This is a genomic window from Marinifilum sp. D737, from assembly GCF_026672275.1.
Lineage (GTDB): Bacteria > Bacteroidota > Bacteroidia > Bacteroidales > Marinifilaceae > Marinifilum.
On the sequence record NZ_JANQCD010000013.1, the window covers coordinates 57,672 to 115,342 of the forward strand.

Here is a 57,671-nt window from a genome sequence, read left to right on the forward strand (position 1 = left end):
AATCAATTGCAGAGAGTCCAATGGATACGAAGCAAGTTGCTTCTCAAAAAGTGAGTTTACCTGAAGTCATTAAAACAGCAGAGCTTAAAGTTTTAGCCAATGTTGAAGTGGTTGACCAGAAAATTGAGGTTTCAAATCAGGAAAAAGAAATGAATGAGCTTCCTGTTAATTCTGGTTTGGCTAATCTTGGCATGTCTTGGAAGTCAAGCGTAAAAGCGAAAAGAAAAAGCAATTCATTGCTTTATGCAGTTGCAAAAATCGGAGTTGACAAGATAGGAGAGATTGCTGGAAAGAAAGTACAATTAGATAAACAATACGATTCAGAAACAGAAAAAACACGTTTAAACTTCAATACCAAAGGCTTAGGCTTTTCTACTTCAATAAAATAAAAACTACCTGTAACTAATGGGCTGTTGATTCGTCCTACCCATAGAATTACCTAAAAATATTGTTATGAAGAAATTACTTGTAATGTATTTTGCACTTGCAATTGGATGCAGTGCTTACGCTCAAAATACAATTGATACATTAAAAACGGATACTCTTAAGAAGAAAAAAATCTTAATAGAAGATAGTTGGTCTAATAAAAAGAAAAAAGCTGAAAGCAAGCACACCTTTCAAAAAACTGTGGATCAGGATACCATGAAGGTGGAGTTTATGAACAGAGATGTTGTAAAAGCAGTTGAAACCGAAGGTGGAGCCAAGATTAAGGTAGGTAAGATTGGAAAGTTTGCTTACCAGGAAGGCCGTGACACAACTAAAATTAGGATTGGTGGAAAACAGATTAACATTATAGACGGTTGGCATGGAACCAGAATTAAGATTGAGAAAGTGCATCCTTGGGATCCGGATCAGGATAAATTTTTTATGGAAAAAGAACCTGATTTTAGAGGACACTGGGCGGGATTTGAAATGGGGATAAATGGTTTTGCCGATGAAGATTATACAGGTTATTCCTATGATTTTATGGAATTGGATATGGCGAAATCTATTGCTGTTAACCTAAATTTTTTACAATACGATATCAGTTTGCAAAAAGAAAGAAATACAATTGGTTTGGTAACTGGTTTAGGTTTAGAGTGGAACAACTACAGGTTTGATAATGATATTACTTTGCAAAAGGTAAATGGAGTGATACAACCTCTGGATTTGTCTGTTGCACATCCGGATTGGAATATTAAAAAGACAAAACTAACAACGCTTTACCTTACGGTTCCATTGTTAATGGAATTCCAAATTCCAGTCAAGTATAAGAAGAGAAGAATTCATATGTCAGCTGGTGTTGTGGGAGGTTTAAGACTTGGTTCACATACCAAAATTAAACATGGAGGTGATAAAGATAAAGATCATGATGATTTTAAGTTGAAAACATTGAGATATGCAGCACATGCTCGTATTGGTTACCGTTCTTTGAACTTTTTTGCAACTTATGGTTTAACCGAATTATTTGAAAATGGCAAAGGTCCTGACTTAACACCGTTTACAGTAGGAATTACCTTGGTTAGCTTTTAAAGTTAAAACTCTAATTTTGACAAACGGCCAGATTTTATTGAAGTCTGTCCGTTTTGTTATTATGAGATGTTCCATTTTGACCAATGTTTATATTATTAGCATAAATATAGTATATTAGAGGCATGAAAAGATTTCCCCAATATATACTAATAATATTATGTTTTCCATTTTTTGGTTTTGAAAGTTTCGAAACTCAAGTTAGTTTGGATAGCTTACAAAAGAGATATGGTTCGTCGGCAGGTCAAAATAAATTGAATGCCTTACTTGATCTTAGTAAATTTTATTGGAACACCGATCCTACGCAAGCAATAGAAAAATCAAAACATGCGCTAGGAACAGCACAGTCTCTTGAGAGTACCCCGGAAATTATAAAAGCGATGTTTTATGTTGGGACTGCATACTATTACGATAATCAACTTGATAATTCGCTGGATTATCTGCTCCAGGCACATCATCATGCCGAAAAAAATAACTTTAAGAAAGAAATAGCTGATATTAGTATGCAATTGGCAACGGTTTATTATGAAACCAATCGCTTAAATAAATCATATTCCTATACCATTCAAGCTTTTAATATCTACGAAACCTTTGGCGATGAAGGTGGGATTGCTGGTTGTGAGAACTTATTGGGTTTGTATTACAAAGGCATTGGTGTATATGATGAAGCTCAAAAGCATTTTGAAATCGCACTTGAAATAGGTAAGAAATTATCCCGGGAAAAAATAATACGATCCGTTTTAAATGACTTAGGATCAATGTATGCCGAAATTGGAGAAACAGATAAAGCCATAGGAATTTACCAAGATGCATTGCAATATCATAAAATAAATGGTAACAGCTTTAAAAGTGGAGCCTTCGAATTGGACTTATCCCAATTGTACATTCAAAATGGGGAGTTGACCAATGCAAAAAAACATTTGGATAGAGGATATGCTATTGCGGTAAATCTTAAATCCAAAAGGTTATATCGTGATTATTACAGAATTCTGGCCAGTTATCAAATCCAAAGTGGCAAACAAAAAGAATCAGTACTGGCTTTTCAAAAGCTACAGCAATATCAGGATTCCATCGCTGATGATAAGTTAAGCAATAAGATTGAAGAGTTGGATTCGCGCCATGCAATTAGTATTAAGAATCAGGAAAATCAAGTTTTGAGGGATGAAAATCAGGAACAGCAATTAAAAATTACTCGCCAGTATATTGTTGGATTATTGATTTTAATGGTTTTCATTTCGGTGATTTTTATCTTGATCATCAGGTATAGAAATAACCTGAAAGACAACGAACTATTGCATTTGAAAAACAGCTTGGTTCATCAACATCAAGAGGAACTGATAGAAGCCATGAAGCGAATCAAAATAAGTGAAGACAAGCTTCGGGTTGCCAATGATACCAAGGATAAAATGTTCTCATTAATAGCACACGATTTAAGAGGTGCCATTGGTAATATCAGTAATGGGTTGAGAATGTACCTGGGAGAGGAGGATTTGGACCTTACAGAGGAAGATAAGGAGGAGTTTTTACAAGCTCTGTTTCATTCTTCAGATAATGCCTATGAACTTTTGGAAAACCTTTTGTATTGGGCAAAAAATCAAACTTCAACACTTTCGGCCAATAAACAAATGGTTGATGCCTGTTCAATCATCAATTCCAATATTGGTTTATTGAGTGATTTGGCCAAAATTAAATCCATTAACCTGTTTACTTCAGAGAACCCAAATATAGAAGTGTTTGTTGATTGGAACATGATCAATACCGTGCTGAGGAACCTGATTTCCAATGCCATTAAATTCACCAATAAAGGTGGTAATGTGGAGATTAAATCGGAGATAGGAGAGCACTTTGTTAAAATCTCAGTAATTGATGATGGTATTGGCATGCTACCTGATCAGGTGGATAATATTTACGATGGAAAAACTACTGACGGAACAGCTGCAGAGAAGGGCACTGGTTTAGGATTGACCCTTTGTCGCGACTTCTTGATTAAAAATCATGGTAAAATGATTGTTAGCAGTGAAGTGGATAAGGGAAGTACTTTTGCTTTTATTATTCCACGTCGCCCAATGAATCATGAAAAATATTTGGAATTAGTAGAAAAAGAGCCTCTTCTTTTCTTGATTAATAGTTAAATTTAGAGCTGAAATACACATAAGCTTAAACTAAATTTACATACACATGAGATTATTACTGATCAGTAATTCAACCAATCCGGGTGAGGAATACCTGGATTATCCAAAACACAATATCAAAGAGTTTTTAGGAGAGAAACCAGTAAAAGCGCTCTTTATTCCTTACGCAGGAGTAACGGTATCTTTCGATGATTACGAAGCCAAAGTAAAAGAAAGATTCAACGAAGTGGGGCACGATATCGTATCGATTCACCATTTTGAAAATCCGATACAGGCAGTTGAAGAAGCCGAGGCAATTGTTGTTGGTGGCGGAAGCACCTGGAACCTGCTTCATTTGATTCACAAATACAATCTAACCGAACCGATTCGCAACAAAGTGATCAACGAAAAGGCTCCTTACATTGGTTGGAGTGCAGGATCAAACTTAACCTGTCCTACCATCAAAACAACCAACGATATGCCAATTATCGACCCTATGGGATTCGATGCGTTAAATTTGATTCCTTTCCAGATCAATCCTCATTATTTGGATAAAAATCCGGAAGGACATGGAGGAGAAACTCGCGAAGATCGTATCAACGAATTTATGGTATTGAATCCTGATGTATACATTGCCGGATTGAGAGAAGCAACCATGTTTTTGGTAGAGGATAACAACATCAAATTAATTGGCGACAGACAATGTAGAATCTTTAAGAACGGCATTGAAACTTACGAACTAAGTGCAGGTGACGATTTCAATTTCTTATTGAAATAAGATCATTGCTAAAAATATAAAGAAGCGATTAGGGTGACTTAATCGCTTTTTTTGTTTTGAATTTCTACCTTTGTGGCCGAAATAAAAGTTTAAACAAACACTTACTCATGGACTTACTTTCCTCGGCTTATTTTGTTCTATTTCTTATTGTTGCTATCGGATTTATTGTTGGAAACATTAAAATAAAAGGAATTTCTTTAGATGTTTCGGCAGTTATTTTTGTTGCCTTGGTTTTTGGACACTTTGGTGTAAGCATTCCTAAGGATATCCAAAATATTGGACTTACCCTGTTTATATTTACCATAGGAATTCAGGCCGGACCTGGTTTTTTCGAATCCTTTAAAAAGAATGGGAGAGAGCTAATCGTATTGGCTTTTATTTTGGTTGGTAGTGCCTCCTTGGTTACCATTTTACTTGCCTTAATTTTTAAAATCGATACCGATATTGCCATAGGATTGTTAACTGGATCGTTAACCAGCACACCCGGACTTGCAGCAGCTATAGAATCTACCCAATCAGCAATGGCATCTATTGGTTATGGTATTGCTTATCCTTTTGGAGTTATTGGGGTAATTTTGTTTGTGAGAATGTATCCAAAACTGTTTAAAGTGGATATTGAAAAAGAAGCACAAAAGCTGGAAGATGAGGCTCAGCAGAATTTTCCTGAACTATTTAATAAGAACTTTGTAGTTGAGAATGAAAATATTGTTGGCAGAAGCATTGCCGAGCTTAAAATTCGATCGATGACCCAAGCCAATATTTCAAGAATCATGCACAATGGGGAAAGTATTGTTCCTACACCAAATACCATTTTAGAAACTGGCGATATTGTGAAGCTTATTGGTACCGAGCAGGCCTTGGAGAGAGCCAAAATGATTATTGGTGAAGAGACGGGGGAGAAAATTCCTTTAAGCCGTGATTATGTGGTTGAATCGGTTTTAGTAACCAACAAGCAGGTGGTAAATAAAACCATTGGGCAGCTAAACGTTTTGGCCAATTACAATGCTCGTATTACCCGTATCCGCAGAGCGGGAATTGATATGGTAGCCAGTTCAAAATCGGAAATCCGTTTTGGGGATAAACTGGTTGTTGCTTGTGGAACCGCTAATATCAACAATGTGCGTCACTTGTTTGGGAACGATAGCAAGAAGTTATCTGATACCGATTTCTTTCCAATTGCCACAGGAATTGTACTTGGTGTTTTGGTAGGGAAGTTAAAAATTTCCTTTACGGATGAGTTTACCTTTAGCCTTGGATTAACAGGCGGTGTGCTTATGGTAGCCTTGGTTTTAAGTAGAATTGGTAAAACAGGACCTATCCTTTGGACCATGTCGGGGTCGGCAAACCAATTGCTTCGACAACTTGGATTACTCATGTTTTTGGCTGTGGTGGGAACCAGTGCAGGGGCTCATTTGGTAAAAACTTTTCAGGAATCGGGTTTGGCACTATTTGCAATAGGTCTTGCAATTACCTTGTTGCCAATGATTCTTACCACTCTAATTGGGCATTTTGTATTAAAAATGAACATTCTCAATTTATTGGGAGCTTTAACAGGCAGTATGACCAGTACACCTGGTTTGGCTGCAGTTGATGGCATGTCTGATTCCAGTGCACAATCAATTGCCTATGCCACAGTTTATCCCATTGCAATGGTGTTTTTAATTGTTTGTGTGCAGATATTAAGCATGTTGTAAAGAACCGATTCCTGCCATCAGGAAGATTACATCATACCATAAACAAGTTAGGAAATACACGGGTTTTTATTTGCACGGACAGAGTAGAAGCGCTCCCGGACAAGAGTATCTTGAATATTCCTGTCCGGGAAGATCACACCCATGTCCGGGAAAGCCTACCTGCCTGTCCGGGAAGCATTTCTTTGTGTCCGGGAAGCTATACTCTTTGTCTGGGAACACATCAGGCTTGTCCGGGAAGGTGTTAATCAGGATGTTAGTAAATTTCTAACCACCAATTTAGTTAAAATTCCATTTCAACAACAATAGGGCAGTGATCGGAATGAACAACATCGGCAAGAATTGAGGCGTCTTTAAGCTTCTCTTGAAAACTTTCACTTACCATGTGGTAGTCGATTCTCCAGCCAAGGTTCTTGGCTCTGGAACCAGCGCGATAGCTCCACCAGCTATATTTATCTGGCGACTGATCGAAAACGCGGAAAGTATCAATGAAACCACTTTCCAGAAATTCGCTTACCCATTCTCTTTCCTCCGGTAAAAAGCCTGAAACGCCTTTTTTCTTTTCTGGTCTACTGATATCAATGGCTTTGTGGCAGATGTTAAAATCGCCACCAATTACAAGATTTGGTCTTTCCTTTTTCAGTTCATTGATGTATTCCTGGAAATAGGCCAACCATTCCATTTTATAGTCCTGTCTTGGCCCTCCGGTAGTTCCCGATGGGTGATAGGTGCTAAATACCGAAACATCGCCAAAATCGGCTCTTATGGCCCTTCCTTCAATGTCGTACTTGTTGTTATCAATACCCGTAACAATGGCATCAGGTTTTTCCTTACTCAGAATGCCAACACCGCTGTATCCCTTTTTCTTAGCAGAGAACCAGTAGCAATGATACCCCAACTCTTCGAACAAGTGTGATTCAATCTGCTCAGGCTGAGCTTTGGTTTCCTGAATCAGTAAAATATCCGGATTCTCCTCCTTTAACCAACCAATCAAGTCTTTTCCCAGTGCAGCTCTAATGCCATTTACATTGTAGCTAATTATTTTCTTCATGTATCTGGTGTGTGTTTATTTTAACGAATAAATCAAAATGCAATTTAGTAAAGATAAGTGCCATATTTAGCTCTAAATGATTTATAGTGGTTAAATTTTAAAAATTTATTTTTACCGAACTCTACTTTGTTAGAGATGCCAAAGTGGGCATTGGAAGATCAAGCTGATTAGACGTAGAAAAATTATTAGTAATCCCGATAGCTATCGGGAGAAGATCACGCCGCCGCACTTAAATTTTTCAAATATAAGTAGTTTGATCTTACACGCCCTGGATTCTTTGTTTACTTTCTCATCCATGGAGAAAGTATAAGCCATGCGACTTGAGCAAATTAAATTTGAGGTACTGAATGGTATTCTCATTCATCTTATTTGTAATTGATTTGATTACCCATGGTATTCCATATAGAACTGCATATTTGTACTTTGGCAAATAACAAATCCTCTAAAATGCGCTCTTTTCCTTAAAATCAACTATTTTTGTACAAAAATAGATAGACATTGAGAGAAGGACTGGTTATAAAATCGACAGGAAGTTGGTATACTGTTAAAACCAACGATGGAGAAATTCACAATTGCCGTATCAAAGGGCGATTTAGAATGGAGGGTATCAGAACCACCAATCCAATTGCGGTGGGCGACAGAGTAAATTTTGAGGAAGATAAGGAGTCGAAAGTGATTGTAAGTATTCACGATCGAAAGAACTATATCATTCGAAAGTCATCAAACCTGTCGAAGCACAGTCAGATCATTGCTTCCAATGTTGATCAGGCATTCTTGATTGTAACCGTAAATTATCCTTTAACCACCACAACTTTTATAGATAGATTCTTGGCTGCCGCCGAAGCTTATCGCATTCCGGTTCGCCTGATTTTTAATAAAATAGACCGATATCGACCAAATGATATGGACAGACTGGATGAGCTGAAGGGAATTTATGAGAAAATAGGATACAAGTGTTACGAAATTTCTGCAAAGAACGGAACTCATTTGGATATTATTAAAGATGCCTTAAAGGATAATATCAATCTACTTTCCGGACATTCTGGTGTTGGTAAATCAACGCTGATCAATGCCATTCAACCAGGTTTAGATTTGAAAACCGGGGAAATTTCCGAGGCTCATTCTCAAGGAAAGCACACAACTACTTTTTCTGAGATGTTTGAGTTGGATTTTGGAGGTTATATTATCGACACTCCGGGAATTAGAGGCTTTGGAACCATTGATATGGAGAAGGAAGAGATGTCGCACTTTTTTCCAGAAATATTCAAAACTTCAAATGATTGTCAATTCAACAATTGTAGTCACATACATGAACCAAAATGTGCTGTGAAAGCAGCGGTTGAAGCAGGAGAAATTAGCGTTACTCGTTACGAAAGTTACCTGGGTATGGTAATGGAGGATGAGGATAGTAAATACAGAATTTAATTATAGTATATCACTGTTAAAACACAGAATTCAGCACGTATTTTTACGTGCTTTTTTGATCAGGTAATAGCTGAAAAGAATAAAAAAAATGGCAAAAGTACTTAGCCCGGAAGAATTCCTGGAATTGGGAAAATCACTTCCGATGATTGATGTAAGAACACCAGCAGAATTTGAAGAAGGACACATTCCTGATGCCTTAAATATTCCCATTTTTACGAATGAAGAAAGAGCTTTGGTTGGTACCAAATACAAAAGAGCCAGTAAGGATTCAGCAGTACTTTTAGGTCTTGAGTTGGTTGGTCCCAAGTTGGCCAAGTTTGTGAAAATGGCAAAGAAATTTGCGCCGCAAAAAGAGATTATGGTGCACTGCTGGCGAGGAGGAATGCGTAGCGGAAGTATGGCATGGTTGTTCGAAACAGCAGGCTTCAAGGTTTATTTACTAAAAGGAGGCTATAAGGCATATCGAGGATACATTCGCAAGCAGTTTGCCGAAAAATCGGAATTGGTAGTTTTAGGCGGCATGACAGGCAGTGGAAAAACAGAAGTTCTGCACGAAATGCAGAAACAAGGTGCTCAGGTGCTCGATTTGGAAGGAGTGGCTCATCACAAGGGATCTGTTTTTGGTGCTTTGGGGCAAACCGATCAGCCAAGCAATGAGAATTTTGAGAATGAATTGGCTAAGGTATGGTTGGATTTAGATCCGAATAAACCCATTTGGGTAGAAGATGAGAGCAAATCAATAGGTTCTGTATGGATTAATGATGCTTTATTTGATCGCATGAGACAAACTGATGTGGTAAAAATTCTAATTCCAAAATCGGAAAGAATAAAAAGACTTGTAGAGGAATATGCTTGTTTCAACTCTGAAATTCTGGCTCACATGATCTCTAAAATTGGGAAAAGATTAGGAGGATTAAACGTAAAACTGGCAGAAGAAAGTTTAGAGAAAGGTGATTATGCGACAGTTGCAGATATTACATTAAGCTACTACGATAAAGCCTATAGGCATGGTTTATCGAAAAGAGAAGGCCAAACCATTCATTATTTGGAATTGGAAAAAGACAATCCTGCAGAAAATGCTCAGAAGGTAATTGAGTTCTATAATTCTCTTAAAAAGTAGTCTATTCAATTACACAGGTAATTGTAATGTCTATTACTTTACCAACCAAAACACCGCTTCGAGGACCCACTTTAAAATCGAGGCGGTTTATTTGTAGTTTGCCTGTAAATATTTGGCGGGAGTAGTTAAAAATGACATCCACCTCCTTGTTTTCGCCATGCATTGTAAGAATTCCGGTAAGTTTGTAACTCATTCCATTACGGGATACACCTGTTGATTTGAAGCAAATTTCAGGGTAATTGGCAACATCTAAGTACTTTTCTCCCTTTACCACTTGATCTCTCTTCTTCATTCTTGTATTGATTGTTGTTGCATCAATACAGACATCAAAAGAGGCTGTGGAAATGTTTTTGGGATCGAACTTCACATTTCCTTTCATGCCCGAAAAGTTTCCCTTTACCTTGTTTGCACCAAGATTGGCTACTCGAAACTCAATTTTGGATTTTTCGGTATTAATATTCTGGGATGAACATGTAAAATGAATCCCTCCAATAATCATTGCCAACAACATCAACCTTCTGATCATATGATTTGCTTTTTATGGAGTTAATACATGAAAATGGTGTAAGACATTTGCCTATAAACAAATATAATCCATAAAGGATGATCAATGCAAAATTAAATTTTGAATGGTAAAATTGGAATGGGTGTAAAATGAACTATAGAAGGAGATATTTTTTGACTCTGGAATAAGATTTAAATTGATTTGTCGTTACCTTTATCAGAAACCAATTAATATTCAGCATTGGACTTTTACCTTAATAATCGGAATTGGAAATACCACTTTCTAATTGTTGCAGTTGTGATTGTGGCTGTGTCATTACTTTATACCAATAGTTTGGTGAATAAACTGGCACACGAAGAAGCAAAGAAAGTGGAGCTTTGGGCTATTGGATTAAAGAGTTTGGATACCAATCCAAACCAGGATGTTGACTTGATAAATAGGATAATGGAAGATAATGAGACCATTCCTATGATTTTAGCCGATGAGAATGATAGTATAATTGCTCACAGGAATATTAATTTTCCAGAGAATCAAGAAGCGAAGGTACTATCAAGGGAGTTGATTAAAATGAAGAATGAGAATCATACCATTACCATCGACTTGGTTAACAGCAAAAATTTCATTTATTACGATGATTCAAATATTCTAAAGCGCCTGGCCTGGTATCCATTCATTCAGTTGGGAGCGATTATTACTTTCATTATCATTGCATTTTTGGCTTTTTCATATTCAAAATCCGCAGAACAGAATCGTGTTTGGGTTGGGATGTCGAAGGAAACAGCTCACCAATTGGGTACACCAATTAGTTCTCTTATGGCCTGGATGGAATTGATGAAGTCGGGAAATCCAAGCCCAACAATGGTTGAAGAAATGTCGAAAGATGTTACCAGGTTGGAAATAATTGCCGAAAGATTTTCGAAAATTGGCTCAAAACCGATTTTAAAACCCTATAATTTGAATGAAATTCTAGAAGTGAACATTGAATACTTGAAGAAAAGAACATCGGATAAAATAGAATTTATTTTTACCCATACTGATATAAAAAATGAATTTGTGCCATTAAACAAAGAGTTATTTTCCTGGGTGATAGAAAATTTGACAAAAAATGCAGTTGATGCCATGGAGGGAAGGGGAAAATTGCATTTTTCTTTAAGTGAAGGCAAAGAAAAAATTGTTTTGGATATCAAGGATACTGGGAAGGGAATCGTTAAAGGTCAATTTAAAACAGTATTTAAACCAGGTTATACATCTAAGAAAAGAGGTTGGGGCTTAGGTTTGTCGTTGGCCAAAAGAATTATAGAAAATTACCATAGTGGAAAAATTTTTATTGCCAGCTCTGAATTGGGAAAAGGCACGGTTTTTAGAATTATTTTGCCTCTAAACTGAAAGTTCTGGTTTTCAAATCACCAGAAAAGTTTTGAAACCAAAAAAGAACTCCTTATTTTTGCAGCCCGTTTTTAGGCGGGATTGCTTATTGAATGCTTATTTGGCATCAGTAATTGCTTGAAATTGACAAAAAAGATGTATTTTTTTGTGAATTCGTAAGATTAATTTTTATACTTTTGCAAAGTTTTATTTGAATATTTTGGAATATCCAACAAAATATACGATTCCTTTTAGGGGCTTAAAGGATGGTTTACATGAATTTAATTTCAAGATAAACCAAGAATTCTTTGAGCATTTTCAAGAGGAAGATGTTTACCAGGGAGAAGCTGATGTAAAAATCACTTTCAATAAAAAAACTCTGGTAACCACTTTAAAGTTTGAAATAAAAGGAAAGTTAAACGTAGCCTGCGATAGGTGTTTGGAAGAGCTGGAGGTAGAAGTTGAGGGTGAAAATTCTCTACATTTGAAATTTGGTGAGGAACACGAAGAGTTGGCAGATGATGTAATTGTTCTTGCAGAATCGGAAAACGAGATCAATGTAGCACAATACATCTATGAGCTGTTTGAATTGAGCTTACCATTAAGCTTTGTTCACCCTGATGATGAAGAAGGAAACAGCACTTGTAATGAAAAAATGATTCAAAAATTGAATGACCTCTCGGTGAATGAGGAAGAGAAGATTGATCCGAGATGGAATGATTTAAGAAAATTGATTGATAATAACTAGTTAAATAGGTTGAAAAATGGCACATCCAAAACACAGAACGTCGAAGCAGAGAAGAAATAAGAGAAGAAGTCATCTTAGAACAACTCCTGCTACTTTAGCATCTTGCTCAAATTGCGGAGCAACTGTTAAATATCACACTGTTTGCCCTGAGTGCGGTTATTACAGAGGCAAATTAGCTATTGAAAAAGAAGTTACAGCATAACCTGAGTACAATTAATCAGGTTTGAAGCTATATAAATTTGCTCCTCAGATTCATCTTAGGGGCAAATTTGCGTTATACATGATTGTTCTTGCTTTAGCCCAGCTTATTGATCTTAGAGGTGTGAGATTAACCTTTAAAATCGATGATTTGCTAGAGAAAAATCTGTATACTTGTAAGCTGAATTATCTGATGAACACTAAGTAAGCTTAAACAATGTCAAAAATTAATGCAGTTATAACAGGAGTTGGGGCTTATGTTCCCGACTATATCCTTACCAACGACGAATTAAGTACCATGGTTGACACTTCTGATGAGTGGATCATGACTCGCATTGGTATTAAAGAAAGAAGAATTCTAAAAGGTGAAGGACTTGGTTCTTCGGAATTAGGTGTGAAAGCTGTTAATCAGTTGCTGGAAAAAACAGGAACTTCTCCTGAAGAAGTTGACTTGGTGATTTGTGCAACCGTAACTCCTGACATGCAATTCCCTGCAACAGCAAACATTATTAGTGACAAGGCCGGAATTAACAACGCATTTAGTTTTGATTTGAATGCGGGTTGTTCAGGATTTTTATTTGCATTGGCAACAGGTTCTAAATATATACAGTCTGGTATGTATAAGAAAGTTGTGATTGTTGGTGCAGAAAAAATGTCATCAATTGTTGATTACACCGATCGTCAAACATGTCCAATTTTTGGTGATGGTTCGGCAGCAGTTATGTTAGAACCAACAACTGAGGAGGTAGGTGTAATGGATGAAATGTTACACACGGCGGGTTTTGGTCGTAAGCATTTGCATCAAAAAGCTGGAGGTTCATGCAAACCAGCTTCTCACGAAACTGTTGATGCTCGCGAACACTTCATTTACCAGGAAGGTAACCACGTATTCAAACATGCGGTTTCTAACATGGCTGATGTTTCAGTTGAAATGATGGAAAAACACAACATGACAGCTGATGATTTGGCTTGGTTGGTTCCACACCAGGCGAATAATCGTATTATCGAAGCTACAGCTAAAAGAATGGGCTTGGCTAAGGAAAAAGTGATGATTAACATCGAGAAATACGGTAATACAACCTCTGCTACCATTCCATTGTGTTTATGGGAGTGGGAAGATCAATTGAAAAAAGGAGATAATATTATTCTTTCAGGATTTGGTGCAGGTTTTACCTGGGGATCTATTCTGTTGAAATGGGGTTACGATCCTAAATAGAATTTTATTACCACAAAGATATTATGAAGGCTTCCATTTGGAAGCCTTTTTTTGTTTTGAAACTTGACATAGAAGTGGGATTTCTGCCTCAATTTTTTATATTTGTATGGTCCGCGAACATGGGTGCTGTAGATTGGAATAATAAAAGAGAATGTTCGTATACTTTTTTTAGAAATATTGAGTTGATATAGATGTCAATTCGGGGCAATAAAAGAGGTGAATACTAGACTAATATTCTATGAATTTCCAATTGCACTTGTCCACATCAATAAGATTTCAAACATGTTTAGTAAAAAAAATAAAATGAGCAGAAACAACGACGTACAACCAACCGCAGTAAACCTTATTTGTGATGGAACATCAATTAAAGGAGATGTTCAAGCATCAAGAGATATCCGTATTGATGGATATTTAAATGGGAAAATGCAGGTAAACGGAAAGGTAGTTGTAGGAAATACAGGTAAAATCGAGGGAGATATTAATTGTAAAACAATTGATGTTTCAGGTAGAGTAGAAGGTAATATTGTTGCTTCAGAAATGGTGAATCTGAAATCAACAGCATTAATATTAGGAAATATTGCAACAGATAAGATTTCTGTTGAGCCTGGTGCTAAGTTTACCGGATCTTGTAAAATGGGTGAAGCAGCACCTGCCAAGGATGAAAAGAAAAAATAATCCTGAAAAGGATAATAAAAGAAAACAGCTAAGTGGAGTTATTAAATACTCCGGCTTGGCTTTTCAAATGATTGTGGTAATTCTGGTGGTTTTATACGGAGGTATGAAACTGGATGAATCCCTACAAAAAGAATTTCCCTTATTTACCGTTATAGGAGCATTTTTAGGCGTGATACTGTCTCTCTATTTCGCTTTGAAAGATTTTATGAAAATGAAGTAAAAGATTTATGGAAAAAAAATACAAATCGTATATTCTAAGACTAGGTTTAATATCAGTTTTTTTACTAGTTGGGTCGAGTGCATTGTTCCTAACAGTTCTAAAACCATGGTTTAACTATATTTTTCCTTTTGTGATTTTGTACTTTTTTCTATTCAATTCCTTTCAACATTTCAAATTGTTAAAATTATCCAAGGGTGATCCCCGAGTTTTCCATACAAATTATATGGCATGGTTTGGGGTAAAATTATTTCTTAACCTAAGTTTTGTAATCGTTTACGTTTTGCTGAACAGGGCGCAGGCATTGAATTTCGTACTTTTCTTTGCCTTTTGTTATGTGGTGTATACCACCTTTGAAGTAATCGCGCTATCTAAGACTTTAAGGTCGGGAAATATTAAATAAGCTAAAAAAGTTTTGTGGAGAACTTTTTTTATTAAATTTGAGGGACCAAAAAAATAAGAGAAAAATTTTCTCAAGTTACATTATAATTTATCCTTATTTTAAATTTGGAACGAAGTAAAAAATTATTGGAATTATAAACATGGGGGATTTCCCTAATAATTCCATTTTAAATCTCTTTTGATAGATTTCGAAAGACAAAACATTAAAGCAAGTCATTCTACGTATGAAAAGTATTCATAGATTTCTACTAATCGTCTTCTTTATTGCCAGCGCAGTTACTGTATTTGCATCTGATGAACATGACCAACATGCTCACCAAGATACTCATAAAAAGGAAAAATTCGAACCTGGTAACTTTATCATGGATCATATTGCCGATGCTTACGATTGGCATATCTTAAGCTATAAAGACAAGCATGTTTCGGTTCCTCTTCCAGTGATTGTGATATCGGAGCAATCAGGTTTTCACATGTTCATGTCGAGTAAGTTCCATCATGGTCATGATGCTTACAAAGGATTTTACATTGCACAAGAAGGTGATTTTCGAGGGAAGGTTGTTGAAAAAATAGCAGGGAAAGAAGTTCGTCCTTTTGATATTTCAATGACCAAGAATGTGGTTGCCATGCTTATTAGTATGATTTTCCTGATGTGGATTTTCATATCGGTTGCAAAAGCATATACTCGCAGAAAAGGACAAGCTCCTAAAGGTATGCAGTCATTAATGGAGCCACTAATTTTATTTGTGCGCGATGAGATTGCCAAGCCTGCAATTGGAGAAAAGAAATACGAAAAGTACATGCCATTCCTTTTAACCATTTTCTTCTTTATATGGTTGAACAATTTAATGGGCTTGGTTCCATTAATTCCGGGTGGTGCGAACGTAACAGGGAATATTACCATCACAATGGTTTTGGCTCTGTTTACATTTATTATCACTACAGTAAATGGTAATAAAAATTACTGGGTTCACATTTTTAATACGCCAGGAGTACCTTGGTGGTTGAAATTTCCTGTACCATTGATGCCACTGGTTGAGCTGATGGGTGTTTTCACAAAACCATTTGTATTGATGGTCCGTTTGTTTGCAAACATCACAGCAGGTCACATGATTGTATTGGCATTTGTAAGTTTGATTTTCATCTTCGGACAAATTAGCCCAATGTTAGGATACGGAACGTCGGTTATCTCTGTATTGTTTGTGATTTTTATGGATATGTTGGAGTTACTTGTAGCATTAATCCAGGCATATGTATTTACGCTTCTTTCTGCGCTTTACTTTGGTATGGCTACAGAAGAGCATCATTAAGAATTTTCAACTCCTTAAATGGAGCTATTTTATAGTTTTTTAATCATTAATATAAAAACACTATGATTACATTATCAATTCTTCTTCAGGCTGCAGCTAGTATGGCAGTTGCTAAAATGGGTGCTGCATTCGGAGCTGGTTTGGCTGCTATTGGTGCTGGTATCGGTATTGGTAAAATTGGTGGTTCTGCTCTTGAGAGTATTGCTCGCCAGCCAGAAGCATCTGGAGATATTCGTTCAAACATGATTGTAGCTGCTGCTCTTATTGAAGGTGCGGCTTTCTTTGCTATCATCATCTGTTTGTTGGCTATCGTATTGTAACACTGGTACGAAATTAAATTGATTCGTATTGGTGTTATGCCGATGTATACGTAGTTGGCATTTGAAACAAATGCTTTACGAAGTAACGATCGGTGTAATAGCATTATCCACAATTTGCCAAAAAGGGATTGCCTGAGGCAAATTGTGGTAACAATTGATTATTAAAATCCACCGAAAGGTGAAAAAAAAAGAATAATATGGGCTTGGTAACACCTGAATTAGGAACTTTTATATGGATGTTTTTGGCTTTTGCCATCGTACTTTTAATCCTTAAAAAGTTTGCCTGGAAACCGATATTGAATGCCTTGAAAGAGCGTGAAGAGTCGATTGAAGACGCATTACGTTCTGCCGATCGTGCCAAAGAAGAAATGGCTGAATTGCAAGCCGACAACGAAAGAATTCTTCAGGAGGCTAGAAAAGAGCGTGAAGCAATGCTTAAAGAGGCAAAAGAAATGAGTTCTAAGATCGTGAATGAAGCGAAGCAAAAAGCTACTCAGGAAGCGGATAAGCTGGTTGAATCAGCAAGAGCGAATATTGAGAGTGAAAAATCTGCTGCATTAAACGAAATTAAAGCTCAGGTAGCTAATCTTTCAGTTGAAATCGCTGAGAAAGTTCTTCGTCAGCAGTTTGCCGAAGATCAGCAACAAAAAGATTACTTCAAGAAGTTAATGGACGAAGTAAAGCTTAATTAGTATCCCGATAGTTATCGGGAGAGTTAATGAGATAGTAATTCTCTCATCTCTTATCTAATAAAAAAAACATGAACGAAAGTAAAATCTCGGTTCGATATGCCAAAGCTCTTTTCGAATTAGGAAAAGAGAAGAATATGATCGAAACTTTTATATCAGACATTAAAATTATCGATGATCTGGTTAAGGAAAGTTCTGATTTTTGGTTGATGATTGAAAGTCCGGTGGTGAAAACTCATCAGAAAAGGGAGACAGTGAAGCAGATATTTACTGGTAATATTAATGCGATGACATTGAATTTCCTTGATTTGGTTCTACAAAACAGAAGAGAAATCTACATCAAAGATATTTCCAGAAACTTCTTGGCTCTTTGTAGAAAAGATATGGGAATATTATCGGCAACTCTTACATCAGCAACTAAAGTTGAAGATGCAAGCAAGCAGAAAATGTCTGATCTTCTTGAAAAATCTTTTAATTCCAAGATAGAATTAACAGAAGTGATCGATGAGGATATCATTGGTGGTTTTGTAATTCGTGTTGAAGATCAACAATTAGATGCTTCAGTTGCTAGTCAATTGAAGCAAATCAAACGAGAATTACTAACGAACAGAATTAGCTAAAGGTATAACCAATAGCTAATAGCTTATTCAGAATATAAATCAGTCTAATAAGAATTAAATATGGCTAGTATTAAACCTGCAGAAGTTTCGGAAATTCTAAAGCAGCAATTAGAAGGATTAAAAACCGAAGCAGAACTGGAAGAAGTCGGAACCGTATTGCAAGTAGGTGATGGTATCGCTCGCATTTACGGATTGTCGAATGTAGAATCAAATGAGTTGATCGAATTCCAAAATGGAGTATTGGGTATTGTTTTGAACTTGGAGGAAGACAATGTCGGCGCAGTGCTTTTGGGTGAAACACGAGGTATTAAAGAAGGTGACGTGGTAAAACGTACCAAGCGTATTGCCTCAATCAATGTTGGTGAAGGCATGTTGGGACGTGTTATCAATACCATTGGTGAACCGATTGATGGCAAAGGTGAAATTACAGGAACTACTTACGAAATGCCATTGGAGCGTAAAGCACCAGGGGTAATCTATCGTCAGCCAGTAAACGAGCCGCTGCAAACAGGTTTGAAAGCAATTGATGCCATGATTCCAATTGGACGTGGACAGCGTGAGTTAATCATTGGTGACCGTCAGACAGGTAAAACTGCTATTGCAATTGACACCATTATTAATCAGAAAGAATTTTACGACAAAGGTGAGCCTGTTTACTGTATTTATGTGGCAATAGGACAGAAAGGTTCAACCGTTGCGAATATTGCCAGAACTCTGGAAGAAAATGGAGCTATGGCTTATACAACAATTGTATCTGCAACCGCATCAGATCCGGCTGCACTACAATTCTACGCACCATTTGCGGGTGCATCTATTGGTGAGTTCTTCCGTGATACAGGTCGTCCTGCATTAATTATTTATGATGATCTATCGAAGCAGGCAGTATCATATCGTGAGGTATCATTATTGCTTCGCCGTCCACCGGGACGTGAGGCTTATCCAGGAGACGTATTCTATCTTCACTCAAGATTATTAGAGCGTGCCGCTAAGGTGATTAACTCCGATGAAATTGCACGTCAAATGAACGATCTTCCTGAGAGTTTGAAGAATGCCAAGGATGAAAATGGAGAATCAATCATTAAAGGTGGTGGTTCGTTAACTGCACTTCCAATTATTGAAACTCAGGCGGGTGACGTATCTGCATATATCCCAACCAACGTAATTTCGATTACTGATGGTCAGATCTTCCTGGAATCAGATTTATTTAATGCTGGTATTCGTCCTGCAATTAACGTAGGTATCTCGGTATCTCGTGTGGGTGGTAATGCTCAGATTAAATCAATGAAGAAGGTTGCTGGTACCTTGAAACTTGACCAGGCACAGTATCGTGAATTGGAGGCATTTGCCAAGTTCGGTTCTGATATGGATGTGGCAACACTTGCTGTATTGAATAAAGGAGCTAAGAACGTTGAGATCTTGAAACAAGGTCAATATTCACCATTTACAGTAGATAAGCAGGTTGCTATTCTATACTGTGGTACTCAAGGATTATTGAGAAATGTTCCTACTGATAAAGTGAAAGAATTCGAGCATGACTTCCTTCAGTTCATGGAATTAAAGCATAAAGATGTAATGAACGAACTTGGATCAGGAAAATATACCAAGGAAGCACAGGATATCATGCGCAAAGTAGCTGAAGAAGTAGCTGCAAAGTATAAATAATTATCAATTAACAATTACCAATTAGTAGTGAAAATGGCTTTATTACTAATTGTTAATTACTAATTACTAATTGAATCAAATGGCTAATTTAAAAGAAATTCGTACTCGTATTTCGTCGGTTCAGAAAACCAAACAGGTTACTGCAGCGATGAAAATGGTTTCTGCTGCTAAATTGAAAAAAGCGCAGGATGCCATCGTACAAATTCGTCCGTATGCCGATAAATTACATGAGATTCTTTCGAATCTTACAGGAAGCTTAAATCCTGATGATAATTTGTATGGTATTGAGCGAAAAGCCGACAAAATATTATTGATCGCAATTACCTCGAATAAGGGACTTTGTGGTGCTTTTAATTCAAATGTAATCAAGCAGGTTAATGTGCTTTCTGATGGAATGTATGCTGAGCAAAATCAAAAAGGGAATCTTGATGTGCTTTGTATTGGTAAGCAGGCTAATGAAATATTGAAGAAGACTCATAAAGTAATTGGCGAACGCAATAGCTTGTACGATGATTTGAGTTTTGAGAATGTTTCGGCATTGGCAGAATCAATCATGGAAGAATTTGTAGAAGGAAAATACGATAAGGTAGAGTTGGTATACAACCAGTTTAAAAATGCTGGTGTGCAGATTTTAACTACCGAACAATTCTTACCTGTTCAGCACGAAGAGGAGGAGAACAATGTTCAGTCGGATTACATTTTTGAGCCAAACAAAGAAGAGATTGTTCAGGATTTGATTCCTAAATCACTAAAGACTCAATTCTTTAAAGCAATGTTGGATTCATTTGCTTCTGAGCATGGTGCGCGTATGACTGCAATGCATAAAGCAACCGATAATGCTTCTGATTTGATTCAGGATTTGAACCTAACATACAACAAGGCACGTCAGGCTGCAATTACCAACGAAATTTTGGAGATTGTGTCAGGAGCGAACGCCTTAGCCCAATAAGCCAAAAAAGTAGCTTAAAAGGGATAAAAAGACCATATTTAAAAGATTTATATTGCTGCGAAACCTCATCCTGTTTGGATGAGGTTTTTTTTTGATTCAATTTTTATTCTGCACGATTGAAAATTTTTATTAAATTCGAATGTTCAAACATATGTACAAAATGGAATTAAAGATAGATCACAATAGTCCGTTGCCTCTTCATGCGCAGGTGGAACTACTATTAAGAAAGATGATCGAGCTTCCTGAATACAAGAACGGAGGGTTCTTACCAAAGGAAGTTGATTTAGCAAAGCGTTTGGGAATTTCCAGAAATACTTTGCGACAGGCAACCAATAAGCTGGAGTATGAAGGGCTGTTGATTCGTAAAAAAGGAATTGGGACTAAGGTTGCTGAAAAAGGGATCACTACGAATCTCGACAATTGGCAAAGTTTTACACAGGAGATGTCGGATCAGGGCGTTGATTTTGTTAATTTCCTGATTGAAGCCAAATGGGTGAAGGCTTCTGCGAAAGTTGCCAGCTTTTTTGGTATAAAAGAATCGGATAAGGTACTTTGTTTGTCCAGGTTGAGAGGTTTTACCGATGGTCCTTTTGTGTTTTTTGAAAGCTACTTTCATCCTAGAATAGGTATGACTGGAGACGAAGACTTTTCAAAGCCTTTGTATGGTATTTTGGAAAATAAATACCATGTGGTGCCGTCAATATCTAAAGAGGAAATCAAAGCAAAACTAGCATCAAAGATTACTGCTGATCGTCTGCAAATTAAAAAAGGAGATCCAATTTTGGTTCGTGAGCGCTATGTATCGGATCCTGGTAATCGACCTTTGGAATACAATATTGGTTTCTATATTGCCGAAAAATTTACCTATTCCATTACCATCACCAGATAAAGTATGAAAAAACAGATTGCCATAGGAATAGATGTTGGAGGTAGCCATGCAAGTTGTGCTGCTTTTGATTTAACAGAAAAGCGATTGATACCTGCCAGCATTTCGCATGTTCCCTTGAATAACCAAGGAAGTAAAACTGAAGTTATTGATGGGTTTGTTTCACTCATTCAAGATTGTGTCGGTAAGCTAAGTACTGAATCTCTGGTAGGAATTGGAATCGCTATGCCCGGGCCTTTTGATTACGAAAAAGGGCTTGGCCTGTTTACAGGAGAAAATGCCAAATTTCAATGCCTGAATAAGGTGAATGTTGAGGTGGAATTAAAGGAAAGATTGAATTTACCTGAAACTCCTGTTCGATTTATCAATGATGCTACTGCCTTTGCCATAGGAGAGTATTTTTTAGGCCAATTAAAGGGCTTTAAACATACATTGGCAATCACCTTAGGAACCGGTCTGGGTTCAGCTTTTTTATCTGATGGAATTCCTGTTATTGTAGATAAGAAAGTGCCTGAAAATGGCTGCATTTGGCATTTGCCTTTTGAAAAAGGTATTGCTGATGATTATTTCTCTACCAGAGGATTGGTAAACAGATATTTTGAGCGTGCCGGAATAAAACTGAAGGGAGTAAAAGAGCTTGCCGAACTGTCTAAAGAAAACCCTCTGGCTTTGGAATTATTCCACGATTTTGGAAAAAAACTTGCTTTGTTTCTCGCTTCTTGGATTAAAAGTTTTCAGGTTGAAGCCATTGTGTTTGGAGGGAATATTTCAAAAGCTTCCCATTTGTTCGATGATGCCATGAATGAACAATTTAAAAAGGAAGGCTTACTCGTTAAAATCAACTATTCCGAATTGCAGGAATCAGCTGCATTTGTGGGAGGAGCTCAATTACACGATGAGGAGTTTTGGAGCTTTGTGAAGAGTCAATTAAAATATATGTAATCAGTTAAGCAATACTATATGAACACATCAAAAACCAACACGATACTCCCGGTTCTTCTTTCCTTTTTTGTAATCAGTTTTGTTGATCTGGTAGGAACTGGAGTGGATGAGTTAAAGCAGAATTCCAATACTCCTGAATATCTCTTGCAGTTAATTCCATTTGTTGCATTCATTTGGTTCTTTCTTTTGTCGGTGCCTGCTGGAATCTGGCAAGCTAAAATGGGTAAAAAGAAGGTATTAAATGTTGCTATCCTGGTAACAGCGATTGGCTTGTTTGTTCCTGTATTGGGAAATAATTTGCCTGTAATATTAGTAGCATTCTCCTTATTGGGAATTGGAAATACAATCATGCAGGTCGCCGCCAATCCTCTTTTGGTGGATGTCGTGTCAGATGATAAAGCTTCAAGTTATTTGAGCCTTTCCCAGTTTATCAAATCCTTAGGTTCGATGATAGGGCCTTTTGTGGCTGCGGTTATTGGACCATTTCTGGCAAGTTTGTTCAACTATGAGGGAGATGGCACCTGGCGGTTTGGATTGTACCTGTTTGGCTTGATTTCCCTCTTATCTTACCTGTGGTTATCCATGACTAATATTGAGGAAAAGCCGGTAAGTGAGGAAAAAGTGTCTGTCTTATCCTGTTTTAAACTTCTCTCTAACCGATACATTGCCTTAATGGTTTTGGGGATTTTTGCCGTAGTTGGTATTGATGTAGCCTTGAATTCCAATATCGGTACATTCTTACATTTAAAGATAGGAGTAGGAGAAGAGGCAGCTAAATATGGAAAATCGGTTTACTTTTTCGCTAAAATGATAGGAACATTTGCCGGAGCAATCATCCTTATGAAGTGGGATGCCAAAAAGGTTTTGGGCATTTCAAGTATATTGGCAATCCTTTCTGTTATTGCATTATCTATCACCTCAACTGAAATTCTGGCCTGGATTTTTGTAGGTGTCATCAGTTTGGGTGTATCCAATATTTTCCCTTTGATTTACTCCATTACAGTTCGCAACTATCCGCAACGAGCAAATGAAATATCAGGATTAATGATGATGGCCATTTCGGGAGGAGCCTTTTTCCCGTTTTTGGTTGGCCTGTCCATGCAGTATCACCTAAATGGAGGACTCTGGTTAATTCTTGTGCTGCTTGTCTTTATCTTCTTTTTGAGAAGAATCACACCTAAGAAATAATCAATATCTATTTAAATACTTGGGAAAATGCACAAATCCATATGTTCAAACATTAGCACAAACCTGCAGCGTGTTTCACTATTGCTGATGGTATTGTTTACGTCCTGTTCTTCTCATGAAGATTTGGTAAAATATGTTGATCCAAATATTGGAACGGCACATAGCAGGTGGTTTTTTTATACGCCGGCAGCTCTTCCTTTTGGAATGGCTAAACCAGCACCTTCCACCAATGGTCATTATGGGAACAAATGGGGGTGGGAAGCTGTTGGTTACGATGACCGACACGAATCCATTGAAGGGTTTGCCAATGTACATGAGTTTCAGTTGGGAGGAATTGTATTGATGCCAACCAATGGAAAACTACTTACAACTCCTGGTAAGCTTGATGAGCCTGATTTGGGTTACCGATCTCGCTTTCTGAAAGAGTCCGAAATAGCAAAGCCAGGCTACTATAAGGTTGATTTGGCAGATTACGGCATCAAAGCCGAGTTGACTTCAACCAAAAGAGTGGCCATTCATCGATATACATACCCTGCCAATAAAAAGGCAAACTTGTTGTTCGACATTGGAAACCGACAAGGTGAAAGTGGAGTGGTTGTGAATGCTGAAGTAAAAAGGGTGGATGAGCATACCGTGGAAGGATGGGTAGAAACAGCACCCGAATACGTGAAGAAATACCAAAAAGGTTCAACGGTCAGCATGTACTTTGTTGCCAGGCTCAACAAGGCAATGAACGAGTTTGGAACATTTAAGGGTGATTCAATCTTTCCCAATCAGGATAACATATCAGGAAAGGGAGCGGGATTGTACTTTTCATTTACTCCGGAACAATCTGAAAGTATCGAGGTGCAGGTGGCTTTGTCCTATACTTCTGTTCAAAATGCTTATGAGAATATGAAAGCCGAAAGCATATCTTTTGCAGAAGCGAAAAAGCAGGCGAATCGCATTTGGAATACAGAACTGAATAAAATACAGGTACAAGGTGGTTCGGAGACTGACAAGACTAAATTCTACACTGGCCTGTATCATGCCTTGCTGGGCAGGGGATTGGCAAATGATGTGAATGGTGCCTATCCTAAAAATGATGGTAGTATTGGTCAGTTGCCAATGAAGAGTGATGGAACCCCTCAGTTTAGTTTCTACAATACCGATGCTGTTTGGGGAGCATTTTGGAACCTTACTCAATTGTGGACTTTGGCCTGGCCCGAATATTACAACGATTTTGTTCAGACTCATCTGCAGGTATACAAGGATACTGGTTGGTTTAGCGATGGCTTAGCCAATAGCAGGTATGTTTCCGGAGTAGGTACCAACTATGTAGGGCTCATTATTGCCTCGGCATACAATTGCGGAATCAGAAATTACGATACCGATTTTGCTCTTCAGGCTGCCATCGACAATGAATTGGGATGGGAAGGCCGACCTCTTGGGGCAGGTAAAATGGATGTGAGAAGCTTTGTAGAAAATGGATGTATTGCCCATCAGGAGGAGTGGGGAGATATTCCTGAGGCGAGCGCATTTTCAGCATCTCATGTGTTGGAATACTCCTTCTCGGCTCATGCTGTTTCTCACTTTGCCAAGCAACTAAACAGAGGCAAGGAGGCCAAGCAATTGAAGCAACTTTCGCGTAGCTGGGAAAACATATTCGATTCTTCCACTGGTTTCATTCGACCCAAGTATGAAAAAGGGGAATTCATCTCCAATTTTGATCCTTTGGAGCCATGGAGAGGCTTTCAGGAAGGAAATGCATGGCAATACAGCTTCTATGTTCCCCATGATGCTGGCAAGCTAGTAGGTAAGATCGGGAAGGAAACATTCAATGAGAGGCTTGATTCTATATTTCTAACATCCCGTAAGAACGGTTTTGGTGGCGGACAGGAAATTAATGCCTTTTCAGGGGTAAAAACCATTTACAATCACGGGAACCAACCGAGTTTGCACATTCCGTGGTTATACAACTTCTCAGGGGAACCTGAAAAAACACAATACTGGACAAGAACCATTTGCAATGAGTTTTATGGAGCTGATCCCATCCATGGATATGGATACGGACAGGATGAGGATCAGGGACAGTTGGGAGCATGGTACGTTATGGCCTCCATTGGCTTGTTTGATGTGGCTGGCTTAACGGGTGAAAATCCAGGCATGCAATTGGGGAGTCCTGCCTTCGATGAAATTAAAATCAAGCTAAATCCTGATTACTATTCAGGTAAACACATCCAGATTAAGGTGAAGAATAATTCTTCCACAAAGTTTTTGGTGAAATCAGTAAAGCTAAATGGGAAAGTATTGGAAAAACCCGCAGTCTCCTTTCAAGACCTGGTAAAAGGAGCAAAGCTGGAATTTGAAAAGAAGAATACAAACGAACTGTACTAAATGATAAACAGATGAAAAAGTTAATGATTGCCCTTGCTGCAGTAAGCCTTTTGGTAAGCTGTAAGCCTGGTTCTGAGAAAAATGAGAAATTGAAGAAGTCAGTGATGGAAAATACTGATTTTAAGTTTGTGAAGCAGAAGGCGCTTGAGGTTGTGAAAACCGGGTTTAATGCAGGGGATGGCTATGGCGAAGTTTGGATTCGCGACTATGCTACCTTTATTGAACTGTCGGCAGAGGTATATCCGAAAGAGATTCTAAAGGAGAACTTACGTGTTTTCTTCCGCCTTCAGGGCAAGGATGGGAACATAATTGATGGCTTCATTCCCAAAGAAAAAGCTGTAAATGTTGAGGGAGGATACACATACATCTACAACGATTTGGAGCCAACTTACTGTGGTCACAAGAATACGGTGGAAACCGATCACGAGGCATCACTGGTGCAGGCGGTTTACAAGTACATTCAGAAAACGGGCGACAAAGACTTTCTTCAGGAGAAAATTGGAGAGAAAAGTGTACTTGACAGAATGGAGTGGTCCCTGGAATTTCTTTTAAATCACCGTTGGAGCAAGGAGTATGGCATGATTTGGGGAGCTACTACCTCCGATTGGGGCGATGTGCAGCATTGTCACCCATGGGGTGTTTACATTACCGAGGATACCAAATATTGTCTTGATATTTACGATAATGCCATGTTTTTGATTGCCATCTCTGACCTTATGGAACTGGATGCATCCAAAAAGGAGAAGTGGCAAACGATTCACGATGAGTTGGCTAAAAATACCATGAAACACCTGTGGGACAATAAAAATCAGAAGTTCATACCTCATGTTTATCTGGATGGTTCGCCTTTTCCGAAAGACTTTAATGAGAATGAGATCTTCTATCATGGGGGAACAGCCGTAGCCATTGAGGCTGGTTTACTGAACAATGATCAAATCAAAGTTTCCCTGGATAAAATGATTGCCAACGTGAAAGCTTCCGGTGCCGCTTCAATCGGACTGACCATGTATCCACCATATCCGGAAGGATATTTTGAAAACAAGGGAATGTATCCATATGGCTATCAGAATGGGGGAGACTGGACCTGGTTCGGAGGAAGAATGATTCAGCAATTGGTGAAATACGGATTTGTAGAGGAAGCCTACGAGCAATTGATTCCCATGACAAAGCGTGTGGTGATGAATGATGGCTTTTATGAGTGGTACACCGAAAAGAATGAGCCAAAAGGCTCGGGAACCTTCCGTGGTTCGGCAGGTGTGTTGTATAAGGCGATTGAAATGTTAGAAGATGCAGTTGAAAAATAGAATGGAGATGGAGAACAAAAGAAAGTCAGATCAGTATTTGCTACCCCTAAAAAGAAGTGAATCGGTAGTTGGGAAATACGATCTATATCCTTCCTTGCAAATGGAAGAAGGGAAGATTTTTGTAGGCTTGGATACATTGGCACAAGAGCTAAGCAATGAGAAAACCCTTATCATTGATGGATATGTGGGTGTTTTCTTCGACCTGATAAAGGAGAAGCTGAATGATCAGTTCCTAAACCTGGGAAAGAAGGTGAATTGGGTGCATGTTGATAAGGCCCTGAAGGATGAAGCCGGTATTGATAGAATGATAGAGCCTTTTTTGGGTGGAGACGATCCGATATTTGGGACCAAGGTGACCATTGATCTCGAGAACTTCTTTGAAATGGAGAAACTGGAGAATTTGCAGCAAGACTCCGGAGCAGACTTGAATATCATTTATGGTTCGGGAGCTGCCCTGGCCAATTGGGAAGGAAAATTGTTGTACATCGACCTGCCAAAGAATGAGCTGCAATTTAGAGCCCGCGCACAAAGTATTACCAATTTGGGGGCAAGCAAAGCCTTGGAGAGCAAACCCATGTACAAACGCTTCTATTTTGTCGATTGGATCGTTCTGAACAAGCACAAACAGGCTCTATTACCTAAGCTTGACATTCTAATCGATGAACAGCGCATTGATGAGGTGACCTGGATGAGGGGAGATGATTTGAGAGATGGCTTACGCGAAATGGCGAATAACATCTTCCGTGTTCGTCCATGGTTTGAACCTGGGGCCTGGGGAGGCCAGTGGGTGATGGATAAGATTGATGGGCTGAACAAGGACGTGGTGAATTATGCCTGGTCTTTTGAGTTGATTGTACCCGAAAACGGCTTGTTGTTTGAAAGCAGTGGAAAACTTCTGGAGGTTTCCTTTGACTGTATCATGTTTCAGGAAACTGAGGCAGTCATGGGAAAACATTCACAGCAATACGGCTTTGAGTTTCCCATTCGTTTCGATTTCCTGGATACATTCGATGGGGGAAACCTATCCATTCAATGTCATCCTCAAAAAGAATATATCAACAAGCATTTTGGCGAGAGTTTCACGCAAGAGGAAACCTATTATATTCTAGATGCAGGAAAGGATGCCAAATGCTATTTGGGCTTTCAGGAAGAGATTGATCCGAAGGCATTCGAAAGCGACTTGCAATACAGCTATCAGAACAAAAAGGAGATTGATATCACCAAACATGTGCAGGTTCACGATTCTAAAAAGCATGACCTGTTCCTGATTCCTCCGGGAACCATTCATGGGTCGGGGATTGATAATCTGGTTCTTGAAATCAGCACTACTCCCTATATCTTTACCTTTAAGATGTATGATTGGTTGCGAGTAGATTTCGATGGGAAACCTCGTCCGATTAATGTTGAGCGTGGCATGGAAAACCTCTTTTTCGACAGAAAAGGGCAGTATGTGAAAGACAAATTGATCTCTCATCCTTACCTGTTGAATGAAGGAGCGGATTGGAAACACTATCACCTTCCGACTCATGAAAAGCATACCTATGATGTTCATCGTTATCATTTGAACACTGAAGTGGATATTGAAACAGAGAACAGATGCAATGTCCTTTCGTTGGTGGAAGGGGAAAGTATTATTGTTGAGACGCAGAACGGAATGCGACAGCGATTTAATTACGCCGAAACTTTCGTGATACCGGCTGCAGCGGTATCCTATAAAATCATTAATGAATCGGAAGGTGAAATAATGGTGGTGAAAGCATTCATGAAATAAGCCAAAAAGTATAGACATATGAAGAAAATAGCCCTTTTTACAGTACTCGCGAGTTTGTTTATTAGTGCCTGTACCCAAGACAAGAAGATGATTTGGCAATTGGGAGAAAACGACAATTACTGTTCTGAATTTGCCTTGGCTCCCGGCGATTACAAAGATTATATTGCCAATGATTTTGGTTGGGAAGACAAGTACTATCTGATTGGAAAATCGGATGAGAAAAAGGATTGGCCATACATCATTCCGGGCATCAGCGATACCTGGGGTGGCACCTGGGGAACAGCCGGGTGGAGGTCCAGCACCCTGAACATCCTCTTTGGAATTGAATCCCTTCCCAAAAGAGGGGATTGGAAACTGACAGTAGATATTCTGGATTGCAATTCGAAAGACTTGCCCCTTTTCAAGATCACCGTAAACGGTAAATCGTGGAAATACAGCATCCCGGCAATCAACAAGAACTCTTCCATTGATACTTTGCCTGCAGGCACTTCTGAATACCTGATAGAAATTCCTCTGCCTCATGATGTCATCCGCAAAGGAGGAAACCAGATCAGCATGACGACCCTGCAGGGATCATGGTTAAAGTTCGACCAGATTAAGCTGGAAGGACCTGAAAGTGTTCGTTTGGTAGCTGATGACAAAGTGCATATAAGGGGTGTGAAGGCTGCTGAATATGAGTTAAACATCGATGGAAAATCGTTCCAACCCTTGCTGGTAGATGTGGAGCATCTTAAGGCAACTCCAAAGCTGACCGTTATTCTCGATGGGAAGGATATTTTCTCGGAGACTGTTGAAAAGGGAAGGTACGAATTTGAAGCGCCCATGCCTGCAGTGAAATCTCGCAAAGAGAGCAGCTACGAAATATGGGCCGACGGTGTTAAGATTCAGGAAGGAGATATTACCCGAGAGGCCAAAATGGTGAGAACACCAGCTGAATATGTTGATTCGAGAATGGGAAGCGGCCACTCCCGCTGGATGATTGCCCCCGGACCATGGATGCCGTTTAGTATGGTGAAATTGAGTCCTGACAACCAGAATCCAAGCTGGCAGGCGGGCTACGACCCCAACTTCGAATCAATCGGATGTTTTAGTCATATCCACGAATGGACCATGGCAGGATTGGGAATCATGCCAACCAATGGCCCTTTGCAAATTAAGGTGGGCGATGAGAAAGATCCGGATAGCGGCTATCGTTCGAGAATCGACAAGGCAACGGAAACTTCGCGCATAGGCTACTACAGTGTCGATTTGACCGATTACAACATTCAGGCGGAGCTGACAGCTTCTACACGATGTGGATTTCAACGATACACCTTCCCTGATTCTGATGATGCAAGAATCTTGATTGACCTGCAGATTCCTTGTGAATACACCTATCAGAACAAGGAGGTAGAGCTGAAGCAGGTAAGCGATTACCGAATTGAAGGCTTTAGCCACCAGTTAACGGAGAATACCTGGGCCGGAGGCATCGATCAGGAGTACACCATTTACTATGTGATTGAGTTCGATCAGCCGATTAAAAAGATAGGAACATGGATAGACGATGCAATTAGCGATGCAACAGCCATTCATGCCAAAGATGTTAAGGATGCGGGTTGTTATGTGGAGTTTAGCACGAAGAAAAGCAATCAGGTGCAAGTGCGTACGGGGATTTCCTATGTGAGCATTGACAATGCTGCTGAGAATTTAAAGACCGAGGTTTCCAATCCTTTCGGTTGGGATTTTGATTCCCTAAGAGCTCATCATGTGTCTGAGTGGAATAAGCTGCTGGGGCGTATCAATATATCGAGTAACGACCAGCGCGAGAAGATGCGTTTTTACAACAACATGTATCGCTCATTGTGCAGCCGTAATATATTCAGCGATGTAAACGGAGAGTGGAGAGATGCAGGTGAAAAGGTACGAAAGATGGAGGATACTTCTTCTCCGGCCCTGGGTTGCGATGCATTTTGGAATACCTTCTGGAACCTGAATCAGTTATGGAACCTGGTAACTCCTGAGTGGACCAATCGTTGGGTAAAATCACAACTGGCCATGTACGATTCCAATGGATGGCTGGCAAAAGGTCCTGCCGGAATGGAATATGTTCCCGTAATGGTGGCAGAGCACGAAATTCCATTGATTGTTGGTGCCTACCAAATGGGAATTCGCGATTACGACGTGGAAAAAGCCTACGAGGCGGTTCGCAAGATGCAGACAACACCCGCCCAAAAAGTAGGGGGTGGATTTGCCGGTAACCGTGACTTGGTAAGCTACCTGAAACATGGCTATGTGCCCTACGACAAGGGACGTTTTTCCAATTCACTGGAGTACTCCTACGACGACTGGACGGTTTCACAGTTTGCCAAGGCCTTGGGCAAGAAGGCAGATTACAAGAAGTTCCTTTCGCGAGGCTATTACTGGAAGAATATCATTGATCCTGAGCTTGGCTTTGCGCGAATGAAAGATTCGAAGGGAAAATGGTTGCCCGATTTCGATCCGTACAAATCAGGAGCCAACCACCACTATGTGGAAGGTAACTCGTGGCAGCTCAGCTTTTTCGTTCCCCAGGATGTTCCTGCTTTGGCAAAAGCCATTGGCAAGGATCGCTTTGTGGAGCGATTGGATTGGGGATTTGGCGAAAGCTATAAAACCAGGTTCAACGGAATGAACGACCTGTACTGGAACTATCCTGTTGTTCAGGGAAATCAGCAGTCCATGCACTTTGCCTTTCTTTTTAACTGGGTGCAAAAACCTTGGCTAACACAGAAGTGGAGCAGGGCCATCATTGATCGTTATTACGGTTATGGCGTTGCCAATGCCTACCTGGGCGATGAGGATCAGGGACAGATGAGCGCCTGGTTCATCATGGCATCCCTTGGCCTGTTCCAAACCGATGGGGGCTGTCGCGTTGAGCCCGTATATGAAATTGCCAGTCCGCTCTACAAGAAAGTGGAAATTGATTTGGGCAAGCAGTTTGGCAGGGGAGAAAGGTTTGTGATTGAAGCAAAGAACGCCTCCCGCCGGAACAAATATGTGCAGTCGGCAAAACTCAATGGCAAGCGCCTGCAAGACTTTAAATTTCCTGCCAGCGAATTACTAAAAGGAGGAAAGTTAGAGCTTGAAATGGGCCCAAAACCAAATCAAAAGTGGGGTGTGCAGTAAGATATAAAGAATGGGATGTCAATTGAATATTGACATCCCTTATTTTTAGCAATTATTCCTTACAGCCTGCAATTACAAAACTAATATTGTTACCTAACCAACAATCTTCTTCAGGTAATACCTTATCTGAGTTTTCCAGAATTTTGAATCCATTTTTATCAAGCAATTTCGCCATGTCACTCATGCTATAATATTGAGTCCAGAATCGATACACTTTGGGCGTTTTATTTTCCTGTATTACAGTGTGCTGAAACAACAATACTTTCTTTTCAGGATAATGAAAAGGTTCCGATAGCCATAAGTATGGCTCAGGACTCCAAAATCCTTGCTCAACAGCTTCCCAACTTTTGGCTCCCACCTTCTGATCAAGATTGCGATCGTTATTAAAATCGAAAGCAAATACACCTCCAGGTTTAAGTGCTTTTTTAATTTTTGATAACAGTAATTCCTGTTCTGCAGGTAAGAGAACACAAAAGTCGGTGTAAATTAAAATTACCAGATCGAACTGGTTTTGGTAATCTATTTCCAGGTAGTTCTGTACGATATAATCAATGTCATACCCATTGATTTTCGCTTGCTCTTTGGCATAGTAAATCGAATTTTCAGAAAAATCAATACCTGTAATTTTGTGTCCACGTTTAGCCAATTCCTCAGCATAAAGGCCCGGTCCACAACCCAGATCAAGAATATTTAGTTTTGGGACAGAAGCAAAATTGAGTATCCAATCCAGGCTGGAATGAATTGAATCAGGTTTTCTGCTAGCTAAATTTACTTCCGGATTTAGATGTATCTCGATAAGATTTTTTGAAATATAAGGATCTGTCCACATTTGATTAGTTCCTTTTTCAAACACTTTAGGGCGATTGCTTATCCTTATAATATTGGTAATGTCCATATCATTAACATTTGTATGCAACAATTCCATTGCATTTCCTTTTTGAAATTATAATTGAAATTTTAAATGAATTGGGGGTATACTTATAGGTACACCAAAACTGTTTGGTGAGTCCCCAATCAACTTTTCAGGACGAAAAGTTCTCTGATATGATACTAAAGAGCCATAAGTATCGCAAATATAAGGATTTTTAGTAACAACTGAATTCCTACTAAAAGAAAAATCCCCATCCAAGAAGGATGAGGATTCTCAATATCTAAAGAAGTAAAAACTTATTTTACTTCGTTCATTGCTTCACTTACGTTGATACAATAGTCACCTATTTTTTCACATTCGCAGAACATGTCGTTGTAGATGATACCAGCTTGGTACTTGTATTTTTTCTCCTCAACATTTGCAAGGTGTTCTGTTTTAAGAGCAGTACGATAATCGTTGATTTCACGCTCAATTTCCCAGGCTTTCTTCACATTTATTTCAGAGAAATCTTTTGTGGTGTTGTCAAGCATCATGTCCAAGGCATTGTCAATCAAATCGAACATCTTGTTGATATTGTCTCTCAATTCCTGAGGGAACCAGGCTTTCTGGTCACGCTTGCGCTTCATGGCTTTGGCCAGGTTTAATGCAGAATCACCTACACTTTCAATATCACTAACCATTTTAAAGTAAGCACGCACGCGCTCCGAATTCTCTTTGCTCAAGCGAGTCTCTGAAACCGAAGTCAGGAAGTTTGCAATTTCTACCTCCATGTCATCACTTTCGTCTTCACGCTGATTGATCTTATCGAATAGTTTGTTGAAAGACTTATCGTTGGTTTCGTTAAAAGCCTGTTTGGCGTAACCGAACATCTTTTTCGTACTCTTTGCATAGGTGCTAATTTCTTTTTTAGCAAGGAAAAGGTTCGCTTCAGGAGTAGATAAAGTACCGGTTTTGATGTGTTGCAGTTTAAATTCTTCTTCAACATCTTCGCGCACAGGAACCAATGTAGTTACCACTTTTACAATGAATCTGGCGAACCAGATCATTACCAAAACATTCAGGATATTAAATCCTGTGTGGAATAATGATAAAGTTACCGGTACAGCCGCGGCATCGGTAAATGCATCGCCTTGTCCAAAGAAGTTTTGACTAACCCAGGCTGTTGCATCTAAAAAATAAGGCAATACTATTAGCATCCAGATTACACCAATCGAGTTAAAGATCAGGTGGGCACGAGCAGCACGTTTGGCTGATGTATTGGCAATCATTGCTGCAAGGTTCGCAGTAATGGTTGTACCAATGTTTTCACCCAATACCATTGCAGCTGCAATTTCGAAACTAATCCATCCAGAATTACACATTACCAATGTAAGTGCCATAGTAGCCGATGAAGACTGAATCAAAATGGTTAGCAATGTACCAATACCCATAAACAATAGGGTAGAGGCAAATCCCATATCGGTATAATTAGTCAGGAATGTAAGGATTTCAGGATTGTTCTTGATATCAGGCATAGATGTTTTCAAGAACTGAAGACCGATGAATAACAATGCGAATCCCATGATCAACTCACCCCAATTCTTTTTACTACGATTTTGAGAGAATAAGAATGGCAGTCCCAAACCAATTAATGGCAGAGAAATGGCACTCATGCTTACTTTAAACCCAAGAATCGAAATCAACCATGCGGTTACGGTAGTACCAATGTTGGCACCCATAATCACACCAACCGATTCAACTAGTGAAAGCAAACCTGCATTCACAAAACTTACTACCATTACTGTAGTTGCCGACGATGATTGAATTAAAGCTGTAATCAGAATTCCGGTGAAAACACCTTTTACCCTGTTTGAGGTCATAGCTGCAAGAATCGATCTCATTTTATCTCCAGCTACTTTTTGAAGAGCCTCACTCATTAGTTTCATTCCGTAAAGGAATAATCCAAGAGAACCAATAAGCCTTAAAATATCGGCTAATCCATAATCCATAATAGACTAATTTTGTTTGTATTCAATTTGTTAGTTTGATAAGGTGGGCAAAAATAGAATATTTTAAATGTAAAGCAAATGTTAAGAAATAGAAAAGTAAAGGTTAAGAGATTAATTAGATTCGTTCGATTTAAGGATTTTTAACTTATAGATATTGTGCAGTAAATCAGCAAAATATAGGAATGTGATAATTTCATGAGCGATCAAATTGATCCTTCACTTAACGATAATCAGGTAAGAACTTGACAAGAATAATAATATTCTACAATTAATTATTTAAATGTCAGAAGCTTTGGTGCTTTTTCCGTAATTTTATGTCATTGCCTTAATCAATAATGTTAAAGAAGGCCTACAGCGACTTTGTATCTTTTGAAAAAATGATTTTAAGTCGTATTTTCGCCGAACTCTAGAAGAAACAGGGAAATAAATAGAATAGTATGTGGAATAGGATTGCAGGATTAATTCTGAGAAATAGAATTTTACTTTTGGTGGTAGTTGGGCTTGTAACATCATTTATGGCTTATAAGGCTCAATTTGTGGAAATGTCCTATACCTATGCGGCCCTGCTTCCTGATGATGATCCTGCTTCTATCGAATATGAGAAGTTTAAGAATACTTTTGGGCAGGAAGGAAACATGATGTTCTTTGCTGTGCAAGATCCTGATTTTTATGAGTTGGATAAATTCAACGATTGGATTGCTCTTGGAGAAAGTCTTAATTCATTGGATGGAATTGATGCAGTAGTATCTATTGCACACACCTGGAACATCAATAAGAATAAGAAGGAAAAACGTTTCGAATTCGGAACCATATTTCCGCACCAGGTAAAAACGCAAGCTGAACTGGATAGTTTGGCAGCAATTGCAGAAGCATTGCCATTTTACCACGGAAGCTTAATCAACAAAGAAAGCAATACCTATTTAATGGGAATTACGGTTAATGCAAAAATCATTAACTCAAAGGCCCGTGAACCAATGGTAGCCAAGGTTCGTGAAATAACCGATGCTTTTACCGAGAAGTATGGTCTGAACATGAAATATTCGGGTTTGCCTTACATTCGAGTAGTAACCGCTCAAATGATTAAGGGCGAGATGAACATGTTTATCTATCTTTCTCTTTTGGTAACTGCAGTTATCCTTTTCATGTTCTTTCGATCGTTTAAAGTGGTATTTTTCTGCATGCTGGTGGTTGGACTAAGTGTGATATGGGCAGTAGGTTCCATGGTGCTGTTCGATTACAAAATTACATTGCTTACCGCGATGCTTCCTCCGCTTTTGGTGGTAATTGGGATTCCAAACTCGGTCTTCCTCATTAATAAGTACCACGGGGAGTACATTCGCCACAACAACAAAATAAAGGCATTGCAAAGGGTAGTTGCAAAAATTGGAAATGCAACCTTCCTTACCAACCTTACAACGGCATCGGGTTTCGCAACATTTATTGTGACTTCAAGTCAGATTTTAAAAGAGTTTGGTGTAATTGCCGCTTTAAATATCATGGTGGTATTTGTTTTATCGCTGCTATTGATTCCTATTATTTTTAGCTTTTTAGCTCCGCCAGATCAGAAGGCTACCAAACACCTTGATAATAAGATGACCGTTTGGTTTGTTGGCAAATTAGAGAAGATTGTATTGAGCCATAGAAGTTTGGTTTATGCCGTTGCCATTACACTTTTGGTTCTTGGGGGATATGGCATTAGTAAAATAAAGAGTACAGGTTATATGGTAGATGATTTGCCACATGATAACGAAATTTATCAGGACCTGAAGTTCTTCGAAAAAAATATGGATGGTATCATGCCTTTAGAGGTAATGGTAGAAACCAGGAAAAAAGCAGGAGTACTAAAAACTTCCACTTTAAAACGTTTAAATAAGCTAAATGATTCTTTACGAGCTTATCCTGAAATATCAGGATCTGTATCGGTAGTAGAAGCGGCAAAGTTTGCCAACCAGGCTTATTTTAACGGAAAAGAAAAGTACTATAAACTACCAAGTAATCAGACCAAGGATATTATTCTTTCCTATTTGGCAAAGGCCGAAACAGGTGCCGATTCCAAAGTATTGGAAACTTTTGTTGATTCAACTCAATCTATTACCAGAATGAGTTTTAGAATGAAAGATATCGGAACTACCAGGATGGCCGATATGGAAAAAACCATTTTGGGACATGTGAATGAGATCTTCCCTAAAGACAAATACACGGTGCATGTAACAGGATCGAGTATAGTCTTTTTTAAGGGAACTCAATACCTAATCAAAAACTTATTTCTGAGTTTGGCATTGGCAATTTTCTTGATTGCATCCTTCATGGCATGGATGTTCTCATCCAAACGAATGGTTATGGTAGCATTAATACCGAACCTATTGCCTTTGATTGTTACAGCGGCTCTAATGGGCTATTTTGGGATTCCTATTAAAGCATCTACCATATTGGTATTTAGTATTGCCTTCGGGATTTCGGTGGACGATACCATTCACTACCTGGCAAAATATCGTCAGGAACTAAAAGCAACCAACTGGAGCATCCGTTCATCGGTGGTTTTGGCTTTGCGCGAAACGGGGCAAAGTATGATGTACACCTCTATTATCCTTTTCTTTGGATTTAGCATTTTCGCATTGTCAGAGTTTGGAGGAACGGTTTCATTAGGCGTATTGGTATCTCTTACCTTGCTTTCTGCAATGCTTTCAAATTTAGTGTTATTGCCATCCTTGTTGCTAACTCTTGAAAAAGCAATTACCAATCGATCATTTAAGGAACCACTTCTTCAGATTTTTGATGAGGAAGAAGATATTGAATTGGATGATCTTCGAATTGCAGTAATTGAAAATAAAGAAGAGGAAAAAGAATCAGCGGCTAGTTAACATGAGTTCGGTGTAAAATTTGTCTACAGTTTGATCTGGTATTGAGTAGATTTTCACATTTAAAAACTTCTTAAATAGCCCGCTTTTCTTTCAAAATTTTTAATGCAAATCTATCGCAATTATAACTTTCTGTGGATAAAATTATACGTCGACCTCATGTTAGGTAATTTTTTATAATTTAGTGAGCTGTAAAAAATACACACTAAACTTATAGCTCACATGTATAGTTTCAAAGAACTCCAGGATGTAGTGCAGAAAGAAATTGATGGACTGGAGTTTTCTACACCACCAGAAGGATTGTTCGAACCCATGAAGTACATTCTTGGGATTGGAGGGAAGCGCCTTCGTCCGATTTTGGTATTGCTTAGTGCCAATTTATTTAAAGAAGATTTAAAGAAAATTTATTTGCCGGCCATTGGAATAGAGGTATTTCACAATTTTACCTTATTGCATGATGACGTTATGGATAATGCGCCAATTCGTAGGAGCAAGGCTACGGTTCACGAAAAGTGGAACAGTAATGTTGCTATTCTATCTGGTGATGCCATGTCTATTAAGGCATATCAATACATTGTAAGTTGTGAAGATCGCCACTTGCGGGATGTGCTTACCGTGTTTAACCAAACAGCTCTTGAGGTTTGCGAAGGACAGCAGTTCGATATGGAGTTTGAGGACAGAGGTGATGTGCAGATTGATGAGTATTTGGAGATGATTCGCTTAAAAACGGCTGTACTTTTGGGAGGAAGCTTAAAAATGGGAGCGGTAATGGGCGACGCTGATGCCAAGGATGCAGAATTGCTATATCACTTCGGAGTAAATCTGGGCATGGCTTTCCAATTACAGGATGATTATCTGGATGTTTTTGGTGACGAAGAAGTTTTCGGTAAGAAGATTGGTGGAGATATTCTTTGTAACAAAAAGACTTTTTTGTTGATAAAAGCGTTTGAGTTGGCAAAAGGTGATGATAAAAAAGAATTGGAAGAATGGATTTCGGCCAAAGATTTTAATGCGGAAGAAAAAATTACTGCAGTTAGGTCTATGTATGAAAAACTAAAGGTGAAAGATCAATCGCAAGCGAAGATCGATGAGTATTTTAGCCTTTGTTTGGAGTATTTGGATAAGGTGAATGTACCAGCCGAAAAGAAAAAGGAATTGTACACTTTGGTAAAGAAATTAGTAAATCGTTCCGTTTAAGTGTGTTAAAAATTAAGATAAGATTCTCCTTTATTCGTAAAAAATTTTAAATTTGTCATCACGCGATATTAATGATCCAAAAATTTAATAGTAAATGTCACAAAATACAGGCAAAATTGTACAGGTAATCGGACCTGTAATCGATGTAAGTTTTGAAAAGGAAGGTGCTAAGCTTCCTGAGATTTACGATTCTCTTGAGGTCGTGATGGAAAACGGTAAAAATTTGGTAGTTGAGTGTCAACAGCACATTGGTGAAAATACTGTGCGCGCAATTGCAATGGATTCAACGGATGGTTTACGCCGTGGAATGGATGTAATTGCTACAGGTTCTCCTATAATTATGCCTGCCGGTGATAAAATCAAAGGTAGACTTTTGAATGTTGTTGGTGAAACAATCGACGGTATTGATGCTGTAGATAAAGAGGGTGGATATCCTATTCACAGAACACCTCCTGCTTTTGAAGAGCTAAGTACTGAATCAGAAGTTTTCTATACAGGTATTAAAGTTATCGACTTGATCGAGCCATATGCAAAAGGAGGTAAGATTGGTTTGTTCGGTGGTGCCGGTGTTGGTAAAACCGTATTGATCCAGGAGTTGATTAATAATATTGCAATCGGACAAGATGGTTTGTCTGTTTTCGCAGGTGTAGGTGAGCGTACTCGTGAGGGGAATGACTTGCTTCGAGAAATGATCGAATCGAAAGTAATCCGTTATGGAGATGAATTCGAGGAAGACATGGAAAAAGGAGGATGGGATCTTTCTAAAGTAGACAAAGATGCTTTGGATAAGTCACAGGTATCACTGGTTTTCGGTCAGATGAATGAGCCTCCTGGAGCACGTGCTCGTGTTGCATTGTCGGGATTAACAGTAGCAGAAAGTTTGCGTGATGGTGATGAAAAATCAGGCGGTCGCGATATACTTTTCTTTGTAGATAATATTTTCCGTTTTACTCAGGCAGGTTCTGAGGTATCTGCGCTTTTGGGTCGTATGCCTTCGGCAGTAGGTTACCAGCCAACTCTTTCAACTGAGATGGGGATCATGCAGGAGCGTATTACTTCTACCAAGCGAGGATCGATTACATCGGTACAGGCAGTTTATGTACCAGCCGATGACTTGACTGACCCTGCACCAGCAACAACATTTGCTCACTTGGATGCTACAACGGTATTGAATCGTAAGATTGCTGAGTTGGGGATTTATCCTGCAGTAGATCCATTGGATTCAACTTCTCGTATTTTGACTCCTGATGTAGTAGGTGAAGCTCACTATGCTTGTGCTCAAAATGTAAAAGAGATTCTTCAGCGTTACAAAGAATTGCAGGATATCATTGCAATTTTGGGTATGGAAGAACTTTCGGAAGATGACAAGTTGGTGGTACACCGTGCTCGTCGTGTTCAGAGATTCTTATCGCAGCCATTCCACGTTGCAGAACAGTTTACTGGGTTAAAAGGTTGTTTGGTATCAATCGAAGATACAATCAAAGGTTTCAACATGATTATGGATGGTGAAGTGGATAAATATCCGGAAGCAGCATTCAACCTTGTTGGTACAATTGAAGAGGCAATTGAAAAAGGTGAGAAATTACTAGCTGAAGCAGAAGCTTAAACTAATGATGAATTATTAATTATTAATGATTAGCGGCGTTGAACATTGATCATTAAGCATTAAACATTAACATGCATTTAGAAATCGTAACACCGGAAAAAAGTCTTTATTCAGGCGAGGTTGTTTTGGTTCAACTTCCTGGTAAGGATGGATCTTTCGAAATACTGAAAAATCACGCTCCAATTGTATCCACTTTGGAAAAAGGGACGATCAAATTGAGACCATACGAAGGAGATGATCTTTTCTTCGAGATTGGTGGAGGAGTAGTTGAATGCAAGAAGAATGTAATTTCAGTATTGGCTGATAGTTAGATAGTAATATTTAGTACAAAGTAGTGCTTTGTGCTGATAATAGATATTAAAAGAGACTTTGGAGTTAAATCCAAGTCTCTTTTTTTCGTTTTTACTAAGTCTCTGGATTCCATCAAATGATAATATCAAAGCATAAATGGTATAAATAAGAATATGAATCGTTCATAGTTCAGTGTTAAGCAAAAATTTTCTACTTTTGTCTATTTGAAATAACATTATCAAAAGTGTAAATCATCTTGGTACTAGTTACGAAATACCTGATACGATAAAAATGCCAAAAAAATTCCTAATCATTCGATTTAGTTCCATTGGAGATATCATTCAATGCATGACTGCTGTTGATGGTATTTTGAACCATTATCCTGATGCAGAAATTCATTGGATTGCAAGAAAAGATATGTCCTCTTTTTTGGCCATGGATCAACGAATTCATAAGGTTTGGGGATTTGATCGACAAGATGGATTTAAAGGCATTCTGCAGCAAGCAAAGCAGCTTAAACAGGAAAAATTCGACTATGTATACGATGCACACTCAAATATTCGTTCTCTCATTCTAAAAGCCGTTTTGGTGCCATTTTGGAAACGCTGTATAGGAATAGGACCCAAGTTTACAATGAGAAGTAAGAATCGAATCAAAAGAGTCTTGCTCTTTAAATTTGGAATTGATTGTTTTCCGATGCCTTTTAAAGGGATGCTTTCTTTTCGTAAGCCTCTGGAAAAATGGGGAATTACAAATTATTCTAAGGGAAATGAAGATTGGTATTTTCCTATTGATTTGAAAGAGAATATAAATCAGCAAGTTTTTGAGAGTATAAAAGGTGAAAAGAGCAAGTTGATAACAATGGTTCCTTCTGCTGCCTGGCAAATGAAACGTTGGCCTGTGTCACACTGGCAAAAACTTGTGAATTTACTTCCTGATTATCATTTTATGATTCTGGCTGGTCCGGATGATGTATTCTGCAAGGAAATTGAAGAAGTAGCTCCCGATCGAGTGCTTAATTTGAGTGGAAAAACCAATTTGTTGGCATCTTGCTACCTGGTTCAAAAATCAAATTTGGTTATATCCGGAGATACAGGATTCTTGCATGCCGCAGATAAATTTAAAATACCAGCTCTTTCGTTAATGGGGCCAACAGCATTTGGGTTTACTACAGGAGATCACATTAAAACCCTTGAAGTGGATATGAAATGCCGCCCTTGTACAAAGGATGGATCGGGCAAGTGTAAAATGAATATCTACCAGCAATGTATGGTCGATATTACTCCCGAGTGGCTGGCTGATGAGGTGAAAATGTTAATGGAATCTTAAATCAGACTAATAAGTATTTTAATTTTTCCTACTTCGTATTTTTAATGATATCTTAGTTTTTAAATCAAAACAAGAATTCATGAAAAAATTTGCATTACTACTAATGGTTTTGGTAGGAGTTTATACTAGTCATACAATTGCCCAAAACAAAGAGAGCAAAGAATGTAAGAAAGAATGCTGTTCTAAAAAGAAATGTGAAAGCAAAAGTTTTTACAGCTATAAAATGAACTCTCTGCAGGGCGAAGAGGTAAAATTCAAGAAATATAAAGGAAAAGTGGTTTTGGTGGTTAATACGGCAAGCAAATGCGGATTAACACCACAATACAAAGGTTTGGAAGCCATGTACCAAAAGTACAAAGATCAAGGGTTGGTGATTTTGGGTTTTCCTTGCAATCAGTTTTTAGAACAGGAACCCGGAACGGCTAAGGAAATTGGAGAGTTTTGTCAGAAAAACTACGGCGTAAGTTTTCCAATGTTCGATAAAATTGAAGTTCGTGGCGAGAATGCTCATCCGCTTTATAAAATGCTAACTTCAGAAAAATCATTCAAAGGCTTTGACGATTCAGAATCAGGACAGAAGTTCAAGGGCTTTTTAAGTCAGAAATTTCCGGAAATTTACGAGGGAGATGGTGTGAAGTGGAACTTTACAAAATTCTTAATCGACAGAGATGGTAAGGTGGTTCAGAGAATTGAACCAAATATTACACCTGAAAGTATGGAAGAGGATATTAAGAAATTACTATAAAGAAAAAGAGCTCCAACTTGGAGCTCTTTTTTGTTATCTACGAAAGTATTTTAAGACTATTTGCATCTACTTTTAATTTGATTTTTTCACCAATAACAATGGGTTCTCCATCTACATGTCCGAGTTGAGAGGCATGAACAATTTCTACTTCATCAAGCATAAACTCTTTGAACAAAGAGGAGCTTTCAATTTTTCTCGTGAAAGTTTTAAAGGTTAAAGATGGGATTTGGTACCATTTTGGCTTTTGCAACAAACAAAGGTTTAATTTTCCATCATCAATTTTAGCAGAAGGAGCGATGAATGCATTGTTGCCAAATTGAGATGAATTACAAAAACTCAACATCATGCCTTCTTCAATGCATAAATGCTTGTTGCTTGTCAATTTGAATTTCTGACATTTAAATGTTCGGAAACTTGTTAAAACAGCCTTTATGTAGGAAATAAATCCTCGAGAATTCATGTTGGCAAACTGGTGAGCAATAAGCGCATCAAAGCCAATTCCTGCCACATTCACAAAACGATGTTCATTGATACAAGCGGTATCCATTGAGTTGATTTTGGCCTTATTAAGGTATTGAATTGCTTTTTTTGCATTCATAGGAATACCAAGATGTCTTGCTAATCCATTACCTGATCCACAAGGAATAATACCCATGGCAACATTTGAGAATGTCAAGGCACTCGCGATCTCATTAATTGTTCCATCTCCTCCTATTGCAATTACCAGGTCAAATCTTTTCTCTATGGCTTCTTTTGTAAGCTCAGATGCATGACCTGCATATTGGGTCATTTTAATTGTTAATTGAAATTTGGATTCGTCTATGTGTTGCTTTAGCAGATTTTCGATATGTTTTTGTTTGCCATTCCCAGAAATTGGATTGATAATAGCAAGTGTATTTAATTGATTTAGCATACTGTTTTTCAAAATACAATTTTAAGATTTTTGTATGATTACCTAAATGGATTCATAAAGAAATCGATGTCAGCATTTAATTTTTAAAGTTGTACCTTTTGTGGTGAAACAAATAACTGGCCGTTTGATAATATGTAATCGCATCTCTTAGTTCAGATTTATCTAGTTCACAAGAGTTTTGTTCATCCTTTTCTATAGAATAGGATTCGGTTCGTTTTGTTGGCAATTGAACGGTTAATGAATTATTTTTAAGCAATCCAATTTTCTGATAAGTCCCAATTAAAGCTCTATCAGGGTGATCCAGAAGAATATCTTTACCGAAAAATTTAGATGTATAATCCATATTTAATAACCCCATAACAGTTGGTGCAAAATCAATTTGAGAGGCCATGGTATTTACTTCTCTGGCGTCAATAATTTCTGGTGCGTAAATCATTAGCGGGATATGATATTTTTTTACAGGTAATGAGGTTTTACCAGCACTTGAAGCACAGTGGTCAGCTACAATTACAAACAGGGTATTGTTGAACCACTCATGTTTTTTTGCTTCACGAAGAAATTTTGCAATTGCATAGTCAGTGTATTTTACAGCTCCCTTTCTTCCGGTATGTGAAGGAATATCAATTCTACCTTCAGGATAAGTGTATGGTCTATGATTCGAGGTTGTCATGATAAAGTTGTGGAATGGTTTTCCTGATTGATGAGCCTTATCAGCAACCTGCATGGCTTTTGCAAAAAGATCTTCATCACAAACTCCCCATGCATTTTCGAATGTAATTTCATCTTTCTCAAAATCTTTTTTGTCCACTATGTTGTAACCACTGTTTCCGAAAAAATAGTTCATATTGTCGAAATAACCATTGCCGGCATATATAAAATTGGTTTCATATCCTTTCGATTTTAAGACATTACCAAATGTAAACATTCCTTCATTTTTAGGACGTTTTACAATGGAGTATCCAGGTGTTGGAGGCAAAGAAAGTGTTAGGGCTTCCATGCCGCGAACAGTTCTTGTACCGGTTGCATAAAAGTTGGTAAAAAACAGTGATTGTTGCGCAATGGTATCCATGTTTGGAGTAATATTGTCAGTTCCACCGAATCGGGTAAAGAAAGATCCACTTAAACTCTCCACGGTAATCATCATTATATTGTACTTTTTATCCTCACCTGGATAATTGATTTTTCGAGTCACATCAAATACATCATTACTAATAAATTCACTATTTGAAGTTTTAATAAGCTTTCTCAAATTGGTAAAAGCCTCCTTATCATCCATTGATTGGTAGAAGGATTTGTAATCCAACTCGTTATTTCTGAAAGCTGCAAAGACCTGATATATGCCATTATGTGCCAATTCGTTTGAATAGGTATTCTCTTTAATTTCAGCCGATGTTTTATCTATTGTAAGAAAGGCTATTGTTGGAATCATCCAAAGTACAATGCTGGTGATTAATCGGTTGACAAATTTTGATTGAGAGTTAATACATGTGTCAAACTGCTTTTTAACCAAGGCAAAGATTCCTCCCGAAAGCAAAAGCATTCCAAAAATGATAATTGGCATTGGATAGGACTCTTTGATATTGGAGATTACCTCGTGCGTATATACCAGGTAATCCACGGCAATGAAGTTGTATCGTACACTAAATTCTTCCCAGAAGAACCATTCTCCAATTCCTGAAAAAACAATAATTCCAATACTAATGGTAAAGAAAGCATAGGATATCCAGCGGTGTATTTTACTGTTGAAGATTTTGTCAGGAACGATTAAAAGGTAGAATACAAAGGGAATGATAAAATAGGAGATAGCTACCAAGTCGTAGAAAAGGCCGAATGTATAGATTTTAAAGAATCGAATGATGTTTAACTCAACATTCTGAAAATCTTTGATTAAAAGAATGGTTCTTACCAAAAATGATAAGGCAATAAAAATTAAGCCAAATATGATCAAGCCGCCATATCGACTTTGTAAGATGTTTCTGAACTTCATATTTTTTTGAATTGTGGGATTTGAAATAGAATTCAAAAAAACAGACCAGTTCTAACAAAAACCTAACAAATGGCTTAAGTGTCTGAAAAAGAATGTTAAAAAATATTAAATAATATTTGATTCGAGTATAATCAAGTAATAATATGAATGGAATAGTTTTCAAGCATAAGTTTATGCAACGATTTCTCTGATATTTATTTTCTTATACCATTGTACAAAAAGTTTAATCCCTTCTTCGAAAGGAACTTTAGGAGAATATCCAATGATTTCTTTGGCTTTTGTTATGTCGGCAAAAGTTTGATTTACGTCGCCAGCTTGCATTGGAAGGTGGCTTAGGTTTGGGACAATTCCGGAAGCTTTAGAAATGGCCTCTATCATTTGATTTAAGGGTATTGGATAACTGTTACCAAGGTTTATGGTTTCAAATATATTTTCGTTTTTAAAAAGGAACTCACAAGCTTTAACAATTCCATCAACGGTATCATCAACATAGGTATAATCCCTGGCAGTACTTCCATCTCCAAATACAGGAATGGGTTTGTCATTCATCATCAATCTTAGAAACTTGTGAATTGCCAGATCTGGTCGCTGACGAGGACCAAAAACGGTAAAGAATCGCATGTTTAGGATATCAAGCTTATACAGGTGATGATAGGAGTGATTTAAGACTTCGCAAGCCTTTTTCGAGAATGCATAAGGTGAGATCACATGATCAACATTTTGATCTTCGGTAAAAGGAACCGTTGAGTTGTTTCCGTATACTGATGAGGATGAAGCAAAGGCTAGTTTTTTAATTCCCTTTTCGTTCATAAAGTCAAGGATATTTCTTGTAGCTGTAATATTGCTGTCGATATAAGTTTGAGGAGCTTCTATTGATGGGCGAACACCAGCTTTTCCTGCCAAATGAACAATGAGAGATACATTTTCCTGTATCATTTTTAAAGCACCACTTTTACAAAGGTCTAACTGGTAAAATTTAAACGCCTTGTTTCTTTTAAATCCTTCCATATTTTCCATTTTTAGATCGATGGAGTAAAAGGGATCAAAATTATCGACACCAACAACCTGATAGCCTTGAATTAAAAGTTTTTCACACAAATGAGAACCAATAAATCCGGCACATCCTGTTACAAGAATGCTTTCTTTTACTCTGTTTTCTTGTTTAATTTCCATTGTTCTTTGATTTATTCATTTCTACAGAGGTAGCTGCTGTAAGTGTCTTGTCTGAAATTGAAAGGGGGCTTACCAAACTGACATATTTTTTGAAACACTCTTTGTTTCTTCTTTTGCCGGCCCTTTGTCTGTTATTATCGTATTGATCTATAATATCAAGTTTAATTTTACTCATGTGAGATTTGGTGAATATGTCTTTAGGATTTTCTGTTGACATTACTACAAATGGTTTTTTCTCAGGCAATTCTGGCTTGTTTTTGATATCCCAATGTTTTACTTCTTTTCCTATTTCATATACCAACTCAATCCTAAAATCATGTTCTCCAATGCTATAATAGTTGTATTCTTGCAATTCCTTTTTGTTTCTGATCTCAGCTATATTTTTGAAATGATTGTTTCTATTTAAGATTCCTCCTGTATGGGGAATAATAAAGATCACAACAATTAGGAATAATGATGTTGTGCTTAATACCATACCTCTTACATTTCGATTGATCCAGCAGATTACCAAAATCATGGCAATTAGCTCAGAAAAAATCGAGAAAAGCGCGAAAGAGTGAACGGACATCAACTGATGTTGCTGAAATATAAAAAAAGCAACAACCGGAATCGAAAATGCTACAGTAACAATGGTCCAAAGATTAATACCAAATAAAATATGGTCTGCTTTTTTAGCGCTTTCATTCTTAAAAGCTAGATAAAGGTGATGAAACAGTTGGCCTGCCAATAAAGCGCCAGGAATTAATACTGGAAGAAGGTATCTGTCTTTTTTCTCAGGGATTAATGAAAGCAGAATTACAGAAGATAAAGTCCAAATCAATGCAAATTTGTATTCCTCTTTTGCCTTGAAGTTTTTGATTGCATAAGGAAATAGTAAACTGGTAAAAATGCTCATTGTCCAAACTCCGGATTGAATGGGAAAATTCCAATAGTAATAGAATGGACGAACATGACGATTCATCCATGAACCCGATTCCAGTTTAGCTACGGCTGCAGCTTCTTGAGCATGTGCAATTGAAATAAAAACTGGCCACCAAAAACTAATGACTGCAAATATGAACAAACAAAGTGCAATGGGTTGCCAATACTGTTTTAGGTTGATTTGCCTGTAAACGGTAAAATATGCAATTAGGAATGGGAGTAAAAGAGCAAAAAATGCCACTGGACCTTTACTTAAAAAGGATAATCCTAACAAAACGCCGGCGAACGAAAACTTAATCCATAAACTTTTACTGTTATGATTTTTAAAGGCGCTGTGAATGATCCAGATGGCACCCAACATGAAAGAGTGACAAAAAATGTCCCAGGTTCCTGTTCTGCTCATATAAAGTACATAAAAGCTACTAACAAGGATAAGACTGTTGGTTAAGGCTTTTATTTTACTTCCGTTTAAACTAAGGGTAAATTGGTACATGAACAATACCATCAATGAGCCCATTATTCCAGCCGGAAATCTAAGCATACTTAAATTTTCCATGCCAAATATGCTTCCGATTATTGCGGTAACCCAGGTAGGCAGTGGAGGTTTTGCCAATCGCAGTTCTCCGTTCATTGTTGGTACCAGCCAATTGCCTTTTTCAATCATTTCGCGAGCTGTAACAAAGTTTCTTGCCTCCATGATATTCACGAAGAATTCATCATTGAACAGGAAAAATGAGATGTAGCAAATAATAATTAGCAAAATGGCATGCCCATATCGATTGTTATCTAGTATTGATTGGAGATTCATTGATATTAGTTTTCAGAATTTAGTTGGAGTTTCTTTTTTCGGATTAAGATGATATTTCGCGAATAAACTATCATTCCAAATCCTTGACCGATAAACAGTACCGGATCTGTTCGATAGACTGCATAGGACAAAATCATACATGATCCGATAATGCTTATGATCCAAAATCCCAGAGGGAGACAGGATTCACCTTTCTGTTCGGAATAAATCCATTGATAAATGAATCGGAAGGTGAAAATAATTTGTCCGGCAATTCCCCAAATCAAAAGCAAAACAGGAATGTCATCATTCTTAAATAAAAGATTTTGATGCAATTCCCAATTGAATATGATGTTTGCAATTGCAAAAAGCGGAGTACCAAGAGCCAGAATTTGCGTTACTAAAGGCAATTTTTTCCAGCGTTTTTGTAACTGTAGGTTACGGATATATATGGTATATGCAATGATTTGACCTAAGATGATCGCAAAATCATTGCGCAGTAATCCATACACAAACAACAGCCAGGAAGCCAATATGCTCAACTGCCAGAATATTGCGGGTGAAATAGAATCACCAGCTTTCTCAGATTTTATCCATTGAACAATTAGGCGGGCCGAAAAAAGGGCTTGTGCCAGAAAGCCAATGGCGTAAATATGGTAGCTTTCCATTATCCCTGGTTTGAGATTTCATAATTGATGTTTCGTTTTTTCATCCAACGGTAGGCAAAACAATCTTTAAACGGACCAATCATTCGGTTGAACAAATGGTATTTTGCTTCGCCGGCAATTCGAGGAAAATGACGAACAGGAACTTGCTTCATTTCCCCGTTTTGCAACATGATTAAGGCAGGAATAAATCGGTGCATGCCAGTAAAGAATGGGATTTTCCTGGCATATTTTGTTTGCATGATTTTTAAGGGACATCCCGTATCAATGGCTTTATCCTTGGTCATGAATCGACGAAAGTTGTTGGCTATTGTCGAGCTCATGTTTTTTATAAAACTGTCTTTTCGATCCTTTCGATAGCCAGTAACCAATGCATAATCATTGCGGTATTCCATCAGGAAATCAAAATCGAAAGGAGTTGTCTGTAAATCGGAATCAATATAGCCTACAAATTCGGTGTCAGCATGATCAATCCCAGCTTTAAGAGCAGCACTCAATCCCATGTTTTTGCTCAGTTGGATGTATTGAAAGCGATCGGAGCTTTTACAAATCTTTTCAATCATCATTTGACTGTAGTCAGATGATCCATCATTTACAAATAAAACCTTTGAGCGGTAGGGAGATTGGGAAAAGTAAGCGTTGAATTCCTCTTTAACTCGTGCCAGGTTACCTTCCTCGTTGTATACGGGAACAACAATGGTAAGCTCAAATTTTGGATGCGATAAATTCATGATATGATCTGTTAGTTCTTCCATTCCAAATAAAAACATGGAACAAAAGTCCGTCACTGATCTAACAAAAATCTAACAAGCTGGGAATTGAAAAGTAAAAGTATGTTTAAAATTCTTAAATGAGTAATTGATCTGCATGTTGTAATGATCGGTAATCTTCTTTACAATGGCCAAACCAATGCCTGTTGATTCTTTGCCATCACTTTCTTTATAGAATCGTTTAAATATTTGGTCTGGATTTTTAATCTTCTCCTCTCCATAATTGCTGAAAATAAGCTGATTTTTTTTAATCACAATTTCAAGATCTTTATGGTTAGGTGAGTGTTTAATGGCATTCACCAGTACATTTTGTATCCATAACAATGCCAGCCTTTTATCCATGTATACAACACAATCATTTTCAGATGTAAACTTGATATTTAGCTTGCGATCTTCAATAATTTCCCTGTAGAAATTTATTTTATCAGAAATTATTGATTTGAGGCAAATCTTTTCTTCTTCGTTGAACTGACCATGATCAATTTTTGCAAGAAGTAGCAATGCTTTCGTTATGCCGGACAAACGATCTGTAGAAACAAAAATTTCGCGAATAGACTGGATGGTATCGGAAGACAAATCATCTTTTGAAAAAAGAGATTCACATTTGGTTCTGATTACAGCTAAAGGTGTTTGAAGTTCGTGAGCTGCATTGGCAGAAAATTCTTTGGATGCTTGATAATCTTTTCCTAATCGATCAGACATTTTGATCAAAACCCGGTTTAAATCATCAAATTCATCAACATTTGTAGTTTGGAGTTTAAGTCTTTCTTTAGAGGTAAGTGAATATGATTTTAATGTATCCAAATTGTCTTTAAAATCCTTCCAAAGGCTTTCGCTCATGTATTTGTTATAATACATCATTACTAGAAATATTGAACCAAGAAATATACTGATAATGGGAGTTATGTCGATAAATAGCTCCCAAAAACTTTCTGCAAAGTGCCTGTGAGAGATGAGGTAGTTGGTTCCATTAATTTTTTGTGAAAATTGATATTCTCTGAATTCATCCATGGTTTGATCTTCAGGATCAAACATGATTGTGTCTTTAAATAATCCAGGAACAGAATATTGATTATCAATAATTTTAACAGAGTAATTGGGTGGTATGTCAGGAAAGTGACCATGAACTTTAATAATTTTAGCAACTTCCATTGCACCATACTGCAGTTCCTTTTGGGTATCTAATTTTACAATCTGAGAAATAACAGAAATGATAATTAAATCAGTAATAAAAAGTACAATTAAACCATATTTGAAATAGTTTTTGTTGATTTTGGTAAGAAGTTTCATATATGGAATTTTACAATTCGTACTAGCAGTAATTAATCATTACATGAGTACAAGGTAGAATCTATTTGTTTGAAATTTTATTTTGGAAATCTATATTCGAAAACGTGTTTTGAATTCTTAAAATGATATTCAAACTCTATTTTATAATGATCTATTATTTTTTTTACGATTGCCAGTCCTATGCCCGAAGAACCAACTTGCTCTGATTCTTTGTAAAAGCGATTAAAGATTTGTTCTGGATTTGTTATTGCTTTTTCTCCAAAATTTGAAATGAATAAAGATCTGCTTTTTAGTTGAATAACAATTTCTTCTCCGTCGGGGGAGTATTTGATTGCATTGATAAGGATATTTTGAATCCATAGATTGGCAAGTCTTTTATCCATACTAATGATACAATTGTCAGTAGAATGGAAGTTTATTTTTAGATTTTTATCCTCCAGAATCTCCTTAAGAGATTCTATTTTTAAATCAACAAATTGATTCAGATTAATCTGCTCATTTTCATTGAATTGTCCGTGATCAATTTTAGCCAATAAAAGAAGAGCTTTGGTTATTCCTGATAACCTGTCTGCCGAGACATATATTTCATGTATGGAATTGATCGCTTTTTCATTTAAATCCTGGTAAGAAAACAAATCCTCACACTTATTTCTAATAATGGAGAGAGGGGTTTGTAATTCATGCGCTGCATTGGCCGAAAACTCTTTGGATGCTAAGTAATCTTTTTCCAATCGATCAGACATTTTTTTGATGACCTGATTCAAATCATCAAATTCATCAATACCCGTATTGTTTAATTCCAATTGATTATTGGAACTGAAGGAATGTTCTTTTAATAAATCAACATTTTTATTAAAAGTTCCCCAAAGGATGGTATTCATTTTTTGTGTAAAAAGAAGAACGAGCACAAAAATTAAACCCAGAACCGTAGAAATTAATGCCGTGTAAAGAGAAAAAATATCATCAAATTCCATTAGCATTTGGCGGGTGATAATTTGATAATGCTTTCCGTTTATTGATTTGAAAGTGCTTAATTCCCTGTATGGAACAAGATCATCATGTTTTGAATCATATATTACTGTATCTTTTGTTGTTTCTATGCTAATTTCAGAGAAGGAAATTTCTTCAACAATGTCAGTCGGGTAAACACTTAGAAAATTACCTTTCTGTTCGACGGTTTCGGCAATTAACTCAGCTTCCAGCAATAGTTGCTGATCTATCTCTTCCTTTAGAATGAAATTACTCATCAGAATAATTACCACATCTGCAATTAAAAATACAAGTATACCATACCTAAAATAGGTGCGGTTAATTTTGCTAAGAAGCTTCATGTTTAATGAATTTCAAGTTTATAGCCGAAGCCATGAACGGTTTTGATATAGTTCTCGCCAGTATGCTGTTTAAGTTTTTTTCTAAGACGGTTGATATGAGTATATATGAAATCAGAGTTGTCCATGAAAACAGAATTTTCTCCCCATACATGCTCAAACAAACTTTCCTTAGTCAAAACTCTGGTTTTGTTCTCAATAAAGTATAGCAAAAGGTTATACTCTTTTTTACTAAAGCTGACCACCTGCCCGGAAATTTTTACTTCGTTATTAAGGGGATTGATTTCAATATCTTCAAACTGAACAGAACAAGAGTTTGCATGAAAATTTCTCCTTAGAAGGGCATTGATGCGAGCATATAATTCTGATAAATGGAATGGCTTAACAAGGTAATCGTCTGCACCTAAATTCAATCCATCCACACGATCTTCCAGTTTGTCGCGAGCCGAAATGATGATAACACCAGTTTCATTCCAAATGGATTTGATAAATGGGATACAATTCAAGCCATCACCATCAGGCAAACCCAAATCGAGTAATACGATTGGGTAAAACTTTTTATCGAAAAGTTGTTTTCCTTCTTTTATGCTGGTGGCACAAATACATTTAAAACCTGATGAGTTTAAGAAGTCAGCAACGGTTTTTTGCAGGCTTAAATCATCTTCAATCAATAAAATCTCTTTATCCATGGGAACTGAAATTAAGAAATGGGGTCGTTACATTGCAAATAAACGTGAATTTGCTCTAAATCTTGCCTATTTCATAAACAGATTGGCAATTTCATGACTGAAGTTAAGGAATCTTACATTAGAAAGATTGGTTAAAACCACTACACAGACTTCTTCTTTAGGATAAATGATCATATGCGTGGTTGCTCCGATTGATCCCCCTGAATGACCATAGTAATAATGTCCTTTATGATCTGTTCCACTTGCCCAGCCAATTCCATACTCGGTTAGGTTTCCTTTTGTTGTTTTCTGGGAACGGGTCAACTCATCAATCTGCTTTTGACTTAGGTATCCTGTTTTGCAATGCGCTTTGGCAAATCGCATGATATCTTCCGATGTAGACAAAAAGCCTCCACCTGCCCATTTAATGCTATTGTCAACAAACGGACCATTTACGATTCGATTATCCCTGGTTCTTTGATAAAATCCTGTACGATTGACAATGATACTATCAGTATGATCGGCAATCGTATTGTTCATTTCCAATGGATTAAAAACATGCTTTTGCATGTAGGTAAGAAACTCTTCTCCCGAAGCTTTCTCAACAATTCGACTCAACAAGTTCCAGCCATAACTTGAATAGTGGAACTCTTTACCAGGATAAGAGATCAAAGAATCATTCTCGAAGATTTCAAGTGCATCATCAATGTTGTTATAGTGTTTGGCACTTAAAAACTCATTTCCTTTGTAATGACGAATACCTGCCAAATGACCAGCTACCATTCTGCTGGTAATTTTAGCTTGTTTCTTTGGAAAGTCAGGCAAATAGTATTGAATGGATGAATCCAATTGTAGTTTGTTTTGATCCCACAATTGAATGAGAGCATCGGCACTAACAGGCTTTGAAATACTACCAATGCGAAACTTTGTTATAGCAGGATCAACTTTAGCCTGAGATTCCAGGTTTCCATACCCAAATCCTTTGGAAAGAACATTTTTACCTTTAACCGAAACGGTAATGGCTAAGCCAGGAATTTGATTCTTCGCGATAAAGTCATTGGTAAGTTCAATGGCTTGTTCAATAGACTTGTCATACTTTGATTTTTGACTCTGGCATGATAATGATAAAAGAACAAAAAGGCATACCAGTAAAGATTTTGTGAAATTCATATGCGTTGTTTTGATGGATGATGATTTAAAATTATAAAATAATTCAAATATGATTGTATTGATTAAGCCATGTTTAGCATTTGTCAAATCATATGCTTTTGATTAATTTGCGAACTATAAAATCTATTATAAAAAGCTTTGTTGATGAGTAAAATTCGCGAATATTTTGACCTGACAATGAACTTCCTGAGTAGAGGAGTATGGAACATGCGTTTGAAAGATTTATCGGGACACCGTTATTTCCTGATCAGGCAATTGCGAATTTACCTGTTGGCAGTAAAAGGATTTTATGAAGACAAATGCCAGTTGAGAGCTTCTGCGCTTACATTTTACTCATTGCTTTCGGTAGTTCCGGTTTTGGCAATGGGATTTGGTATTGCAAAAGGATTTAATCTGGAAGCGAAGCTTGAGGCAGAGCTAAAAGCCAATTTAGCTGGTCAGCAAGAAGTATTGACTTGGTTGATAGAATTTGCCAATAAAATGCTGGAAAATACCAAGGGATCATTAATTGCAGGATTGGGATTTGTGATCTTGTTTTGGTCGGTGGTAAAGGTTTTAAGCAATATCGAGGAATCGTTTAATGATGTTTGGCGCATTAAAAAGCCAAGAACATGGGGACGAAAGTTTAGCGATTATACTGCTTTGATGATATTTGCCCCGATTCTTTTGATCGGATCCAGTGGAGTAACCGTGGTACTAAAAACCATGATTGAACAAATCACTCAAGGAAGCGGCCTAATGGAAACTGTAGGTCCATTTCTTACCTTCCTGATCAATTTGGCACCTTTCTTCCTGGTGTGGGTATTGTTTACGCTGCTTTATACATTCATGCCAAACACGCATGTGAAGTTTAAATCGGGATTGATTGCCGGTATTATAGCAGGAACCATCTATCAGTTGTTCCAGGTGTTGTACATCGAGTTCCAGGGAATGGTAACAACCTATAATGCAGTCTACGGTAGTTTTGCTGCCTTGCCTTTGTTCCTAATGTGGTTGCAACTAAGTTGGCTGGTGGTGTTGTTTGGAGCTGAAATTTCCTTTGCAGAGCAAAATGTAGAGAACTACGAATACGAAGCTGAAACCACAGAGATCTCTTACGATTACAAAAGACTATTGAGTTTGTATGTTTTGAATCTCATTGTTCAAAACTTTAAACAAGATAACAAGCCATTGTGTTCTCAGGAAATATCACATCAGCTGGAAATGCCAATAAGATTGGTACGGGAGATTCTTTTTAATTTGTTAAGTGCAGGACTTATTTCGGAGTTGACCACTGACAAGGACAAACAAATGGCTTATCACCCAGCCTTTGATATTAATGAGATGACGGTTAGTAAGGTGATTGATTTATTGGAAAAGGCAGGTTCTGACAATATCCCGGTTTTGGAAACAGAAGTCTATGCCGACCTTAAGTTAATTGTAGCAGAGTATAGAAATTCTTTTTCGGTTGAGGGAAGAGAAATTCTACTGAAAGACATTTAGACAGTGAACAGTTAACAATGATCAATGAATAGTTATCAATTAACAATGGTCAATTAAAGGGAATCAGTTTCCAATTAATAATTTTTGATATTTAAAATTTTAGCAAAAATATGATCTTCATCTTCGGAGCCAACGATAAAGTAGTTGAAAAACAACAGCAATACGCACAAGAGCATTGCTACAATTGTAATAATACGTCTAATTGGATATTGGAAAAGAATGCTACTTATGCCAGTTTATTCTTTATTTCAGTTTTCCCAATTAAAACCAGGTACATCTATTATTGTCCGATATGCAGGAATGGAAGACAGTTGGAGAAAGAGGAATATGAAAGAATGAAGTAAATCAATTAATAATGAGTAATGAACAATGAATAATAATTGTTAGAGAGGAGGGTAACTTCCATCTAATATGAACTTATTTCATCCATCGAATCGCATTAATCACTATTTTTACCAAAGTTTGAATTGACTAAGGTATCCCAAAAGCCAAATCTGAGTACCTAAATTTCAAATTAATGAACAACAAGTCTGTTATCGCGATCTTTGCATTGTGCATGCTTTTAATCTCATCATGTGCGAAGAAAGAGAAAAAAGATCTGCCTAAAATTGCCATTGCAGGATTCTGGATTGAGTCGAGTACCTTTTCGCCTGCCAAAAGCGATGTGAACTCCTTTAAGCAATTAAGAGGAGATGAGATATTCGATTACTATCCATTCTTTGGTGTGGATTCTACTTTAAGAAAGCAAGCCCAATGGGTTCCAACCCTAAGAGCTCGCGCCATTCCTGGTGGGGTAGTTACCAAGGAAACCTACGAAACTTTTGTGAGTGAGATATTGGAAAAATTAAAGGTAAACGGTCCTTTCGATGCCATGTTTTTAGATGTTCACGGAGCGAGTAGTGTGGAAGGAATGGATGATCCCGAAGGTGATTTAATCACACGCATTAGAAAAGTGGTTGGAACGGACTGTATGATTTCTACCAGCATGGATTTACACGGAAATGTAACTCCTGAATTGGTGAAGCATTCCGATTTAATTACCTGTTTCCGTTTGGCCCCACACGAGGATGCCATGGAGACCAGAAGAAGAGCCGTGAAGAACCTTTTGGATCGTTTAGAGAGCGGAAAAGGGAAGCCAAAATACAAAGCATGGATTCCGGTTCCGGTTTTATTGCCGGGAGAGAAAACCAGTACCCGTATTGAGCCGGGAAAAAGCCTGTATGCTAAGATCGATCCATTAACCAAGCAGGAAGGTGTAATTGATGCTGCCATTTGGGTAGGTTATGCATGGGGCGATGCACCAAGAAACACTGCTACGGTTACCGCTTATGGCGACAGCAAGGAAGAGGTTGCCAAAGCAGCCGAATACCTGGCAAAAAGTTTCTGGGATGTAAGAAAAGAATTCGAGTTTGTAGCACCGGTAGCAAGTCTGGATGAAAGTTTAAAGGCAGCCATTAAAAGCG

49 protein-coding genes (2 of these 49 cut by a window edge) are annotated in these 57,671 nt (G+C 37.8%); 35 read left to right on the forward strand and 14 right to left on the reverse strand.

Annotated features, from left to right (window positions below):
* The 5 genes from NQ163_RS09690 to NQ163_RS09710 form a co-directional block, all read left to right on the forward strand.
* Positions 1-389: the end of a hypothetical protein gene (locus NQ163_RS09690; protein ID WP_268190141.1), read on the forward strand. It extends 718 nt beyond the left edge of the window; 389 of the gene's 1,107 nt are visible here — the last part of the coding sequence; its start codon lies off the left edge, out of view; the stop codon is at positions 387-389.
* Between the two features lie 64 nt (positions 390-453).
* Positions 454-1,512 (forward strand): outer membrane beta-barrel protein, encoded by a 1,059-nt coding sequence (locus tag NQ163_RS09695; protein WP_268190142.1) that lies wholly within the window; start codon positions 454-456, stop codon positions 1,510-1,512.
* Between the two features lie 203 nt (positions 1,513-1,715).
* Entirely contained in the window at positions 1,716-3,641 is a 1,926-nt protein-coding gene (locus NQ163_RS09700; RefSeq protein WP_268190143.1) for a tetratricopeptide repeat-containing sensor histidine kinase, read from the forward strand.
* Positions 3,642-3,687: 46 nt separating this feature from the next.
* A complete protein-coding gene (pepE, locus tag NQ163_RS09705; protein ID WP_268190144.1) occupies positions 3,688-4,398 on the forward strand; it encodes a dipeptidase PepE in 711 nt (236 codons plus the stop codon).
* A 107-nt stretch (positions 4,399-4,505) separates the two neighbouring features.
* Positions 4,506-6,092: an aspartate:alanine exchanger family transporter gene (locus NQ163_RS09710; RefSeq protein WP_268190145.1), complete on the forward strand. Its 1,587-nt coding sequence runs from the start codon at positions 4,506-4,508 to the stop codon at positions 6,090-6,092.
* A gap of 280 nt (positions 6,093-6,372) precedes the next feature.
* Here NQ163_RS09710 and NQ163_RS09715 read toward each other — a convergent pair whose 3' ends face one another.
* Entirely contained in the window at positions 6,373-7,140 is a 768-nt protein-coding gene (locus NQ163_RS09715; RefSeq protein ID WP_268190146.1) for an exodeoxyribonuclease III, read from the reverse strand.
* A gap of 498 nt (positions 7,141-7,638) precedes the next feature.
* Here NQ163_RS09715 and rsgA point away from each other — a divergent pair, with 498 nt between their 5' ends.
* Both rsgA and mnmH read left to right on the forward strand, forming a co-directional pair.
* Positions 7,639-8,565, forward strand: coding sequence for a ribosome small subunit-dependent GTPase A (rsgA, locus tag NQ163_RS09720; RefSeq protein ID WP_268190147.1), 927 nt, complete (start codon positions 7,639-7,641; stop codon positions 8,563-8,565).
* 88 nt (positions 8,566-8,653) lie between these two features.
* Positions 8,654-9,685, forward strand: a complete 1,032-nt coding sequence (gene mnmH, locus NQ163_RS09725; protein ID WP_268190148.1) for a tRNA 2-selenouridine(34) synthase MnmH — start codon at positions 8,654-8,656, stop codon at positions 9,683-9,685.
* Between the two features lies 1 nt (position 9,686).
* Here mnmH and NQ163_RS09730 read toward each other — a convergent pair whose 3' ends face one another.
* Complete coding sequence (locus NQ163_RS09730; RefSeq protein ID WP_268190149.1) at positions 9,687-10,211, reverse strand: YceI family protein; 525 nt, start codon at positions 10,209-10,211, stop codon at positions 9,687-9,689.
* A 219-nt stretch (positions 10,212-10,430) separates the two neighbouring features.
* On the opposite strand from NQ163_RS09730, the gene NQ163_RS09735 reads away from it, so the two are divergent.
* From NQ163_RS09735 to NQ163_RS09825, 19 genes are all read left to right on the forward strand, one after another.
* Entirely contained in the window at positions 10,431-11,576 is a 1,146-nt protein-coding gene (locus NQ163_RS09735) for a sensor histidine kinase (RefSeq protein WP_268190150.1), read from the forward strand.
* Between the two features lie 199 nt (positions 11,577-11,775).
* Positions 11,776-12,303 (forward strand): YceD family protein, encoded by a 528-nt coding sequence (locus tag NQ163_RS09740; protein ID WP_268190151.1) that lies wholly within the window; start codon positions 11,776-11,778, stop codon positions 12,301-12,303.
* Between the two features lie 16 nt (positions 12,304-12,319).
* Positions 12,320-12,505 (forward strand): 50S ribosomal protein L32, encoded by a 186-nt coding sequence (gene rpmF, locus NQ163_RS09745; protein WP_083464500.1) that lies wholly within the window; start codon positions 12,320-12,322, stop codon positions 12,503-12,505.
* A 213-nt stretch (positions 12,506-12,718) separates the two neighbouring features.
* The gene (locus tag NQ163_RS09750; protein ID WP_268190152.1) at positions 12,719-13,717 is read left to right on the forward strand and encodes a beta-ketoacyl-ACP synthase III; all 999 of its coding nucleotides are present in this window, start codon (positions 12,719-12,721) and stop codon (positions 13,715-13,717) included.
* Between the two features lie 303 nt (positions 13,718-14,020).
* Positions 14,021-14,392 (forward strand): bactofilin family protein, encoded by a 372-nt coding sequence (locus NQ163_RS09755; protein ID WP_268190153.1) that lies wholly within the window; start codon positions 14,021-14,023, stop codon positions 14,390-14,392.
* Positions 14,376-14,612: an AtpZ/AtpI family protein gene (locus tag NQ163_RS09760; protein WP_268190154.1), complete on the forward strand. Its 237-nt coding sequence runs from the start codon at positions 14,376-14,378 to the stop codon at positions 14,610-14,612. The genes NQ163_RS09755 and NQ163_RS09760 overlap by 17 nt, the downstream gene beginning before the upstream one ends.
* 623 nt (positions 14,613-15,235) lie before the next feature.
* A complete protein-coding gene (gene atpB, locus NQ163_RS09765) occupies positions 15,236-16,318 on the forward strand; it encodes a F0F1 ATP synthase subunit A (RefSeq protein WP_268190155.1) in 1,083 nt (360 codons plus the stop codon).
* A gap of 62 nt (positions 16,319-16,380) precedes the next feature.
* Positions 16,381-16,638, forward strand: a complete 258-nt coding sequence (gene atpE / locus NQ163_RS09770; protein WP_262493474.1) for an ATP synthase F0 subunit C — start codon at positions 16,381-16,383, stop codon at positions 16,636-16,638.
* A 197-nt stretch (positions 16,639-16,835) separates the two neighbouring features.
* A complete protein-coding gene (locus NQ163_RS09775; RefSeq protein ID WP_268190156.1) occupies positions 16,836-17,330 on the forward strand; it encodes a F0F1 ATP synthase subunit B in 495 nt (164 codons plus the stop codon).
* A 68-nt stretch (positions 17,331-17,398) separates the two neighbouring features.
* A complete protein-coding gene (atpH, locus tag NQ163_RS09780) occupies positions 17,399-17,947 on the forward strand; it encodes an ATP synthase F1 subunit delta (protein ID WP_268190157.1) in 549 nt (182 codons plus the stop codon).
* Positions 17,948-18,007: 60 nt separating this feature from the next.
* Positions 18,008-19,609, forward strand: coding sequence for a F0F1 ATP synthase subunit alpha (gene atpA, locus NQ163_RS09785; RefSeq protein WP_268190158.1), 1,602 nt, complete (start codon positions 18,008-18,010; stop codon positions 19,607-19,609).
* 79 nt (positions 19,610-19,688) lie between these two features.
* Complete coding sequence (atpG, locus tag NQ163_RS09790) at positions 19,689-20,558, forward strand: ATP synthase F1 subunit gamma (protein ID WP_268190159.1); 870 nt, start codon at positions 19,689-19,691, stop codon at positions 20,556-20,558.
* 160 nt (positions 20,559-20,718) lie between these two features.
* Entirely contained in the window at positions 20,719-21,447 is a 729-nt protein-coding gene (locus NQ163_RS09795; RefSeq protein ID WP_268190160.1) for a GntR family transcriptional regulator, read from the forward strand.
* Positions 21,448-21,450: 3 nt separating this feature from the next.
* Positions 21,451-22,386, forward strand: a complete 936-nt coding sequence (locus tag NQ163_RS09800) for an ROK family protein (RefSeq protein ID WP_268190161.1) — start codon at positions 21,451-21,453, stop codon at positions 22,384-22,386.
* 18 nt (positions 22,387-22,404) lie between these two features.
* The gene (locus NQ163_RS09805; RefSeq protein WP_268190162.1) at positions 22,405-23,574 is read left to right on the forward strand and encodes an MFS transporter; all 1,170 of its coding nucleotides are present in this window, start codon (positions 22,405-22,407) and stop codon (positions 23,572-23,574) included.
* Positions 23,575-23,601: 27 nt separating this feature from the next.
* On the forward strand, positions 23,602-25,950 hold the full coding sequence (locus tag NQ163_RS09810) for a GH92 family glycosyl hydrolase (protein ID WP_268190163.1): 2,349 nt from the start codon (positions 23,602-23,604) through the stop codon (positions 25,948-25,950).
* An 11-nt stretch (positions 25,951-25,961) separates the two neighbouring features.
* On the forward strand, positions 25,962-27,254 hold the full coding sequence (locus NQ163_RS09815) for a GH36-type glycosyl hydrolase domain-containing protein (RefSeq protein ID WP_268190164.1): 1,293 nt from the start codon (positions 25,962-25,964) through the stop codon (positions 27,252-27,254).
* 7 nt (positions 27,255-27,261) lie between these two features.
* A complete protein-coding gene (locus NQ163_RS09820) occupies positions 27,262-29,025 on the forward strand; it encodes a class I mannose-6-phosphate isomerase (protein ID WP_268190165.1) in 1,764 nt (587 codons plus the stop codon).
* 18 nt (positions 29,026-29,043) lie between these two features.
* Positions 29,044-32,169: a GH92 family glycosyl hydrolase gene (locus NQ163_RS09825; protein ID WP_268190166.1), complete on the forward strand. Its 3,126-nt coding sequence runs from the start codon at positions 29,044-29,046 to the stop codon at positions 32,167-32,169.
* Between the two features lie 52 nt (positions 32,170-32,221).
* On the opposite strand, the gene NQ163_RS09830 is transcribed toward NQ163_RS09825, so the two are convergent.
* Both NQ163_RS09830 and NQ163_RS09835 read right to left on the reverse strand, forming a co-directional pair.
* Positions 32,222-33,094: a class I SAM-dependent methyltransferase gene (locus tag NQ163_RS09830; RefSeq protein ID WP_268190167.1), complete on the reverse strand. Its 873-nt coding sequence runs from the start codon at positions 33,092-33,094 to the stop codon at positions 32,222-32,224.
* A 242-nt stretch (positions 33,095-33,336) separates the two neighbouring features.
* Positions 33,337-35,028: a Na/Pi cotransporter family protein gene (locus NQ163_RS09835; protein WP_268190168.1), complete on the reverse strand. Its 1,692-nt coding sequence runs from the start codon at positions 35,026-35,028 to the stop codon at positions 33,337-33,339.
* Positions 35,029-35,465: 437 nt separating this feature from the next.
* On the opposite strand from NQ163_RS09835, the gene NQ163_RS09840 reads away from it, so the two are divergent.
* From NQ163_RS09840 to NQ163_RS09865, 6 genes are all read left to right on the forward strand, one after another.
* A complete protein-coding gene (locus tag NQ163_RS09840; RefSeq protein ID WP_268190169.1) occupies positions 35,466-37,889 on the forward strand; it encodes an efflux RND transporter permease subunit in 2,424 nt (807 codons plus the stop codon).
* A 219-nt stretch (positions 37,890-38,108) separates the two neighbouring features.
* A complete protein-coding gene (locus tag NQ163_RS09845) occupies positions 38,109-39,083 on the forward strand; it encodes a polyprenyl synthetase family protein (protein WP_268190170.1) in 975 nt (324 codons plus the stop codon).
* Between the two features lie 94 nt (positions 39,084-39,177).
* Positions 39,178-40,689, forward strand: a complete 1,512-nt coding sequence (atpD, locus tag NQ163_RS09850) for a F0F1 ATP synthase subunit beta (RefSeq protein WP_268190171.1) — start codon at positions 39,178-39,180, stop codon at positions 40,687-40,689.
* A gap of 71 nt (positions 40,690-40,760) precedes the next feature.
* Positions 40,761-41,000, forward strand: coding sequence for an ATP synthase F1 subunit epsilon (gene atpC / locus NQ163_RS09855; protein ID WP_120238090.1), 240 nt, complete (start codon positions 40,761-40,763; stop codon positions 40,998-41,000).
* Positions 41,001-41,271: 271 nt separating this feature from the next.
* Positions 41,272-42,309, forward strand: coding sequence for a glycosyltransferase family 9 protein (locus NQ163_RS09860; protein WP_268190172.1), 1,038 nt, complete (start codon positions 41,272-41,274; stop codon positions 42,307-42,309).
* Between the two features lie 79 nt (positions 42,310-42,388).
* Positions 42,389-43,054, forward strand: a complete 666-nt coding sequence (locus NQ163_RS09865; protein ID WP_268190173.1) for a glutathione peroxidase — start codon at positions 42,389-42,391, stop codon at positions 43,052-43,054.
* Positions 43,055-43,091: 37 nt separating this feature from the next.
* On the opposite strand, the gene NQ163_RS09870 is transcribed toward NQ163_RS09865, so the two are convergent.
* The 10 genes from NQ163_RS09870 to NQ163_RS09915 form a co-directional block, all read right to left on the reverse strand.
* Positions 43,092-43,967, reverse strand: coding sequence for a diacylglycerol/lipid kinase family protein (locus tag NQ163_RS09870; protein ID WP_268190174.1), 876 nt, complete (start codon positions 43,965-43,967; stop codon positions 43,092-43,094).
* A 76-nt stretch (positions 43,968-44,043) separates the two neighbouring features.
* Positions 44,044-45,954 (reverse strand): LTA synthase family protein, encoded by a 1,911-nt coding sequence (locus tag NQ163_RS09875; RefSeq protein WP_268190175.1) that lies wholly within the window; start codon positions 45,952-45,954, stop codon positions 44,044-44,046.
* Positions 45,955-46,125: 171 nt separating this feature from the next.
* Positions 46,126-47,127, reverse strand: coding sequence for a GDP-mannose 4,6-dehydratase (locus tag NQ163_RS09880; protein ID WP_268190176.1), 1,002 nt, complete (start codon positions 47,125-47,127; stop codon positions 46,126-46,128).
* Positions 47,117-48,856 carry an ArnT family glycosyltransferase gene (locus NQ163_RS09885; protein WP_268190177.1) on the reverse strand — a complete coding sequence of 580 codons (1,740 nt, stop codon included), beginning with the start codon at positions 48,854-48,856 and terminating at the stop codon, positions 47,117-47,119. Before NQ163_RS09885 ends, NQ163_RS09880 begins: the two co-directional genes overlap by 11 nt.
* Before the next feature lie 5 nt (positions 48,857-48,861).
* Positions 48,862-49,503, reverse strand: coding sequence for a lipid-A-disaccharide synthase N-terminal domain-containing protein (locus tag NQ163_RS09890; RefSeq protein ID WP_268190178.1), 642 nt, complete (start codon positions 49,501-49,503; stop codon positions 48,862-48,864).
* A complete protein-coding gene (locus NQ163_RS09895) occupies positions 49,503-50,255 on the reverse strand; it encodes a glycosyltransferase (RefSeq protein WP_268190179.1) in 753 nt (250 codons plus the stop codon). Before NQ163_RS09895 ends, NQ163_RS09890 begins: the two co-directional genes overlap by 1 nt.
* 48 nt (positions 50,256-50,303) lie before the next feature.
* Positions 50,304-51,560 (reverse strand): sensor histidine kinase, encoded by a 1,257-nt coding sequence (gene porY / locus NQ163_RS09900; protein WP_268190180.1) that lies wholly within the window; start codon positions 51,558-51,560, stop codon positions 50,304-50,306.
* A 77-nt stretch (positions 51,561-51,637) separates the two neighbouring features.
* The gene (porY, locus tag NQ163_RS09905) at positions 51,638-52,891 is read right to left on the reverse strand and encodes a sensor histidine kinase (protein WP_268190181.1); all 1,254 of its coding nucleotides are present in this window, start codon (positions 52,889-52,891) and stop codon (positions 51,638-51,640) included.
* Between the two features lie 2 nt (positions 52,892-52,893).
* Entirely contained in the window at positions 52,894-53,577 is a 684-nt protein-coding gene (locus NQ163_RS09910; RefSeq protein ID WP_268190182.1) for a response regulator transcription factor, read from the reverse strand.
* Between the two features lie 66 nt (positions 53,578-53,643).
* Positions 53,644-54,726, reverse strand: coding sequence for a serine hydrolase domain-containing protein (locus NQ163_RS09915; RefSeq protein WP_268190183.1), 1,083 nt, complete (start codon positions 54,724-54,726; stop codon positions 53,644-53,646).
* A gap of 144 nt (positions 54,727-54,870) precedes the next feature.
* On the opposite strand from NQ163_RS09915, the gene NQ163_RS09920 reads away from it, so the two are divergent.
* From NQ163_RS09920 to NQ163_RS09930, 3 genes are all read left to right on the forward strand, one after another.
* Positions 54,871-56,208 carry a YihY/virulence factor BrkB family protein gene (locus tag NQ163_RS09920; protein WP_268190184.1) on the forward strand — a complete coding sequence of 446 codons (1,338 nt, stop codon included), beginning with the start codon at positions 54,871-54,873 and terminating at the stop codon, positions 56,206-56,208.
* 110 nt (positions 56,209-56,318) lie between these two features.
* Positions 56,319-56,552, forward strand: a complete 234-nt coding sequence (locus NQ163_RS09925) for a zinc-ribbon domain-containing protein (RefSeq protein ID WP_268190185.1) — start codon at positions 56,319-56,321, stop codon at positions 56,550-56,552.
* A 173-nt stretch (positions 56,553-56,725) separates the two neighbouring features.
* Positions 56,726-57,671: the 5' portion of a M81 family metallopeptidase gene (locus NQ163_RS09930; RefSeq protein WP_268190186.1), read on the forward strand. 614 nt of this gene lie beyond the right edge of the window; the window shows 946 of its 1,560 coding nt (coding positions 1-946); its start codon is at positions 56,726-56,728; its stop codon lies off the right edge, out of view.

Bases quoted from the DNA above. Each gene is read 5' to 3' on its own strand.
- NQ163_RS09695 (WP_268190142.1), top strand. From the start codon at position 454: ATGAAGAAATTACTTGTAATGTATTTTGCACTTGCAATTGGATGCAGT.
- pepE (WP_268190144.1), top strand. From the start codon at position 3,688: ATGAGATTATTACTGATCAGTAATTCAACCAATCCGGGTGAGGAATAC.
- NQ163_RS09710 (WP_268190145.1), top strand. From the start codon at position 4,506: ATGGACTTACTTTCCTCGGCTTATTTTGTTCTATTTCTTATTGTTGCT.
- NQ163_RS09715 (WP_268190146.1), bottom strand. From the start codon at position 7,140: ATGAAGAAAATAATTAGCTACAATGTAAATGGCATTAGAGCTGCACTG.
- mnmH (WP_268190148.1), top strand. From the start codon at position 8,654: ATGGCAAAAGTACTTAGCCCGGAAGAATTCCTGGAATTGGGAAAATCA.
- NQ163_RS09730 (WP_268190149.1), bottom strand. From the start codon at position 10,211: ATGATCAGAAGGTTGATGTTGTTGGCAATGATTATTGGAGGGATTCAT.
- rpmF (WP_083464500.1), top strand. From the start codon at position 12,320: ATGGCACATCCAAAACACAGAACGTCGAAGCAGAGAAGAAATAAGAGA.
- NQ163_RS09750 (WP_268190152.1), top strand. From the start codon at position 12,719: ATGTCAAAAATTAATGCAGTTATAACAGGAGTTGGGGCTTATGTTCCC.
- NQ163_RS09755 (WP_268190153.1), top strand. From the start codon at position 14,021: ATGAGCAGAAACAACGACGTACAACCAACCGCAGTAAACCTTATTTGT.
- NQ163_RS09760 (WP_268190154.1), top strand. From the start codon at position 14,376: ATGAAAAGAAAAAATAATCCTGAAAAGGATAATAAAAGAAAACAGCTA.
- atpB (WP_268190155.1), top strand. From the start codon at position 15,236: ATGAAAAGTATTCATAGATTTCTACTAATCGTCTTCTTTATTGCCAGC.
- atpE (WP_262493474.1), top strand. From the start codon at position 16,381: ATGATTACATTATCAATTCTTCTTCAGGCTGCAGCTAGTATGGCAGTT.
- NQ163_RS09775 (WP_268190156.1), top strand. From the start codon at position 16,836: ATGGGCTTGGTAACACCTGAATTAGGAACTTTTATATGGATGTTTTTG.
- atpH (WP_268190157.1), top strand. From the start codon at position 17,399: ATGAACGAAAGTAAAATCTCGGTTCGATATGCCAAAGCTCTTTTCGAA.
- atpA (WP_268190158.1), top strand. From the start codon at position 18,008: ATGGCTAGTATTAAACCTGCAGAAGTTTCGGAAATTCTAAAGCAGCAA.
- atpG (WP_268190159.1), top strand. From the start codon at position 19,689: ATGGCTAATTTAAAAGAAATTCGTACTCGTATTTCGTCGGTTCAGAAA.
- NQ163_RS09795 (WP_268190160.1), top strand. From the start codon at position 20,719: ATGGAATTAAAGATAGATCACAATAGTCCGTTGCCTCTTCATGCGCAG.
- NQ163_RS09800 (WP_268190161.1), top strand. From the start codon at position 21,451: ATGAAAAAACAGATTGCCATAGGAATAGATGTTGGAGGTAGCCATGCA.
- NQ163_RS09805 (WP_268190162.1), top strand. From the start codon at position 22,405: ATGAACACATCAAAAACCAACACGATACTCCCGGTTCTTCTTTCCTTT.
- NQ163_RS09810 (WP_268190163.1), top strand. From the start codon at position 23,602: ATGCACAAATCCATATGTTCAAACATTAGCACAAACCTGCAGCGTGTT.
- NQ163_RS09815 (WP_268190164.1), top strand. From the start codon at position 25,962: ATGAAAAAGTTAATGATTGCCCTTGCTGCAGTAAGCCTTTTGGTAAGC.
- NQ163_RS09820 (WP_268190165.1), top strand. From the start codon at position 27,262: ATGGAGAACAAAAGAAAGTCAGATCAGTATTTGCTACCCCTAAAAAGA.
- NQ163_RS09825 (WP_268190166.1), top strand. From the start codon at position 29,044: ATGAAGAAAATAGCCCTTTTTACAGTACTCGCGAGTTTGTTTATTAGT.
- NQ163_RS09830 (WP_268190167.1), bottom strand. From the start codon at position 33,094: ATGGAATTGTTGCATACAAATGTTAATGATATGGACATTACCAATATT.
- NQ163_RS09835 (WP_268190168.1), bottom strand. From the start codon at position 35,028: ATGGATTATGGATTAGCCGATATTTTAAGGCTTATTGGTTCTCTTGGA.
- NQ163_RS09840 (WP_268190169.1), top strand. From the start codon at position 35,466: ATGTGGAATAGGATTGCAGGATTAATTCTGAGAAATAGAATTTTACTT.
- NQ163_RS09845 (WP_268190170.1), top strand. From the start codon at position 38,109: ATGTATAGTTTCAAAGAACTCCAGGATGTAGTGCAGAAAGAAATTGAT.
- atpD (WP_268190171.1), top strand. From the start codon at position 39,178: ATGTCACAAAATACAGGCAAAATTGTACAGGTAATCGGACCTGTAATC.
- atpC (WP_120238090.1), top strand. From the start codon at position 40,761: ATGCATTTAGAAATCGTAACACCGGAAAAAAGTCTTTATTCAGGCGAG.
- NQ163_RS09860 (WP_268190172.1), top strand. From the start codon at position 41,272: ATGCCAAAAAAATTCCTAATCATTCGATTTAGTTCCATTGGAGATATC.
- NQ163_RS09865 (WP_268190173.1), top strand. From the start codon at position 42,389: ATGAAAAAATTTGCATTACTACTAATGGTTTTGGTAGGAGTTTATACT.
- NQ163_RS09870 (WP_268190174.1), bottom strand. From the start codon at position 43,967: ATGCTAAATCAATTAAATACACTTGCTATTATCAATCCAATTTCTGGG.
- NQ163_RS09875 (WP_268190175.1), bottom strand. From the start codon at position 45,954: ATGAAGTTCAGAAACATCTTACAAAGTCGATATGGCGGCTTGATCATA.
- NQ163_RS09880 (WP_268190176.1), bottom strand. From the start codon at position 47,127: ATGGAAATTAAACAAGAAAACAGAGTAAAAGAAAGCATTCTTGTAACA.
- NQ163_RS09885 (WP_268190177.1), bottom strand. From the start codon at position 48,856: ATGAATCTCCAATCAATACTAGATAACAATCGATATGGGCATGCCATT.
- NQ163_RS09890 (WP_268190178.1), bottom strand. From the start codon at position 49,503: ATGGAAAGCTACCATATTTACGCCATTGGCTTTCTGGCACAAGCCCTT.
- NQ163_RS09895 (WP_268190179.1), bottom strand. From the start codon at position 50,255: ATGGAAGAACTAACAGATCATATCATGAATTTATCGCATCCAAAATTT.
- porY (WP_268190180.1), bottom strand. From the start codon at position 51,560: ATGAAACTTCTTACCAAAATCAACAAAAACTATTTCAAATATGGTTTA.
- porY (WP_268190181.1), bottom strand. From the start codon at position 52,891: ATGAAGCTTCTTAGCAAAATTAACCGCACCTATTTTAGGTATGGTATA.
- NQ163_RS09910 (WP_268190182.1), bottom strand. From the start codon at position 53,577: ATGGATAAAGAGATTTTATTGATTGAAGATGATTTAAGCCTGCAAAAA.
- NQ163_RS09915 (WP_268190183.1), bottom strand. From the start codon at position 54,726: ATGAATTTCACAAAATCTTTACTGGTATGCCTTTTTGTTCTTTTATCA.
- NQ163_RS09920 (WP_268190184.1), top strand. From the start codon at position 54,871: ATGAGTAAAATTCGCGAATATTTTGACCTGACAATGAACTTCCTGAGT.
- NQ163_RS09925 (WP_268190185.1), top strand. From the start codon at position 56,319: ATGATCTTCATCTTCGGAGCCAACGATAAAGTAGTTGAAAAACAACAG.